Here is a 57,671-nt window from a genome sequence, read left to right on the forward strand (position 1 = left end):
TCAACGCCATCGGCATCGAGCTGGGCCCGGATGTCCTTCTGGCTGGCTGCTGCGCTGTCGGTCAGCGCACTGTAGACCGCCTTGCCGCGGGCGTCCCAGTCGTCGATCTGCTTGAACTGCGACATGTCCGGGCGCGCGTCGAAACGCACCCAGAAGTCGGTGGCGCCCTTCTCAGCTATCTGGGCACTGACCTCCTTCTCAACCTTGTCGTTCGCACCAATCTCTGCCTGCGGCAGTGAATCGGCACTCGCGCCGGTCATACCTAACCCCGATGCGATCAACGATGCGCCGGCAACTGATGCCAACCATCGCCGCGCACGGTGTCCTTGTACGGCCACGACTCCTCCTCCATACGGTGGGTGACACCGAGGATGACCCCCGGTTATCAACCGAACCTAGGAAAACCCTGAGAGCGCTACAACGACACCACGTAGGCAAAATGTAGACAACGTAAACATCTGGTGGACAACGGTATTGCGGAAGGCAACACGAAATGGCCGCCCAGCTCGGGCGGCGCGGAGGCAGGCGGTCAGCTGCCGAGGGCCTCCCTGGACACACCCGAGGGCGGGTGCGGGATGAGCCGGAAGCCAAGGCCCCGAACAGCCTCGAGGAGCACCGGCGCGCCGAGATCGGCCAACTTGCTGCGCAGGCGGCCGATCGCAGCATGCATGTGTGCGCCGTTGCCCAGATAGGCCGTGTGCCAGCCCACCTGGGAGAGCTGTTCGAAGGTCGCGACCTGACCGGCGCGCGGGACGAGGTAGCGCAGGAGGGCGAACTCCAGCCGGGTGAGCTGGACCTCCCGGTCGGCCATCACCGCGGAGAGCCGGTCCTCGCGGAGCCGCAACGGCACCCCGGGTGGCCGCCCGGCCGTGTGTGACCGACTCGCAGCGCCCGGCTCGGCTCGCCTGCCGCGCCCTGAGGCGCCAGGCAGGTGGGCCAGCACCCGACGTGCCTCCGTGATGTCGGTGGCGAGCAGAATCGGCGTCTGCGCGGACAGCCCAGCAGTCAGCGCGAGCCGCTGCTCAGCAGTGTCGGCAACAATCAGGACGAGGGGCTCCGGCTCGGTGCTGTGGCCGGACTCGGCGGTATGGACAACGTGTTCCATGACCGAACCTCCCCGTGCCCTGCCACCCGTCCCCTGGGTGCTTCCTTCTATTTACCTGCATGCGAGCGCCTCGGGACAAGGGGTTTGACCCAGAATTGACCCGAGGGTGGCCAAGGATTGGGTTCCTCCTGCCGTCCACGCGACCAGGAGTGCAGTGGAGCCGCTCGGTCACAGAATGTCGTCAGTGGTGCCCCGGGTGCGCTTGTTGAGCAGGTTCTTCCGCACCCGCAACGCCTTGACGAGCGGCTGGGCCAGCGGTGAGAGGCGCAGGTCATAGGCCGGGAACCAGACCCGGTGGGTGCTGAACTTGAGTTTCATCTTGAAGACGCCGAACGAGTGCTTGGACTCATCGAGTCGGCGCGGGACCCCCCAGAAGTCAAAGGTGCCGTAGCCATGTTCCTTGGCGTCGAGCATGGCGTTCCAGTAGAAGGCGTCCGGGGCCTTCGCGTCCTTGCGCTTGTCGCCGTTCGTCGGCGGCCGTTCGTCTCGGATGCTCCCGCCGTAGAGGTAGGCCGTGGTGTCGCCGAGGCCGAGGAAGAAGCCACCGGCGAGCGCCTTCCCCTCGTGCCGAGACAGGACGGTATAGGTCTCCCCACCGAACTGGTTGCCCGCCTCCCGCAGCGTCTCGTAGTAGGCGCGGGGGAAGGCACCCAGCTGCGCCCGTTCGTTGGTGGCCGAGAAGATCTGCCAGAAGGCTTCGAAGTCGTCGTCCCGACCCGCAGTGACACCCATCCGTTCCGCAGTGCGCACGTTGCGTCGCGCCATCTTGTGCAGTCCGGCAAAGAGGTCGTCCTCGTTCTCCCTCAGGTCCGCGAGGATGGTGTGTTCGGGCTGTTCGGTCTGCGACCTCTGGAACGGACCGATGACCTCGGGGATGGTGGCCTGGTCGGCTTCGAAGTCCACGGTGGTCAGGTCGTCCGGTCGCCCGACCTCGACCGGCTTGGGGGGCTCCACCTTGAGGTAGGCGTCGGTGCGCTTGGCGAGTGCCCGGAACGGCTCAGCGAGGTCGGACAGCAGGTCGAGGGACTCCAGGGCAGGTCCTCGAGGTGCGTAGAGAACGCTCACGCCGGGCACCAGTGGCTTGCGGAGCAGCTGGACGGCTCCGACGGTGCTCCCTCGGTGGTCACGAATCAGGAACCGACGAGGATGCTGGCCCAGAACACGTCGGGCCTCACCGTAGCCCCACCCCTGGAGCGGGCTGCTCAGGGGCAGGGAGGCGACGACGTCATTGAACGCACGGGGGTCTTCGGACTCGTGAAGATGGAGGGGCACACCCCAAATCTAGGTCATCAGGGGCCGCACAACAGACCACCCGCCGTGCACTGTGCACGGCGGGTGGCTGCTCTGGCGTGTCGGATCAGGCCTCGGCCTGGCCGGGCTCGCTCCCACCGACTCCGGACGCCTCCACCGGGACGGTGTCCGGCGTCTGCGACTTCTGCTCACCGGTGAAGGTGAACTCGCCGGTCTTGTCCTCGGCCGTCGCGTCCACCAGGACGATCTGGCCGGGCGACAGCTCGCCGTAGAGGATCTTCTCGGACAGTGCGTCCTCGATCTCGCGCTGGATCGCACGGCGCAGCGGCCGGGCACCGAGCACGGGGTCATACCCCTTGAGGGCGAGCAGCTTCTTGGCCGTGGGCGTGAGCTCCAGGCCCATGTCCTTGTCCTTGAGGCGCTCGTCCAGGTTGGCGACCATCAGGTCGACGATCTGCACGATCTCGTCCTGCGAGAGCTGCGGGAAGACGATGGTGTCGTCGACACGGTTGAGGAACTCGGGACGGAAGTGCTGCTTCAGCTCGTCCTGCACCTTGTTCTTCATGCGCTCGTAGTCGCTGCTGCCGTCGTTGCCGCCGGAGAAGCCGAGCGCGATGCCCTTGGCGATGTCGCGGGTGCCGAGGTTGGTCGTCATGATGATGACGGTGTTCTTGAAGTCCACCACGCGGCCCTGGGCGTCGGTCAGTCGACCGTCTTCCAGGATCTGCAACAGGCTGTTGAAGATGTCGGGGTGGGCCTTCTCGACCTCGTCGAAGAGCACGACAGAGAACGGCTTGCGCCGGACCTTCTCGGTCAGCTGACCGCCCTCCTCGTAGCCGACGTAGCCGGGGGGCGAGCCGAACATCCGGGACACGGTGTGCTTCTCGGAGTACTCGGACATGTCGAGGGTGATCAACGAGTCTTCGTCACCGAACAGGAACTCGGCCAGCGTCTTGGCCAGCTCGGTCTTGCCGACACCGGTGGGGCCGGCGAAGATGAACGAACCACCGGGGCGCCGCGGGTCCTTCAGCCCGGCACGGGTGCGCCGGATCGCCTGGGACAGGGCCGAGATGGCTTCGTTCATGCCGACGATCCGCTTGTGCAGCTCCTCCTCCATGTTGAGCAGGCGGCTGGACTCTTCCTCGCTCAGCTTGATCACCGGGATGCCGGTGGCCGCGGCGAGGACCTCGGCGATCAGCTCCTCGTCGACCTCGGCGACGACGTCCATGTCGCCGGACTTCCACTCCTTCTCCCGCTCGGCCCGGGCCTGGGTGAGCTTGTGCTCCTCATCCCGGAGACGGGCCGCCTTCTCGAAGTCCTGGGCATCGATCGCCGACTCCTTCTCGCGCTTGGCGTGCGAGATCTTGTCGTCGAACTCCCGCAGGTCCGGCGGCGCGGTCATCCGGCGGATCCGCAACCGGGCACCGGCCTCGTCGATCAGGTCGATCGCCTTGTCCGGCAGGTAGCGGTCATTGACATAGCGGTCGGCCATCGTCGCGGCAGCGACCAGGGCGCTGTCCGTGATCGAGACCCGGTGGTGCGCCTCATAACGGTCGCGCAGCCCCTTGAGGATCTCGATGGCGTGGCTCAGCGTGGGCTCGTTGACCTGAATCGGCTGGAACCGCCGCTCGAGCGCTGCGTCCTTCTCGATGTGCTTGCGGTACTCATCCAGCGTGGTGGCGCCGATGGTCTGCAGCTCGCCGCGGGCGAGCATCGGCTTCAGGATGCTGGCGGCGTCGATCGCGCCCTCTGCGGCACCGGCTCCCACGAGCGTGTGGATCTCGTCGATGAACAGGATGATGTCACCGCGGGTGCGGATCTCCTTGAGCACCTTCTTGAGCCGCTCCTCGAAGTCACCGCGGTAGCGCGAACCGGCCACCAGCGAGCCGAGGTCGAGGGTGTAGAGCTGCTTGTCCTTCAGCGTCTCGGGGACCTCGCCGCGCACGATGTCGCTGGCCAGCCCCTCGACAACAGCCGTCTTGCCCACGCCGGGCTCACCGATCAGGACCGGGTTGTTCTTGGTCCGGCGGGACAGCACCTGCATGACCCGCTCGATCTCCTGCTGACGACCGATGACGGGGTCGAGCTTGCCCTCGCGGGCCGCCTGGGTCAGGTTGCGACCGAACTGGTCGAGGACGAGCGACCCCGCGGGGGTGCCCTCCTGGGCCCCGGCGCCGACACCTGCGGTGGCGGCCTCCTTGCCCTGGTAGCCCGAGAGCAGCTGGATGACCTGCTGGCGCACCCGGTTGAGATCGGCTCCGAGCTTGATGAGCACCTGGGCGGCCACGCCCTCGCCCTCGCGGATCAGCCCGAGCAGGATGTGCTCGGTGCCGATGTAGTTGTGGCCGAGCTGCAGCCCCTCACGGAGGCTCAGCTCGAGGACCTTCTTGGCACGGGGCGTGAAGGGGATGTGGCCCGTGGGCGACTGCTGGCCCTGGCCGATGATCTCCTGCACCTGCTCACGGACAGCATCCAGCGAGATGTCCAGGGTCTCCAGCGCCTTGGCTGCGACCCCTTCTCCCTCGTGGATCAGGCCGAGCAGGATGTGCTCAGTGCCGATGTAGTTGTGGTTGAGCATCCGCGCTTCTTCCTGCGCGAGCACCACCACTCGGCGGGCGCGGTCGGTAAACCGTTCGAACATCGTCACTCCTGACAATCGATCCGGGCAGACGCACTGCGGGCGGTCCTCGCCACACACGCCATACCCTGATGCTACTTGCGTCTGCTGTGCCCAACGCGATCGTGCGGAGCACTGTTCCACAGGAAGGCCCTATGGGGGCCCCTGTTCGCCCTCGGCGTAGCACTGTGCAGGGAATGCGGTCCCCCTGCTGACAGCCTCCGGCGCCGTAGCCCTCAGCCGTCAGTTCGTGCTGGCTGGGCAACGCTCAGGAAGGTGGTTCATAATCCCTGCTGCACCACCCGCCACGGCCCCCGGGCCGACAAGGAGTTCACCCGCCATGCACCGTCGCACCACGGCCGCCCTGTCCCTCACGCTGCTCGCCGCCACAGCCCTGGCGGGGTGCACCTCTGGGGAGGAGGAGCCGGACACCACCTCCTCGTCCTCCGCCCCGACTACCGAGGGCGCGGCCCCAGCGGACCCGGACTGGTTCTGCCGGCTCTTCGAGAGCGAGACGGTCGACGCCGCCACCGACGGTCGGGCAGACGTCGCCCGGGAGGCGGCGGTGCTGGAGACCGAGGACGAGTACCAGTGCGATGTCATGGTCCCGACGGAGGACGGCGGCACCGAGGTCGCGCTGAGCCTGTCCATGCACCGCAACATCCCCAACCTGGCCGACGAGATACTCGCTGAGGTCAAGGCCCTCGAGGGCAATGTCCCCGGGCCGCCCTACCTGGGCGTCTCCTATGTCGCCAACACCCTGGCCGTCTCGGTCGTGCCCTGTAAGGCCGCACCCAACGCCGGTGACGAGGCGACCGAGGTGCCCTACGTCTTCGTGGCCCGGGCCCAGCTGGACACCGAGGGCGCTGCCAACGGCGGGTTGGTCGAGGCGCTGAACCGCCTGGTGCAGGAGATGGACCAGGGCGTCGGGTGCAGCCCGAGCAATATCGAGGAGACCGATCAGGGCGCCCAGACCCAGGCGCCGGGGGACGACGCAGAGACCACCACGGCCCCCTGAGGCTCAACTCCTGCCGCTGGACCACTGACCGAGGGACCTGTGGCGGGCCCCCCGGGGTCGTTCCCTCGCTCAGCCGGCCTTCTTGGCCGACGTCTTGCTCGAGGACTTCTTCGCGGTCTTGCTGCTTGTCGACTTCTTGGTGCTGGTCTTGCCTGAGGCCGTCTTCTTGGCAGCGGTCTTCTTGGGCGCGGCCTTCTTGGCCGGAGTCTTCCTGGCAGCGGTCTTCTTGGCGGTGCCCGTGTCCTCCTCGTCAGAGGCATCCTCACCTCGAGCTGACTTGGCGCGGTCGACACTGCGCTGCAGCGCGGCCAGCAGGTCGACGACCTCGCCGGACTCCTCCTCCTCACCCTGGTCGGGGGACTCGGTGACCTCGCCACCCTCGATCTTGGACCGCACCAAGGCCTCCACCGCGATCTGGTAGTCGTCCTCGTGCTCCTCGAGCTCGAAGTCACCGGCCATCGAGTCGACGAGCATGCGCGCCATCGCGACCTCGGAGTCCTTGGGCTCGGTGACCTCGTCGAGGTTGTTGAGCTGACCGGAGTCGCGGACCTCGTCGGGCCACAGCAGGGTCTGCAGGACGATCGCCTCGTCGATCACCCGAAGCACCGCCATCGTCATCCGTGTGCGCACCGACACCGTCACGACCGCCACCCGCTCGCTCTCGCGCAGCGCCTCCCGGAGCAGGCCGTAGGCCTTGGCCCCCATCGCGTCGGGCTCGATGTAATAGGCCTTGTCGTAGAGGATCGGGTCGATCTGCTCGATCGGCACGAACCGCTCGACCGAGATCTCCTTGCTCGAGCGGTTCGGCAGCGAGGCGAAGTCCTCGTCAGTGAGGATCACGGACTTGCCGTCCTCGGTCTCATAGGCCTTGGCGATCTCCTTGTAGGGCACCTCCTCGCCGTCGGCCTGCGCCACCCGCTTGTAGCGGATCCGACTGCCGTCGGACCGGCGCACCTGGTGGAAGCTCAGGTCATGGTTCTCGGTCGCCGAGTACAGCCGGACCGGCACATTCACCAGTCCGAACGAGACGGCACCCTTCCAGATCGCTCTCACTGTTACAGGATGGACCCATGAGACCCATGCTCGCCACCCCGGGCCCCGGCACGGCCGACCGGGCCGAGGTGCCCGGAGGCGAGGGCTGGGCCCATGAGATCAAGTGGGACGGCATCCGGCTGATCGCGCGGGTGCAGGACGGCGAGCTGCGCCTGACCACCCGCAGCGAGCGCGATGTGACCATCGCCTTCCCGGAGCTGGCGGGGCTGGCCGGGCTGGGTCACGACCTGGTGCTGGACGGGGAAGCCGTTGCTTTCGTCGACGGGGCGCCATCCTTCAGCCAGTTGGTCGAGCGGGTGCACACCACCTCGGCAGCGAAGGCGCGCCTGCTCGCCGGCCGCCGCCCCACGACCTACCTCGCCTTCGACCTGGTGGGGCTCGACGGACTGGACCTGACCCCGCTCCCCTGGTCGGCCCGTCGATCGGCTCTGGAGGACATCCTCCCGGACCGCTCGCGCTGGCAGGTCTCACCGCAGTATGCAGATGGGCCGGGGCTGTGGCGCGCGACGGCTGAGCAGGGGCTCGAGGGAGTCGTCAGCAAGCGCGTCACCAGCACCTACCAGCCGGGAGTGCGGAGCACGGACTGGCTCAAGTTCCCGCACCGCGGCACGGACAGTCTGGTCGTGGGTGGGTGGCGCCCCGAGACCGGTCGCAACCGCCTGGGCTCCCTGCTCGTGGGCCACCCGGTGCCAGGAGGGCTTACCTTTCGAGGTCGGGTCGGCAGTGGGCTGGCCGGGAGAGCCGGAGCGCGTCTGGCCGAGCTGATCGCCACCGTGCCGACGGGCCCGTGTCCCTTCGTGGACGAGGTGCCGGGACCGGATCGCGCGGGGGCGACCTGGGTGAGGCCGCAGCTGGTGGTGGAGATCGCCTCGCTCGGCACCACCACGGGCGGACGACTGCGCCAGCCGGCCTACAAGGGGTGGCGCAGTGATCTCACGCCTGCGGACCTGGCCGGGGCATCTGCCGCGGACGCCGACGGAACCGCCACCGAGCGCGAACAGGAGGACTGATGGCCACCGGTGAGGTGCAGAGCGTGCACGTCGCGGGCCGGACCCTGCGGGTGAGCAGCCTGGACAAGGTGCTCTATCCCGCCACGGGTACGACCAAGGGTGAGGTGCTCAACTACTACGTCCAGGTCGCCGACCGGCTGCTGCCGGAGCTGGCCGGCCGTCCGGTCACCCGGATCCGCTGGCCGCACGGGGTCGGCGGCGAGAGCTTCTTCGAGAAGAACGTGCCCAGCGGCGTGCCGGACTGGCTGCCTCGCGTGACCATCACCGGGCACGGCTCCCGCTCCGGCCGGGCCACCGTCACCTATCCGCTGGTCACGGACCTGGCAGCGCTGGTCTATCTGGTCAACCTCGGTTCCCTCGAGCTGCACGTGCCGCAGTGGCGAGTGGACGAGGCCGGCGCACCGCAGCCTCCGGACCGGCTCGTCATCGACCTCGACCCGGGCCCGGGCGCGGGCCTCACCGAGTGCGCGCGGGTGGCTCTCCTGGTGCAGCAGCGATTGTCATCCGTGGGGCTGGAGTGCCGACCGGTCACCAGCGGCAGCAAGGGCATGCAGCTCTACGCCGAGCTCGATGGCGCGCGCAGCTCCGATGAGGTCAGCGCCGTGACCAAGGCGTTGGCCCAGCAGCTCACCGAGCAGCACCCCGACCTGGTGCTCTGGCAGATGACGAAGGCCAAGCGCAGCGGCAAGATCTTCCTGGACTGGTCGCAGAACAATGCCGCCAAGACCACCATCTGTCCACTGTCGATGCGCGGACGCGAGCAGCCCAACGTGGCTGCACCGCGCTCCTGGCAGGAGATCGAGGAGGCCGCCGCAGGAGCGGCTGATCTCCGGCAGGTCCCGTTCCACGATGTTGAGTGAGCCCCCGGTCGGCTCCACCCGGGACGACGAACCGGCCCGGCCCCTGAGGGGACCGAGCCGGTTCGAGGTCGCTGCGCAGGTGGTCAGTGCGCCGCTGCGAAGGCGTCCTGCAACTCCTTGGACACGCGACCGCGGTCGCTCACGCTGAAGCCGTTCTCCCGGCCCCACGCGCGCATCTTGGCGAGCTCCTCGCGTGATGCACCGGAAGCGCCACCGGAACGACGTCGCGTCTGCCGACGGCCACCGGAACGCCGCGCCACGCCGATCCACTGGGCCAGGCTGTCGCGCAGCTTGGCCGCATTGGCGTTGGACAGATCGACCTCGTAGGTCACACCGTCAAGGGCGAACTCGACCGTCTCGGTTGCCTCGCCACCATCCATATCGTCAACCAGAATTACCTGAACTCGCTGGGCCATGCGCTCTCCTCCGTTGCCTGCGTCTGATAGTCGCGTCAATGCGCGACCAATGCAATCTACTGCTAAAGATAGCAGGAGAGCAAAACAATTTGCGCGTTGAACAACTCCAGCCTCACTCCAGGGCTCCCAAAGGCTTGGCTCACAGGTTGCTCACAACGAGTTGCTGTACGGTCCGGCCACCGAGCGGGCGAATAGCCCATGCCAGCTCAGGCGTCAGTCCTGCTCAGATCCCCTGCCTGCCGAACCATCTCGCAGGGCAGCCCGTTCGGCATCCCACTTTCGCTCGGCCGCCCGTTCACGCCGATCAGCTTCGAGGATGCGCTTGAGAATGAAGAAGAACAGCGCGAGCAGTCCCGCCGACGGGATGAGTGCCGCAAGAATCGGCCACACGGTGTCCCACAGTGCCATCTCAGGCCTCCGGTTTCACAAAGGGGAACAGAATCGTCTCGCGGATGCCGGTCCCCGTCAGAAGCATCAAGATCCGATCGATGCCGATGCCGACTCCACCCATCGGCGGCGCCGCGTGCTCGAGGGCACGCAGGAAGTCGGCATCCAGCTGCATGGCCTCCGGATCGCCTTGTGCCGCAAGGAGTGACTGGGCGGTGAGTCGCTCCCGCTGGATGACAGGGTCGATGAGCTCAGTGAAGGCCGTGCCACGCTCCGTGCCGGCGATGATGAGGTCCCACGCCTCGATCAGCCCCGGCTTCGTCCGGTGCTGGCGGGCCAGGGGCTGGGCGGCCTCCGGATAGTCACAGACAAAAGTCGGCTGCACGATAGTGGGCTCGACCAATTCGCCAAAGAGCTCCAGTGCGACCATTGGCCCGTCCCATGATGGATCGATGGGCACCTCGCGCTCGGCCGCGATGCGGGACAACTCGGTGAGCTCAGTTTCAACATCAACGGTGGTGCCGACTTCTGCGGAAAGGGCGTCATAGAAGGGCAGCCAACGCCACTCTCCATCAAGGTCGACAACACCGAGAGCGGTCTCGATCTGACGAGAGCCCACGGCATCGGCGGCAGCCACGACCATCCGCCGAGTGAGGTCTGCCATCGTCACCTGGTCGCCATAGGCCTGATAGGCCTCGAGCATCGTGAACTCGGGGCTGTGGGTCGAGTCGATTCCCTCATTGCGGAAGACGCGACCGATCTCATAAACACGTTCGATGCCTCCGACCACGGCACGCTTCAGATACAACTCGAGCGCAATCCGCATGGTCATCGGCAGGTCGAAGGCATTCAGGTGAGTGTGGAACGGCCTCGCGGTCGCGCCACCATGGACGGCCTGCAGCACAGGCGTCTCGATCTCGATGTAACCGTCGGCCTCCATCACCGACCGGATCGCCCGGATCACCGCAGCCCGGTTGACGACCATCTGCCGGGCCTCGTCGCGGACGATGAGGTCGACATAGCGCCGCCGCACGCGCTGCTCCTCGGACAGTTCCTTGTGCAGCACCGGCAGCGGCCGCAGCGCCTTGCTTGCCATCTGCCAGGAGGTCGCCATGACGGAGAGCTCACCTCGCCTGCTGGAGATCACCCGGCCGTGGACGAAGACGTGGTCGCCCAGGTCGACGAGCGCCTTCCAGGACGCGAGCGACTCCGCGCCGACCTCGGCCAGGCTGATCATCAGCTGCAGCCGCGTGCCGTCCCCGGACTGGATCGTGGCGAAGCACAGCTTGCCGGTGTTGCGAACAAAGACCACGCGCCCCGAGACACCCACCTCGTCGGTGGTCTCCTCGCCGGTCTCCAGGTGCCCCCACTGCTCGCGCACCTCGGCGACCGTGTGCGTCACCGGGACATGCGCCGGGTAGGGCTCAAGCCCCTCCGCGAGCAGCTGCGCCCGCTTGTCCGTGCGCACCCGGACCTGCTCGGGCACGTCGGAGGCGTGCTCGTCGATCGGGGCAGCGGGCTCAGGAGTCGGGGTGGCAGTCACCCGTCCAGGGTACCCAGGGCAGCGGCTCCGCCCGAGCCGGCGACCGGCAGATGACCAGGAAGGTGATGCACCTCATGAGCCCGGTGCGACCGCGTCCGGCGGCACCGGTCGACACATCGGGTCGGCTTCACCAGAGCGTCTGCCCGCTCACCCGCTTCTCCAGGGCGAGCAGCGTGCGCTTGCGCTCGATCCCTCCGCCATAGCCGGTCAGCTGACCCGCCGAGCCGACGACGCGGTGGCACGGCACGATGATCGAGATCGGGTTGCGTCCGTTGGCCAGACCGACGGCCCGCGAGGCCCCGGGGTTGCCCAGGCTCGTCGCCAGCTCGCCATAGTTGCTGGTCACCCCGAACGGGATCTCCAGCAGCCTCGCCCACACGAGGCGCTGGAAGTCGGTGCCCCGGGGCGCCAGCGGGAGGTCGAAGACGGTCAGCTCACCGGCGAAGTATGCCGACAGCTGGCCCGCCGCCTCGACCAGGACCTTCGGGGTGGCCGGGTCGGTGAGCGCCGTGCGACGTCCCCACCCGGTGCGGTCGGTGTGCTGGTGCACCGCCATGTAGACACCGGTGAGGGCCCGTCCGTCGCTGATCAGGGTCAGCTCCTCGATCGGGCTGTCCACCACCACGTGGTGCGTGTTGTGCTCGCCCGGCCCAAGCCAGGGTCCATCGGGAGCCGGTGTCTGCATGACTCCATGGTGCACCTGGGCGCGGACAGTGCCCGATGCGGTCCGAACCTTCCCAAGAATGCGCGAGCACCGGTCCGAACCTCCCCAAAAATGGGCGAGGACCGGTCCGAATCTCCCCAAAAATGGGTCAGACTGGGCCCGTGGGCTGGCAGCGGTGGGACGTGGCGTGGCAGCAGGCGCTCTACGGACCAGACGGCTTCTACCGTCGGTCCGCGCCGGCCGAGCACTTCGCCACGTCGGCACAAGGGCTGGGCAGCAGTGGGCGCGTGCTCGCGCAGGCCCTACTGACGCTGGCCGAGCGGCACTCCCTGACCAGGATCGTCGAGGTCGCTGCCGGCCGGGGGGAGCTGCTGCGCGAGCTGCGGGCGCTCCGCGGCACCCAGGGCTCCTCTGGAGTCGCCGACCTGGTCGGCGTCGACATCGTGGACCGACCGGAGGACCTGCCGTCCGACATCGAGTGGTGTCACTCCACCGGCGGAGCGCGGCTCCCCGACGAGCTGACCGGCCTCCGGGGCACGCTGGTCGTGGCCCACGAGTGGCTCGACGTCGTGCCCTGCCCGGTGGTCACCCGGGAGGACGACGGCGCGTGGCGCGACGTGCTCGTCAACGCGGACGGTGCGGAGCGCACCGGGCCGCCCGTGGACGGCGCCGACCTCGACTGGCTGAGCCGTCATGTGCCAGGCCACGTGGGCCGGGCCGAGGTCGGACTCGCCCGCGATGCGGCCTACGCGGACCTGGTCTCGCGCGTGGAGCAGGGTGTCGTGCTGGTCATCGACTACGGCCACCGCCGCGACGCCCGACCCCAGGAGGGCACGCTCACCGGCTACCGCCACGGCGGGCAGGTGCCGCCGGTCCCGGACGGCTCGTGCGACCTGACCGCCCACGTCGCGGTCGACTCCCTCGGCGCCGACCTGCTCTGCACCCAGCGGGAGGCCCTGCACGATCTGCTCGGCCGACCCACCCTGCCGCCGCACGAACTCTCCAGCGCCCGACCCACGGCCTACCTGGAGCAGCTCAGCCGGGCCAACGCCCTGGCGACACTGACCCGCCCAGGCGGACTCGGTGACTTCTGGTGGGCCAGGACGCTCCGCGCGACCGGCGACCTCGGCTAGCGTGGGCAGGGTGCCGCACAGGAACGCATCATGAGGGAGCTCGACGTCGGTCTGGGGACGGCTGGGCTCAGCACCACCGAGATGGTGCTCAACATCGGCCCACAGCACCCCGCGACCCACGGTGTGCTGCGCCTGCGGATCACCGTCGACGGGGAGCGCATCGTCGCAGCCGAACCGATCGTCGGCTACATGCACCGCGGGGCCGAGAAGCTCTTCGAGGTGCGCGACTACCGACAGATCATGGTCCTGGCCAACCGACACGACTGGCTCTCGGCGTTCAGCAACGAGATCGGCGTGGCACTGACCGTCGAGCACATGCTCGGCATGGAGGTGCCGGAGCGGGCCACCTGGACCCGGACGCTGCTGGCCGAGCTCAACCGGGTGCTCAACCACCTGATGTTCCTGGGCTCCTACCCCCTCGAGCTGGGCGCGATCACCCCGATCTTCTACGCCTTCCGGGAGCGCGAGGAGCTGCAGGCCGTCATGGAGGAGATCTCCGGCGGCCGGATGCACTACATGATCGCCCGCATCGGGGGACTGCGCGAGGACATCCCCGAGGGGTGGCTGGGCCGCGTCGATGCGGCCGTGGCAGCGGTGCGGCGCCGGATACCAGACCTGGAGGCCATGCTGGTGGACAACCCCATCCTGCGCGGCCGCACCGTCGGCGTGGGGGTGCTGACCCCGGAGCAGGTTCGGCAGTTTGGCGTGTCCGGCCCGATCGCGCGGGCCTCCGGGGTCGATGTGGACCTGCGTCGCGACGAGCCCTACCTCGCCTACGGCGAGCTGTTCGGTCCTGACGGGCCGGGACGGGTCGTGACCCGCACCGCCGGCGACTGCTATGCCCGTCTCTCGGTGCTGCTGGAGCAGGTGCAGGTCAGCCTGGACCTCGCCGAGCGATGCACCGCCGTGCTGCGTGACCTGCCGGACGGGCCGATGGACGTCAAGCTGCCCAAGGTGCTGCGGGTGCCTGAGGGCGAGCACTACTTCGCCACCGAGAACCCCCTGGGCCTCAACGGCTACTACCTGGTGAGCCGCGGCGACAAGGTGCCGTGGCGGCTGAAGCTGCGGTCGGCCTCGTTCAACAACGTGCAGGTGCTCTCCGAGCTGCTCCCGGGGGCACTGATCGGTGACATGGTCGCGATCCTCGGCTCGACCTTCTTCGTCGTGGGCGACATCGACAAGTGACGCGGCGGCGTCAGGAGACGTAGGAGATGCCTCGAGGTGGCCCGTCGTCCTCATCGTCGTTCTCGCCAGGAGGCAGGCGGCACCAGTGCTGGGCGAGCAGGCCGGCGAGCGTCAGCAGCAGCGCCACCCCGGCGCAGACCGCGGCCCGGATGGCCTGGTCCCGCACGGAGACGACGTCGGTGTTGGGCAGGTGGAGCAGGACGATCGCCAGGTACCACCCGATCAGCGCGCCACCGCCGAGGGCCGCGGCCTGGGCGGCCACCAGGGTGCCGCGGGCGCGCTGCGGGGAGATCGGCTGGGGCGGTCGTGCGGTCGTGTCCTCGGTGCGTCGGAAGCGCACGTAGCGCCGGACCTGCCACCCGCTGACCAGCACGAGCAGGATGAGCAGGGCGAGCGGGGCGGTGGCGATCCAGGGCACGTCGGGAACCCCGTTGCCCAGGGCCTGCCAGCCACGCAGCAGGAGCACGCACGCCACGGTCGAGGCGATAGCCACGAGGGCGACCGCGGTGCCCCGGAAACCCGACTGCTCAGGCACGGGGCCGCACCCCCTGACCGCTCACGCTGGCGAGGAGCTCGACCACCGGGACGACCTCCTCGCCGACCCGCAGGGCCGCCTCCGGGTCGAGGGCGTGCCAGGGGGCCAGCACGAAGCCACGCTCGCGGGCACGTGGGTGAGGCAGAGTCAGCTCCGGGTCGTGACTGACCGCCTCAGACGGCGTGCCGGGCACCCCCACCTGGATCAGGTCCAGGTCGAGGGTCCTGGCCCCCCACCGGACCTCGCGGGTCCGCCCGAAATCCGCCTCGAGCGCGTGCAGCGCCGCCAGCAGCCGCCACGGCGCGAGCGAGGTGCGGGCCAGCGCCACCGCATTGAGATAGACCGGTTGCTCCGGCCCGCCGACGGGGTCGGTCTCGAACAGGGGTGAGAGCACCAGTTCGCGCAGTCCGGGATGGGCGCTCAGCCGTTCTGCCGCTCGCTCCACGGCGTCCGCCGGGTCAGCGCCGAGGTTGGCCCCGAGGGCGATCACCACGGGCACGTCGCGCTCCCGGCGCAGCCGCACCGTCACGTCACCGAACGGCACCCCGACCGGGGCGTGCGGCTTGTGGAGCGTGACCTCGACGGCCTCCACGAGCGGCCGGGTCAGCGTCGCGTCAGCGATCTGCCCGGCGACGGTCTCGATGAGGTCCTGGCTCGGGCCGGCCAGGAGCGCCACCGCATCGGCCGCGACCTCGGCGTAGTTGACCGTGTGGGCCAGGTCATCGCTGGCCGCGGCCCGCGAGAGGTCGACCTCAAGGGCCAGGTCGACGCAGAACTCCTGCCCGTCGGTCTTCTCGCTCGCCAGCACCCCGTGATAGCCGTATGCGCTCACGCCGGTCAGGGTGATCAGGTCCGGCCTGCGCTGGGCTGGGACGGGTGCCTCAGGCACGGGCACCGCCTGCGGCTCGGACGTTGTCCCAGACGCTCAGAGCGTCCCGCGTGCTGGGCACGTCGTGGACCCGGACCGCCCAGGCACCGGCCTGCGCGGCCAGCAGGCTGGTCGCCGCGGTGGCGGCGTCCCGCTCGGTCGGCGGAGTGGGCTCGGCGTCGGGGCCGGCGGTCAGGTCGAGCCTGCCGAGGAACCGCTTGCGGGAGGTGCCGACCAGGACCGGGTGCCCCAGCGCGACCACCTGCTCCAGACCAGCCAGCAGCGCCCAGTTGTGCCCAGCATCCTTGCTGAACCCGAACCCCGGGTCGAGGATGATGGCCTCACGGCCCACCCCTGCCGCGAGCAGTCCGGCGACCCGCTGCTCGAGCTCGGCGATCACCTCGGCCAGCACATCGGCATACCGCGCCTCCAGGTCCATCTGCGCGGAGTGCGCCCGCCAGTGCATCGCCACGAAGGGCACCCCGGCGGAGGCGACGAGCGGCGCCATCTGCGGATCGGCCAGGCCGCCGGAGACGTCGTTGATCAGCTGGGCTCCCGCCTCCAGCGCCTCCGCCGCCACCCGGGAGCGCATCGTGTCGACCGACACCTGTGCCCCCTGGTCGGCGAGGGCACGGACGACGCCGATGACCCGCGCGAGCTCCTCCTCCTCGGAGGGCCGGCCGGCTCCGGGCCGGGTGGACTCACCGCCGACGTCGAGCAGGTCGGCGCCCTGCTCCAGCAGCAGGTTGCCGTGCTCGATGGCCGCCGAGGGCTCGAACCAGCGGCCACCGTCGCTGAAGGAGTCGGGCGTCACGTTGACCACGCCCATGATGAGCGGGCGCGAGGTGGAGGACCGGAGAGCGGGTGCCACCGCGGCGGTCACCGTCCCCGGTCGGCGAGGATCAGGCTCATCGCCTCGGCCCGCGTCGCGGGATGGGTGAGCTGCCCCCGGACGGCCGAGGTGATCGTCGTGGCACCGGGCTTGCGGACCCCGCGCATCGACATACACAGGTGCTCGGCCTCGATGACCACGATCACGCCCCGGGGCTGCAGGTGCTCCTCGAGCGCCTGGGCGATCTGGGTGGTCAGTCGCTCCTGCACCTGGGGTCGGCGGGCATAGACCTCCACCAGGCGGCCCAGCTTGGACAGGCCTGTGACCCGACCGTCGGAGCCCGGGATGTAGCCCACGTGTGCCACGCCGTGGAAGGGCACCAGGTGGTGCTCGCAGGTGCTGTACATCGCGATGTCGCGCACCAGCACCATCTCGTCGTGGGCCACGTCGAAACTCGCCGACAGCGCGGTCTCCGGGTCCTGCTGCAGCCCCGAGAAGATCTCGGCGTAGGACCGGGCGACCCGGGCGGGGGTCTCCCGCAGCCCCTCGCGGTCGGGGTCCTCCCCCACCGCGATCAGGATCTCCCGGACCGCCGCCTCGATCCGGGGGAAGTCCATGTCAGTGCTCGCCACCGTCGACGAACCCGCCGTCGGGGACCTCGATCGTCTGCGAGGGTGGGTGCTCCTGGCCCTGGTCACCGGGCTGGTGTCCGTTGGCCATGGCCCGCCGCTCGGCCTCGGTGAGCACCGGGCCGGAGGTGTGGACCCCGCGGTGATCGGCGCTCAGCCAGACCGGGCGCTCGGGCCGTTGGTGCACGTCGGAGAAGAGCTCGGCGAGCGCCGGCGCGTTGAGCGTCTCCTTCTCGAGGAGCTCCAGGACCAGCCGGTCCAGGATGTGGCGGTTGTCGTTGAGCGCGTGCCAGGCCTCGTCGTGGGCGGCCTCGATGAGACGGCGCACCTCCTGGTCGACGACACCGGCCAGGTCCTCGGAGTAGTCCCGCTCATGCCCCATGTCCCGTCCGAGGAAGACCTCGCCACCGGCGGAGCCGAGCTTGATCGCGCCGATGCGCTCGCTCATGCCGAACTGGGTGACCATCTTGCGGGCCAGGCCGGTGGCCTTCTCGATGTCGTTGGAGGCACCCGTGGTCGGGTCGTGGAAGACCATCTCCTCGGCGACCCGGCCGCCCAGGGCGTAGGCCAGCTGGTCGAGCAGCTCGTTGCGGGTCGTGGAGTACTTGTCGTCGGCCGGCAGCACCATCGTGTAGCCCAGGGCACGACCGCGCGGCAGGATGGTCACCTTGCTCACCGGGTCGGTGTTGCGCATCGCCGCGGCCACCAGGGCGTGGCCGCCCTCGTGGTAGGCGGTGATCTTCTTCTCCTTGGCGCTCATCATCCGGCTGCGCTTCTGCGGGCCGGCCATGACGCGGTCGATCGCCTCGTCGAGGTGGTGGTCCTCGATGACGGTCTCGTTGCGTCGCGCGGTGAGCAGCGCCGCCTCGTTGAGCACATTGGCCAGGTCGGCGCCGGAGAAGCCCGGGGTGCGGCGCGCGACGGCCATCAGGTCGACGGACGGGGACATCGGCTTGCCCTTGCCGTGGACCTGCAGGATGTGCAGGCGGCCGAGCATGTCGGGGGCCTCGACCGCGATCTGCCGGTCGAACCGGCCGGGGCGCAGCAGGGCGGGGTCCAGGATGTCGGGCCGGTTGGTGGCGGCGATGAGGATCACGTTGGCGTGGGCGTCGAAGCCGTCCATCTCCACGAGCAGCTGGTTGAGCGTCTGCTCGCGCTCGTCGTGGCCGCCGCCCATGCCGGCGCCACGGTGGCGTCCGACGGCGTCGATCTCGTCGACGAAGATGATCGCGGGGGCGTTCTCCTTGGCTTCCTTGAACAGGTCGCGGACGCGGGAGGCACCGACACCGACGAACATCTCGACGAAGTCCGAGCCGGAGATCGTGTAGAACGGCACGCCCGCCTCGCCGGCGACCGCACGGGCCAGCAGGGTCTTGCCGGTGCCGGGCGGGCCATAGAGCAGCACGCCCTTGGGGATCTTGGCTCCGACCTCCAGGAACTTGCGCGGCTCGGCCAGGAACTCCTTGATCTCGTGGAGCTCCTCGACGGCCTCGTCGGCGCCCGCGACATCGGAGAAGGTGACCTTGGGCATGTCCTTGGTGGCCAGCTTGGCCTTGGACTTGCCGAACTGCATGACGCCACGGCCGCCACCCTGCATGCGGGTCATCAGGAACAGGAAGAGCCCCAGGATCAGCAGCAGCGGGATGACCGTCATCAACATCGAGGTCAGCCAGTTGCCCTGGGCCGGGTCGTCGGTCATCGACTCGCTCGGCGGGTGCGCCTCGAACTCCGAGATGATCAGGTCGCCGCGGGAGGGGACATAGAAGGCCTGGACGCGGTCGGCGTCCTCGACGTCACCGCCGGAGAAGGTCTCCCCCTCCTTGAGGACCAGGTCCATCCGATCCGGGGTGAGGGTGACCTCGGCCACCTGCTCGTCCCGGATCAGGTCCAGGGCGTCGGAGGTGTCGATGCGCTCGTAGGCGCTCGGCATCATCAGGGTGTACCAGAGGATCCCCAGGCCGAGGATCATCAGGATCCACACCCAGGGTCCGCGCGTGCGCTGTTTGCTCATCAACTGTCGGGGCGGGCGTGCCCCGGTCCTCCTGCTCGGTCAAAGCCTGTGTCTGGTGCAACCAACGCCCCAGGTTGTCCCAGTGTTCCAGACGGACCAGCAGGTGCCACCGTCCAGCCCGTTCCCAGGGGTGGGATCAGGAGTAGACGTGCGGCGCGAGGGTGCCCACGACGCGTAGGTTGCGGTACTTCTCAGCGAAGTCCAGCCCGTAGCCCACCACGAAGGCGTTGGGAATGTCGAACCCGACGTAGCGGACGTCGATCTCCACCTTGGCCGCCTCAGGCTTGCGCAGCAGGGTGCAGATCTCGACCGAGGCCGGGTTGCGGGAGGCCAGGTTGGACCGGATCCAGCCCAGCGTCAGGCCGGAGTCGATGATGTCCTCGATGATCAGCACGTGCCGGTCGGTGATGTCGGTGTCGAGGTCCTTGAGGATCCGCACGACACCGGAGGACTTGGTGCCCGAGCCGTAGGAGGACACCGCCATCCAGTCCATCTCGGCCGTGCCGGGCAGGGCCCGCATCAGGTCGGCCATCACCACCACGGCTCCCCTCAGCACACCCACCAGGAGCACGTTCTTGTCCTGGTAGTCCGCCCAGATCTCGGCGGCCAGCTCCGCCAGGCGCTCCTGGATCTGCTCCTCGGTGAGCAGCACCGTCTCCAGGTCGGCACCCATGTGCTCGGCGTCCACATCGTCTCCTGCGGTCGGGGGTTGGGCGGTCCCACCCTAACGGGCCATGGCTGCGGGGCCACGCCGGTCGTGGGCCGGTCCGTCAGCGGGGTCCCGACAACGAGACCAGGTCACCACGTCGGTGGACGCGCAGCCCGCCGGGCAGGTCGATCGGTCCCTGCCCGCGCCAGTGCGTGAGCAGGGCGTCGGCGGCACGCAGGTGCTCTCCGGTGAGCGCCCCCGAGGGCGACCCGTGACGCAGCGCCAGCTGGCGCCAGACCCGTCGCCGGATCGCTGTGGGCAGTTCGCGCAGCCCAGTCACCGGCCAGGGGGGCTCCCCCAGGGCCTGGTATGCGGAGTGCGCGGCTGCGTCGAGCGCCTCGGCGTCGTCGCGGAGCAGGTCGGCAGTGCGGGCCAGGGCGGCAGCGACGCCGGGGCCCAGCTCCCGCTCCAGGACCGGGAGCACCCGGCGCGCGCGGACCCGGGTGAACACCTCGTCGTCGTTGTGCGGGTCGGCCCAGGGCGTCAGCCCCAGCTCCCGGCACGTCCCCTCGGTCGCCGCCCGCGGGACGGACAGGAACGGACGCACGAGCCGGACCGATGACTCCGGGCGTGCCGGCCGCTCGAGGGGCATCCCGGCCAGCGAGCGGGTGCCGGAGCCGCGTGCCAGCCCCAGCAGCACCTGTTCGGCCTGGTCGTCGCGGGTGTGCCCGAGCAGGATGGCCTCGGCGCCGAGGCGGGTCGCGGCCGCGGCGAGAGCGGTGTAGCGGGCATCTCGCGCCGCCGACTCCGGCCCCTCCCCGGCTCCGGTGACCTGCACCGCGATCACCTCGACGGGGTCCAGACCCAGGTCGCGGCACTGGGTGGCTGCGGTCTCGGCGACCTGGTGCGAGCCCGCCTGCAGCCCGTGGTCGACGACGACGCCGGCGATGCTGCCCCCGGCGCGGGGCACCACGAAGCCGGCGGCGGCCGCCAGGGCGAGGGAGTCTGCGCCTCCGGAGCAGGCCACCAGGACAGGTCGGCCGCTCAGACCCAGTGCGGTGAGGGTGCGGCGGACCGCCACGCGGGTGGCGGCGACGTCGGGAGGCGGCCCGACCACGGTGGGCTCAGCCGTGGACCCGGCGCACCCAGGCGGCCGGGTCGGCGATCTCGGTGGCGTGGGGCAGCGTCTCCGGGGACTCCCAGACGCGGTTGAAGCCGTCCCGTCCGACCTGGTCCATGACCGAGCGGACGAAGGCCGCACCGTCGCGGTACTGCGCCATCTTGGCGTCGAGGCCGAGCAGCCGGCGCAGGACGCGGTCGATCGATCCGGAGCCCTTGCGGCGCTCCTGGAAGCGGGTGCGGATGGTGGCCACGGTCGGGATCACCGTGGGACCCACGTCGTCCATGACCACGTCGGCGTGTCCCTCCAGTAGCGACATGACGGCGGTGACCTCGGCCAACCGCTCGCGCTGCTCCGGGGTCGCCAGCACCTGCGTGATGTCGGTTTCGCCGCGGACCACACCCGGCAGCGCTGAGACGATCTCCTGGAGCCGCTGGCCCATCTGGTCGGACTCGGGGACCAGCTGGCTCCCGAGCTCCTGCGCCGCGTCGATGAGGTGCTGCCGCAGCCACGGCACTGCCGTGAACTGCACCCGGTGGGTCTCCTCGTGCAGGCAGACCCAGAGACGGAAGTCGGTCGGGTCGACGCCGAGGTCGCGCTCGGCGGCCAGGATGTTGGGGGCGACCAGCAGCAGGCGAGGGGTGCCCCCAGGGGCCAGGTCGAACTGGCCCAGCACCTTGGTGCTCATCCAGGCCAGCATCCCGGCGACCTCGGTGCCGGTCATCCGGCCGCCGAGCCGCTGGGTGGTCTGGGACGGCTTCCCCGAGCTCGTGCGGCGCTGTGCCACCTGGTCCAGGACCGGTGACAGCATGCCGCGCAGTGAGACCGCGTTCGCCTCGATCCAGCCGGCGCGATCCACGACCAGGGGCGCCGAGGCACCCTCCGGGGCACGGAGGCCACTGGTCTGCGCCACGGGCTCCACGGCCCGTTCGGTGGCCTCGCGCAGCTCGGCGACCAGCCGCTCGATCTGTGCCCGACCGGCCTTGGGGCCGGCCGGCGCGAGTCGGCGTCCGGCAGCCGCAGCAAACTCCCAGTCGACATAGTCGGCACCCGCCGCATGGTCGGCACCCACCGCGGGCCCTTCTCCGTCGGCCTGGGGCATCCGGCTCAGGTCGCTGCGCTGCTGCTCCGTCATACCGCCAACCTATCGGCGGAGCCCGCTGGGACCTCATCCGCGGCGCCTGCGGGTGGCAGACGAGCTGCTGGCACGCTCCTGTGGATAACGTCGGACGGCTGTGCGGCCGGCGGCGTACCGTGCTCCCCGTGAAGGTCAAGGATCCGGGCGGACAGACGTGGCGGGTGTGCCGCCGCTGGGTGCCATGGCGCCGTCGGGTCCGTGGCGCCTTCGACTGGCTCCCGAACCTGCCGGGCGGCGATGACCCGATCAGCATGGTGCTGTCGGCCATCATGCTGATCCTGTTCCTGCCCGTGATCCTCCTGGCGGTCGTGGCCGGGCTGGAGATCCTGCTGGTCCTGCTCGTGCTGCCGTTCGCGCTCCTCGGCCGGATGATCTTCGGCCGGCACTGGACGATCGAGGCACGCCTGGACTGGACGCCGGTCTGGGAGGAATCAGCCGGTTCGTGGAGCCAGAGCGGACGAGCGATCCAGGACGTCGCCACCGCGATCCGGCAGGGGCACCTCCCTCCGCGCAACCTCCCCCCGGAGTAGATCTCCGCCGCAGCATCCCACCGAGCGCACCAAAACCTGACTTCCCCGGCCACCGAGCGCACCAGAACCCGACCTCCCCGGCCACCGAGCGCACCAGAACCCGACTTCCCCAGCCACCGAGCGCACCAGAACCTGACTTTCCCCGGCCACCGAGCGCACGGGAGCGGGCGCGTCAGCGACTCTCTCGGGACACTCGGTCGGCGACGGCCAGCATGTCCGCGCCGACCTCGGGCAGGTCGATGGCCAGGAGGAGCAGCCCCGTCGAGACACGCTCCACCACACCCCACTCCCAGGTGGCTGTGGCATCCAGGCCCGTCCGGTCAGCCAAACGCCCCGCCCGCTCCCAGTCACCCCCGTGGAGCAGGTCTGCGGGGTCTTCGCGCATCAGCACCCCGAGGTCATACTCCGCCTCCGCGAGCAGCCCATCGGGGTCGACCAGCTTGAAGCCGTCCGCAGCGCGCAGGGCGTTCCACTCGTGGACGTCCCCGTGGACCAGCACGGCCCGTTCGTCGTCGTGGGCGGCGATGCGGCGCGCGGCGCACTCGAGTGCGTGCGCGACGACCCGTTCGCGGCACGGACGGCCCAGTGACTCCCAGGTGTGCGTGATGAAATCCACCAACCAGCGCCCCTTCTCAGCGCCGCTCGGCAGGTCCGCCTCGGGGGCTGGGCGCCAGACCCGCTGGGCCGCGTCACACAGCAGGTCCTGTCGCTGGGCCAGGGGCAGCCGGAGCTCATGCATCGACGGGCCGAGGCGCTCGAGCAGGAGGGCCGACCGGGCCACGTCGTGCCGCAGGAGCCGGGGACAGCCGTGTCCGTCGGTCAGTTGGAGCACGGTGATCTCACGACGGGCCGCACCACCCAGCCTTCCAGGCTGACCTTCGGCCTGCCCGCGGTCACCGGGCACCAGCAACTTGAGCACCGCCGGCACACCCTCACCCGTCGTCACCTCGAGGACGTGCGCCTCGGTCGAGTCGGCATAGCTTGACCCGGTCGTGAGGTCCCACTCAGCGGCGACCTCGGCCAGGAGCTCCGGCACATCCTGCAGCCAGGTGGTGGCGCCGTGCATCCGCGCCTTGTTCTGGACCGCCTGGTTCACCACTGCACCCGTTGTCGCCACGGGATGACCCTCACACACCGACCGGACGCGCGACCTGGCGTCAGCAGCCGCAGGAAGCCAGTTCGGCGATGATCGTGTCGATGACCGACCGGGCCTCCAGGCTCGCGCCATCACGACCGATGTCGTCGGCGATCATCGCGTAGGCAAGAAGCCGACCGTCCCGGGTGACCACGAGCCCAGCCAGCGAGGAGACACCGGGCAGCGAACCGGTCTTGGCCCGCGCCACCCCCACGGCCGGGTCGTGCACGTCGAGATGGAACCGGTCCCACAGGGTGCCGGTGTAGCCGGCGACGGGCAGCTCGCCCAACACCTCCGAAAGCTCGGGGTGGCTCCCGTTGGCGCCGATCACCACGAGCTCCCCCAGGACCTGGACGGGGATGCGCGAGCCGTCCGACAGCCCGGACACGTCCGAGATCGTGACCTCGGACGTGTCGATGCCATAGCTGGCGACCTGCTGCACCACCCAGTCCCGGACGGTGGCCGGGTCGGCGCTCGCACCGTCGGCTACGGCGGCCTGACGGGCCAGCTGCTCGACCATCGCGTTGTCACTGCTGGACATCGCCTCGGAGAGGACATCACGGGCCGGAGCGGACTCGACCGCCCCCAGCAGCTCGGCTCCGTCCCGGGCGACCTCGCGCGGCACCTCGGTCCTGGGGCCACCGCCGACATCGATGCCACGTTCGGTCAGGGCCGCACGGAACGCGATGGCCACTTCCTGCGCTGGGTCCCGTGGCGCCGGGTTGTAGGGCAGCGCGCGGTGCTCCTGCAGGCCCAGCATCGTGATCGGCCCGGTGAACCCCTCGTTGAGCCAGTAGTCGGTCCAGCCCGCCGGCCGGATCGGCCCGGAGGCGTAGCTGGTGTCCAGGCGCAGCCGGACCTGCGCTCCCTCCACGCCGAGACCACGCTGCCGCAGCGCCGCTGCCGTCTGGTCCGCGAGGTCGCCCAGCCCGGCGTGCCCCTCGACGGCATCCGGGGCCCCTGCACCCCGGGCCAGCATCATGTCGCCACCGGCGACGAGCACGATCTGGTCTGGCTCTGGTCCGGTGACCACCCGCGTCACGAAGCGCTCATCCATCGGGAACGTGCTGACGATCGCCGCCGCCGCCAGCAGCTTGGTGGTCGACGCCGGGGTGAGCCCCTGCTCGGCCAGCCTGCTGAAGAGCTTCTCGCCGGTCGCGACGTCGAAGACCGCGACCCCCACGTGCGAGCGGTCCCCCAACCAGTCGCTCTCCAGGTCGTCGGTCACGACCTCGGCGACAGCCTCAGCATTGACCGGCAGACCATCGACCACGGGCGCGAGCACCGGGGCGGGGACGGGGGCGATCTGTGGGCGCGCTGCGCCCTGGGCAACGGCCACGGGATCATCCGCACCCCACGCGACCACCGATGCAGGCCCCCGCGCCCCATCACCGAGCCCCTCGGCATACGCTGCTCCTGCAGGCAGGGCTAGTCCCACCGCCAGCAACGCAGCGGCGGTCCGGCGCCGTCCCAGCATGAGCCCTGCTTTCTGCGAAATCGCGTTCGTGTACGAAACTCTTCCCAGAAGAGTAATCACAGAACCTCCGATCCGTTCCGACTATGAAGGGTTCACCTCATGCATTTCGACGTGACCATCGAGATCCCGCAGGGAAGCCGCAACAAGTACGAGGTGGACCACGCCACTGGGCGGATCCGGCTCGACCGGATGCTGTTCACCGCCACCCGCTACCCGGCCGACTACGGGTACATCGAGGACACGCTCGGTGAGGACGGCGACCCGCTGGACGCCCTCGTGCTGCTCGACGAGCCCACCTGGCCCGGCTGTCTGGTCGCGGCCCGTCCGATCGGCATGTTCCACATGCGCGACGAGGCCGGCGGCGACGACAAGATCATCTGCGTTCCGGCGGACGACCCGCGCAAGTCCAACATCCGCGAGCTCGAGCACATCGGCGACCACACCCGCCTGGAGATCCAGCACTTCTTCGAGGTCTACAAGGACCTGGAGCCGGGCAAGTCCGTGGAGGGCGCCCACTGGGCGGGCCGTGCCGAGGCCGAGCAGACTTACCACGAGTCCGTGCAGCGGGCCAAGGACGCGGGCCTGACGACTGCCCGGTGGTCCGGACCGGGCAACCAGGCTCACTGACCTGCACAGCTCAGCCCCCGTCACCGTTGTGGTGACGGGGGCTGACTGCTGCGGGCGGTATGCCGAGAGCTGGCGAGGTCGTGCTCGCGCGGCTGCCCCTGGGTCGAGTGGGTCAGGGACGACCGGCGTAGGGCAGCAGTCCGGTGGCGTAGTACATGCCGGTGATCTTCGTGCCGTCCCAGCTGGACCAGTCGCGCAGGGCGTGGATGACCTGACCGTCGCCCAGGTAGATGCCGACGTGGAAGATGCCGGCCTGGGTGCCGTCGTAGCTGTAGAACAGCAGGTCTCCGCGCTGGGCCTCGGTGACCGGCACCTTTGCGGTCTCCTGGTACTGAAGCCGGCTGGAGTGGGTCAGGTAGACCCCTGCCTGTGACCAGGAGGCCTTGGTCAGGCCCGAGCAGTCGAAGCCTTCCGGGCCGGCGCTGCCCCAGTGGTAGGGCTTGCCCAGCTGCTCGTGCGCGTAGGAGATCGCTGTCTCGGCGCCCGGAGCAGGTCCGGGGGCGGGGGCCGGCGGCGGCTCGGGAGCCGGCGGCGGTGTCGGCGTGGGCTTCGGCGAGGGGGCCGGTGGCTCAGGCGCCGGGGGCGGCGTCGGCGTGGGCGTCGGGGCCGGCGGCGGTGTCGGTGTCGGTGACGGAGCCGGCGGCGGTGTCGGTGAGGGGGCCGGCGGCGTCGGCCTCGGCTCAGGGACGGGCGCAGGCGACGGCGTGGGTGACGGCGACGGAGTAGGCGTCGGCGTGGGTGACGGCGACGGAGTGGGTGATGGCGACGGCTCAGGATCCGGCGTCGGCGACGGTGATGGCGACGGCTCAGGATCCGGCGTGGGCGACGGCTCAGGATCCGGCGTGGGCGACGGCGCGGGGTCTGGCGACGGCGCGGGGCCTGGCGTCGGCGCGGGGCCTGGCGTCGGCGCGGGGTCTGGCGTGGGCTCCGAGTCGGTCGGCTGGATCTCCTCCTCTGCCTCTGCTGCCTGCCTCTCCTGCTCGGCGGCCTCCCGGGCCAGCTGCTCCTCGACGCGGCGCTGCTCGGCCTCCGCGGCGATCCGGTCGGCCTCCGCCTGCAAATGCGTCTGACGTGCTTGCTCGGCCTCGACGGAGACCTCGCGCAGGCGGGCGAGCTCCAGGACCGTGGACTCCCGGTCGGCGGCCAGCTCGGCACTGCGCGCCTCGGCGTCCACAAGTGCCGCCTCAGCGACCTTGTCTGCCTCGTCCGCACGGACCGCGGCCGCCTCCGACTGGGCGGCGGCCAGAGCCGCCTCGCGCTCGAGCGCCTCTGCGGTCCCGGAGGCCAGAGACGCCTCGCTCATGTCGCGTGCTTTGATGCGGCCCACGACATCCAGTGCGCCTGCCCGGTCGATCAGGGTCTCAGGGCCGTCGGAGAGAAGCACCTCCAGCGTCGAGAGGCCACCGGACTTGTAGGCCTCGGCGGCGTGGCGACCAAGCACCTGATTCGCCTCGACGACCACCTCACGTGCCGCGGTGGCCTCGTCCGCGAGCCGGCTCGCCTCAGCAGCGGCGGTCTCCGCCTCGTGCCTGGCCAGCGCGGAGTCCTCGGCGGCGATCTCGGCGGCCTGCTGCGCCCCACGCAGTTGCTCGGTATAGCTGAGCATCAGGCCGTCCAGCTCGGCGACCCGTCCCTCGGTGTTCACCACGACCTGCTGGGCCGCGCGGACCTCCTCCTCGGAGGGCACATAGTCGTCGGCGGCCATCGCTGGCATGCCGGAGGCCACGAGGAGGGCGCCGGTGAAGAGTGCGCCGAAACGGGAACGGCGTCCGGGGAGAGTCACAACAAACTCGCTTCCAACATGTCGGAGGCCGCACCTCGGGGGCAAACAGGCTGTGCGGCCGCTGATGACAGTAGGGCCATTCAGCAACAAAAGAAACTTCAGTCACACGTATATACACTGGTCACAGCCACATCAGGCGCCCCAGGGACTCGGAGGCCCGGCACCGTTCGAAATCACACGCGTGTCTTTCAGCAGGTCTGGCGCCTGTTTTTCCGGGCATGCACAGGTTTCGATCATCCGGTAACGATCTGGTAACGAAAGCGGCGGGGCGGGTATCCTGGTCGGCAGAGGGCCCGTCCTATGGCTGCCGTGGGCCGAGGGCCCGGACACCATCACACCCATGGGGGAGAGACATGACTACACCACCGGCCGGCACCTTTGACGGCCAGAGTTCGTCCTACACCTACGAGCCGCCCACCCAGAGCAAGAGCCGACCCGCGTTGCTGATCGCGCTGGCTGTCGTGGCTGCCCTGGTGATCGGTGGAGGCGCCTGGGCGGCGACCCGGATGCTCAGCGGTGGCGGCGACCAGCCAGCGAGCGCCCTGCCCGAGGAGACGGCGGCCTACGTCCGCCTCGACATCAACCCGCAGGTCGGTCAGAAGATCGCTGCGGTCCGGTTCTTCGACGGACTGGACGACGAGGCCCTGGAGGCTCTGCGCGGCGACGACATCCGCGCCAAGGCCTTTGAGTGGATGGCTGAGGAGGACGAGGCGTTCGCTGCCATCGACTACGACGAGGACATCGAGCCGTGGCTCGGTGACCGGCTGGCCCTGGGCCTGGTGCCCAACGGCAGCGACGAGCCCTACTTCGGCATCGCCCTGCAGGTGAAGGACGAGGAGGCCGCCGACGCGGGCCTGACCAAGCTGCAAGAGGTCACCAACGACGACGGCGCACCCTCGGAGGGCCTGGACTGGTACTTCCAGGGTGACTACGCCGTGCTGACGACCACCGACGCAGTCGAGACCATGCAGGACAAGACCGAGGCAGGCACGCTGGCCGACAACGACACCTTCCGCGAGGACATGGACTCCCTCGGCGACGAGGGCGTCCTGTCTGCGTGGGTCGACGCCGAGCCACTGGCCACCCTGGCGGACAGCCCGATGGCCGAGCAGTCGCTCGATGCTGCGTCCGGCATGGACCCCTCCGGCGCCCTGGGCAGCCTGGGGGGCACGAGCCGCCTGGCCGAGCAGATGGCCACCGGACGCTTCGCAGCGGCGCTGCGCTTCTCCGAGGACTCCATCGAGCTCACGGGCGTGACCCGGGGCCTGGACGGCCTGGGCGTCGACGGCGGTGACAGCGGACACCTGATCCTGGACCTGCCCGAGGACACCGTCGGCGCCTTCAGCCTGGAGCACGGCGACCAGTTCGTGGCCCAGGGCTACAAGATGCTCAAGGAGCAGTTCCCGGAGGATGCCGCTGAGGCGGAGACACAGGCTGCCGAGGCCGGGTTCACGGTGCCGGAAGACATCCAGACGCTCGTCGGCTCCAGTCTGGTGCTCTCGGTCGGGCCGGGCGTCCTGGACCTGCAGAACGACCCGGAGAGCTTCGAGGCCTGGGAGATCGCCTACCGCACCGAGACCGACACCGCGGCGGCGCAGGACGTGCTCACCCGGGCGCTGGGCCTGACCGGACAGCCGGAGGTCGACCAGTTCCTGGTCCGCGACGACAGCGACGGCGTGCTGACCCTGGGCGTCAGCCAGCCCTACGTCGACGCGGTCACCTCCGGCGGCGACCTGGGTGACAGCGCCGTGTTCCAGTCGGCCGTGCCCAACGCCGCCGACGCCGACTCGGTGTTCTACGTCAACGTCAACAGCTTCGAGCACCTCTACCTCAGCGAGATCGAGGAGCAGCAGGCACGTGACGCGCTGGAGTCGCTCGCCGCCGTGGGCTACAGCGGCAGCAGCGACGCCGACGGCAACGGCGAGTTCACCTTCCGTCTCGTGGCGGACGAGTGATCGACGCTCGAGCCTGACGGCCCCGACGAGGGGCTCACCCGGTGATCCGGGTGGGCCCCTCGTGCGTTGTGCCCACGGCCCGCCGTGTCACCATGACGGCATGCCCCTGACCGTGCGCCCGGCCGTGCCCGAGGAGTTTGAGCGAGTCGGAGAGATCACGGCTGTCGCCTACGTCCACGACGGCCACCTGGCCGCGGACTTCTCCTATGTCGAGGTGCTGCGCGATGCCGCGGCACGGGCCAACGCCGCGGAGCTTCTCGTGGCCACTGACGGCGCGACGATCCTGGGGACGGTGACCTGGTGCCCGGACGGCTCGCCCTACAAGGAGGTGGCCGCCGGCGACGAGGGTGAGTTCCGGATGCTGGCGGTCCTCCCCGAGGCACGCGGACGCGGCGTCGCGCGTGCCCTGGTGCAAGCCTGCCTCGATCGCAGCCGGGAGACTGGACACGCACGGATCGTCCTGTCCACCCAGCCGAGCATGGCGCCGGCACACGCCCTCTATGAGTCGTTCGGCTTCGTGCGGGATCCGGCCCGGGACTGGGAGCCGGTCCCGGGGATCCACCTGGTGGCCTACGCGCTGGACCTGCTGCAGGCAGCAGGGTGACACCGGTGTCCCTGGGAACGACGGAACCCCAGGTCGCTGACCTGGGGTTCCCATGGAGCCGCCTGCCGGAATCGAACCGGCGATCTATTCATTACGAGTGAACGATTCGCTGTGCTCATGAGATCGACGCTAGCGCAAACTGGCTGGTCAGGGGCGGTTTTCGTTCCAGTTGGTTCTCGCACACCCGTGCTGATTTAGGTCTCCTTGGTCGCACGGTGGTCGCATCTTGGTCGCACAGTCACACTGTTTCCATGGACGATCTGGGCACCGAGATCGAGAGCTGGCTAGCTGCGCTCGATCTACCGACGTGGACGACCGCCCGGGGCGCTGACGGGAGCTGGCTCGTGGCCTTCCCTGACTGGCGTATCGGCGGCCGTGGAGAGACAGCCACCGCCGCCGCACTGGCCGCGATCAACGATGTCCGGGCCCACATCGCACACCACCACCCGGAGTCGGTTACGCGGGGCTCCCGGCCGGTGCTGCCTCATGGCGGGACGATCATCTGGCTGCACCCCGAACGCGTTGCCAGGGCCATCGCCGACTCGAGTTGACGGCATACAGAAGCCCGGCCAGGGCAAGCCGCCGTGTCGTCACGACTGTTTGGTCATTCGCCTCCTATTCGCTGTAGGTGTCAACGACGAGACCGGCCCCGAGACCGGCCATTGCCGCGACCAGGTTGGAATCCAGCGCTAGGGACTCTTGCGGCGCCCGAGGCGACCAACCGAGGAAAACTTGGAGCTCGGCGTCGTTGTCGCGGCGAAGAGCTCTCAACTGAATGGCGTGGGCTGATATGAGTTCCATCAGGCTCGTCATCACCTCGTCTATGGAGGCGTCGTCGGAGACCGCCGCCGGGAGGACGAGAACCCTTGGGTCGCGGCGGGCCTCCGCCAGCGCCACGAGCCCTGGAGGGACTTGACTCAGCGGCCCACGTTGACCCACTATCCGGACCGAGCCACGAGCCCAGCCGTCGTTAAGTGTCACCGGTTCCCCCCGAGAGAGTCGAGGATGTTCCCGATGGAGTCCCCGGCCGCCCCATCGCGACCTACCGGATAGACCTCTCCGGCGCGGTCGATCACGACGTCCGGGTTACCGGGAAAAGCACTACCTCGTTTGACATCGTGGATCGCTGTTCGAATCTGCCTGGTGGAGTATCCGAACTGATCGGCGATCTTCCCGACTGAACCAGTCGCACCCTTGATCCCACCATCCCCAAGTCCGCCAAGCCGAACGGATCCGCGCTCGTCCCGAAGTACGTTGCGCACGAATGTCGATTCAGTTTTTGCGGCAGGTTTTGCGGCGGTGCTGGTGACTTTGAGGCCTTTGGCGAGTTTCCCTGCTGGGAACCAGGCGACGGCTGTCCAGCCGCAGGAGCCGAGACTCTGTCCTGAGAAGCAGGCCTGGACGTCGTTCCATCCCGATAGTTCTCCGAGCCAGAACGACAGTCCTCGCTCTTGTGGCAGTGGCGCTGGTCCGCCGACACTGGCTGTCTGCTGCGGAGCGCCGAGTAGCCCACTCTGGTTCGAAGAGCGCTTGTAAGCAGGGTTCGCTCTCGCCTTGATGAAGTCGTCGAGTGGTTGGAGTGACTTGATGGGGTTGGCCGGGGGCGTGTATTTGGGTTTGGCTTTGGGTGGGTTGCGGCCGTCGTCGAGCCAGGGTTTGCGTGGGAGGAGTCCGTCGGGGTCGGTGTAGTGGGTGGGGTTTCCGGCTCCGTAGGAGTAGGGGTTGGAGGTTTGGGTAGTGGACTGGTCCACGAGCGGGTCGGGGGTCAGGAACCGGCCGAGGGTGGTGTCGTAGTAGCGGTGGCCGAGGTGAGTCAGGCCGGTGGTTTGGTCGGTGGTCTTGTCGAGCCAGGACCGGTCGGTGACCGGGGTGCCTGACTGGGGTTGGCCGTAGGGGTCGTACCGCAACCGGGTCGCGCTGATGGTTCCGTCCCCGAGCTGGACGAAGGCCGAGCCTTGCCTGTCGCTGGTTTGCCACGTCAGGGTGTAGTTGCTGCGTCGGATCGCGACGGTGTTCCCGTCGTGGGTGTAGTACCTGACGGCAGTCGGGTTGCCGCTGGCCGGGTAGGTGATTTCCACATCCGGAAGGTAGATCGTCGTGGTCCCGGAGCTGGTCGTGCGGGCCAGCCGGGTCCCGTCCAGGGCGTGCGCCAGCGTCGTGGTCCCTGGGTCGGTCCCGGTTGTGGTAGCGGTGGCGAGGTTGCCGGTCAGATCCCACTCATAACTGGTGGTGCCCGGGCTGGCGCCGCCGGTGGTGGCCTTGGTGTCTTGTTGCCCGTTGGGGGTGTAGGTGTAACTGGTGGACGCACTCCCGGTGGTGGTCTTGGTCACGGCGTGAGCAGGCGCGCTCGAACCGTAGGTGTAGTTTGTGGTCTGACTTTCGCGGGTGGTAGAGGTGATGTCACCAGCAGTGGTGTATCCCCACTTCGTGTTGTACCCACCAGTCCCAGCGGCTTGCGTGTCAGAGTCTGCACAGGCGGTGGCTGTCGTCGTCCAGGAATGAGTCAACCGGTTCAGGGTGTCGTAGGTGTGACACGTCCTGATGTCGGTCGAGGGGTGCACGTCGGTGACCGAGGTCAGATTCCCTGCCGGGTCGAAGTCGTATTGGTCGTTGCTGACGACTCGTCGCAGCGTCATCTGTTGTTCGGTCAGTCCCGAGACCGTCCGCACACTGGCCAGGCGTTGTGTCTGTGGGTCCCAGGTGTAGGCCGTGTCTAGGAAGGCCTCGGTGGTGGTTGACCCGATGGTGCGCTTGGCCAGTAGGTGGTCGGCCCGGTAGTCGGTGGCTGAGACGTACTCTCTGGTGCCGGTCAGGGTGGCCGGTGCCCCGGTCGGGGTATAGCCGTGGGTCAGGGTCTCCGCGGACAGTTGGGCCACGGCCGGTAGCCCAGTGGTGGCTAGCCGACCAAGACTGTCGTAGGTGTAGGTATAGGTGTAGTTGACCGGTGTCCCGGTGCCGGGCGTGGGGACCGTGTACGTCGCGTTCGAGGGGGCGCCACGGTTGGTGTAGGCGGTGGTCGCGGTCTTGTAGGTGCCTGCTGCTGTGTGGGTCGTGACCGTGGCGGGCAGCCCCTTGCCGCGCGTGGCGGTGTCAAACGTTGACGTCTGCAGGGTTTGGGCGGTAGCCACGCTGGTGGCTTTGCCGGTGACCTTGGTGACCCGCCCCAACGTGTCGTAGGTGCGAGTCAGGGAGGACCCGGAAGCACGGGTGGTGGTGACCGGTTGGTGGTTGTTGTCGTAGCTGGTGGTCACGGTCCCGGCCGCTGGGTCCGTGATGGAGGTCCGCCGGCCCAACCAGTCATAGTTGTTGGTCGTGGTCTTCCCGGCCGGGTCGGTGACCGTGATCAGGTTGTCGGACACGTCGTAACTGTAGGACGTGGTCGCCAGCCCGGGCCCCGTGCCCGCCACTCCCTCGGTGCGGGAGGTGACCCTGCCCAGCAGGTCGGTGACCACCGTGGTGGCCACACCCCCGGCCGGTGGCGTGGTCACCGTCCGGGTGCCGTGGTAGGCGCTGGTGCTTTCCCACAGCAAGGCGTTGCTGGCGTAGAACCCTTCCCGCAACGGACGAGACAACCCGTCGTAACGCCACCTGGTCTCCGAGACAGCCGATGTGGGCACCGCGATCATCCCGGCCCCGACCGTCCCAGCAGACACGACCGGTTGCGACACGGCCTCGGTGTTGCCCCGCTCGTCATACCTGGTGTTCACGAACACCACAGTTGAGGACCCATCACCAGGTGCGCGTTGAGCCTGCAGGAGCTGTCCGTGGGAGTCGAAGAACTCGCTGGAGGTCTCATAGGTCCCATCGACCCGCCGCGTGGCAGTGTTCACCTGCGGCGGGAGGGTCTTGTCCTCATCAAGCAGGTAGGTAAACCGAGTGGTCGGGGACGACGAGGTATGACCGGGCTGAGCGACCCAGGACGTACGACCCAGGTCATCGGCCCCGACCCTGGTCACGTTCCCGTTCGGGTCTGTGATCTGCACCGGGATCAACCGGCGTGAGTCCAGCAAGGTCGAGGTGACGTGCCCGGCGGGGTTCGTCACGCTCATGCTCTGCGTGGCCGCGGTCACCGGGCTGTAACTGGTCGTGGTGACCTTGCCCAACCCATCCGTGGCCGAAGTCACCCGGCCGTAGGAGTCATAGCCAGTCCTAGTGGTGATCACCTTGCTGGAGCTGGCACGCTCATCCACCCGCGTCACCAACCCGCCCGGGATGGCCTGCGTCGCCGCTGAGGACGTCGACCCGTCATAGAAATAACGGGTATCACCCACCAACGTGCCGCTGCCGGCACACGAAGAGGTGTACTCATACACCCGCCCCACATAGTCCAGCTTGTTCAACTCACGCGCGGCCGCCCCCGCGGCATACTCGGTCCGCACACACGCCGGGACCACCGCCCCGGCCCGCGACGCCGAGGTCACCCGACCATAGGCGTCGTGCTCATACTCCATCCGCTTGGTCTGCGTGGACGCCGTCCCCGCCTCGCTGACGACCCGGGTGCGTTCCCGCACCGCGGACGTGACGACCAGCGACGCATCGTTGAACGGATCGCTCTGTCCTGTCACCGCCGGCACCGTGCGTGCCACGCCGTAGGTGTAGGCGGTCCCACTCAGCTCCGGCCCGACCACTCCCGTGGCCGAGACCTCCCGGGACCGCTGCTCAGCAACCTGACCGGCCAACCAGGCACGGTCCGGCGTGGAACCGGAGATGAACCCCGGGATGCTGTCCGTGCGGGTCGACCCGTTCGACAGCTTCGTGCCGTACATGCCCCGGAAGAACCGGTAATCAGTCGCCTCGATGATCCGACCCGAACCACTGCCCCGATACACCCCGTCCAACAACGTGTCGACCCGCACGTCCCGGTACCCACGCCACCCCGCATACGACTGCACTGTCAACGGGGTGACCTTGACCGGCTCGTTGTCCTGCGCCCAGGCCGCCGACCCCGAATACGTATACCGGGTCAGATGATCCACCGACGGCTCACCCCCACCGACCGTTCCACCAGGAAGCCGGTTATCCACCGACACCGCCAACGTCACATACTTGTGGAACAACCCGAACCCGCCCGGGGCACCGTCGGGTTTCCAGTACCGCGGGAAGCACGCCTTACCGTTCGTGTCGAACGCACTCGGGTGCGCACCCGTACACGAGGCACCCGGCGGCTGCCCATACGTCACATCCGTGCGGGCCCCCAACTCATCAGTGATCCCCACCACCCGGTACTTCGACAGGCGCGGAACCCCCTGGGCCGCGTTGTGGTCCACCCGGTTATCGAACTGGGCCCCATGAGTCGTGATCGTCGGCACCGCCGTGTTCCCGGAGGCTGAATACCCGACCTTCTGGATCCGCGAAAGCCACAACCCTGGTGACGTCCCGTCCTCATGCAGCGGGAACCCGTACCCCAGATTCACCCGGTCCACCCACGCAAACGAGGCCCCGTTCCACCGTTGCGAAGTCACCGACCGCAACAGCTTCTGCGAGAAAAACGTCGGCGCCCCCTCCGTGCACCCCGAGGAACAGATCAGGTCCATCGGCACGTCCGGGTAATACTTCGCATACGCCTTCGTGAACGCCACACACGTCTTGCCCGACCCGTCTACCTGACCCGTGGCCCGCTGAGTGCACCGGTCCTCCCACGAAAAGACCACCCGGGACGTCGCCGCCTGATCAACCCCACCAGACGTGGTCGCTGTCCCGTACTCCACCCGCGACAAGTACCCACCACGCACATACGAGGCGTCCACCACGCCCATCCGGTCGTACTTGTTCGTCTCCTTCACGTAAAAGTAGTTGATGACATTCCCCGGCAAGTCTTGTACCCGGTCAAGGTTCCACCGCCATGCCTGCGTGCACCACGCGTTCTCCAACACCGACGCATAACAAGGGTCCCCCACATCGTCACCAAAGACCGGGACCGTCCACGTCGAGTTCGTCGCCCGCCGCGACTGACCCTCCGTGTCCACAAACCCCCGACCCAGCGTGTAGACCGTCCCAGCAGTATCAAAGACCTTCCAGAACTCACCCTCATGATCCCCGTTCAACGCGGCCGACCCCGACTCGTGACGCTCCACCCGCTACCCCGCATCATCGACCATCCGATACACCACAACACCAGACGGGGCCCCCGACGTCGCAGCCGTGTCCTTCACCAGATCCGAAGCCCGACCATTCAAAACCAACCGGTAAAAGTCACCCTCCCAACACAGATCCTGCGACGAACTCATCCACGTCACCCGACCACACGAGGCATACCGGGCCTCCACATACGCCTCGTTCAACCCCCACCCCGTGCCCACGCCCGACGGCTGCGAGTTGTCCCCCGACGTCATCCCGTCCACCGATCCCGACGAATACCCCAACACCAGATCCGGCACCCCACCCACCACCGCCTCAGCCACCGGCAACGGGTACTCCCACTCAAACGACCCCGACCCCAACGACACATCCCACCCGCCAGCAACCGTCAACGGTGTCGCTGCATACGACCCCGCCGCCCCCGAAGACCCCGCAAACACCACAAACACCCCGGCCGGCTCCTGCCCAACAGCCCCGTCTTCCTGGACAGGGTCGGGCGCAGGCTCCTCCACCGTCTCCTCCGACCCCGGCACCTCCCTCTGCTCCGCCTGGCCCTGCAGCGGCTGCTCGCTCGCCTCGGCCTCGGCCTCGGCAACATCCTGGCCCTGCTCTGCCCCCTCCCCTACCAGACTCTCAGTCCCCGCACCATCCAGGTACCGGTCACCTCCCGCAGCATCGTCCAGCGGCACGACCGCACTCAACGTCCCGGCACCAGCGTCGTACACCGCGTCAACCGGCTCGATCGCGCCACGGCACTGATCAGCAACCACGCCGTCTCGCTCATCTCCCGAGCCCAACACACGCGCCGCACCCGGTGACACCTCACGAGTCTCCACCGCCGCAGCGACCACACACCCTGGCACCCGACCCACCTGCAACCGGTAACCGAAATCCCCACCGTAAGCAGCATCTAACCCTGAGACGTCCACCACCACGCCCACGCCGGCCACACCAGGCGCCTCAACGTCCGCCTCCTCCGCGCCCTCCGCGCCCGCCGCACCCAGTTCCTCATCACTCGCAGCCGACAGGACAAACCCCGCACCCACCCCACCCAGGGCCTCGACATCCGCGTGGCCCAGCACATCCACCTGCACAGCACCCGGAGCCACCAGCTCGCCGGACCCAGATGCCCGCCCCTCCAAGTCGTCGTCCTCGATCCCCCCAGCGAAACCAGCCTGCTTGAAGTCCCCATCAGGAGCAGTGACCGCAACCACCGTCTCTCCGACCGCCACCAGATCATCGGGGCTTCCGGGAACCACAACCTGGCTTGAACCACCCTCGGGCCACACGAACTCGTCGGGCTCGTACGTCGCCGGGTCCCACACCTCCACCGGTGCCACTGGGGTGACAAGGTCTCCCTCAATCACCGGGGCAGGCTCGACGGCCAGCTCACCAACCTCGGGTGACTCGACAGCCTCATCGGCACCCACCGGCATCGCTACCCACGAACCCGAGAGCAGCCCCGCAGCAACCAGGCCAACCACCACACGTACCCGACGAGCCCCCACAGGACCACCCCAAGCAGTCATTCCCCAGCGCCATCGCCGAAGACCTGGCCGAAACCTACTGGGCAGCGCCTGCCATCCGTCAATAGCCGAGATCAAAACGTGACAAACGCACACTTGATGCGCACCGCACCCGAGGAACTCACCCAGAGCCGCTCACCGGCGTGTGGTCGCCAAGGGGTTCGACACGAGCCGCCTGCACTTCACGCTGTTCCTCATCGCGCAGCCATGCGCCCTGTTCGTCACCTTCATGTTCTGGCAGCTCATCAACGAGTACTCACTGGTCATCTACCCGTTGGTGATCGCCGCGCCCTTCTGCCTGTTCGAAGCCCCAGACCCCCAGGGGCATGGACCTGTGGCAGTACCGCACCATCTGAGACCGGCAGACCTCCAACACCGGCAAGTTCCTACTCTGCGACAGGCCAATCACACCGGGGAAGCCTCACGGTGGAACGGTCATCTGGCTCGGCCCCGGGCAACCTGCTCGGGCCATCCTCGACCGACACAGCTAGCCCCCCACGGACAGAGAGTGAACCGTGGGGGTCTAGTCGGGATTCCGGCGAGGGGCTGTTGCGGGAAAGTGGTGTCCCCTCGCCGGTGGCGGCGGCCGGGTGGCCACCAGGTCTGGGTCAGCGCCCGAGCACGTCCTGGAGCTGGTGCTCGGTCTTGCTGGACACGGCCAGGTGGCCGCCGATGATGGTCACCGAACTGGCATCACTCAGGGCCGTTGCCGTTGCCTGAGTGAGGTGTCCGGGGTGGGTCAGCAGCAAAGGGTCGCCCAGCTGCCCGGCGGAGAGCATCAGCAAAATCGGCTCCGGTTGCGACCACAACGTTGCCGGTCAGGTCGCCATACTCGGCAGCCAACTCGGCCGCCGTCTCATAGCGGTCAGCACCTGCCACGCGGGTCACGGCCGCCCCGGGAGCAGCCGCACGGACCTCCGCAGTGATTCCGCCCGCCACCGCGTTCCTACCGCCGACGATGACAACCTCGTCCGGCTTGAGAGCAGACAGAGCAGCACTGGTCGCAAGTGCAGGTCAGACCAGGTACCTCTCGGAACCCGGTCTGACCTGCACTTTTGTGGAGCCGCCTGCCGGAATCGAACCGGCGACCTATTCATTACGAGTGAATCGCTCTAGCCGACTGAGCTAAGGCGGCACGCACCCGCAGAAAAGGGTGCCCAGGGAGGATAACCGATCGCCCGACCGGGGAACGAATCAGCAGGACAGCCCGTCCTCGGGGACAGTCCCCTCGAGCAGGTAGGCGTTCACCGCGTCGTCGACACAGTCGTTGGAACGGCCATACGCCGTGTGCCCGTCACCGTCGTAGCTGATGAGGACACCGGAGGACAGGGTGTCGGCCAGGGACACCGCCCACTCGTACGGCGTCGCCGGGTCCCGGGTCGTCCCGATCACCACGATCGGAGCGGCACCCTCGGCATCGTAGTCCTCGAGCACGGTCTGTGCCTCCACGGGCCAGTAGGCGCACGCACCCTCGCCCGCGAGGTAGCGGCCGAACGTCGGCGCCACCTCCTCGAACTCGGCGAGCACCTGCTCGCGATCAAGATCGGGCTCGGCGGCCCGGTCCAGACAGTTCACGGCCGTGATGGCCTGCATGCTGTTGCCGTCGTAGACACCGTCCGAGGAGCGGCCGGCGTAGATGTTGGCCAGGAACATCAGCGTGGAAGGATCCCCGTCCTGGGCGGAGCGCAGGGCCTGGGTCAGGATCGGCCAGGCCCCCTCGTCATACATGGCCACGATGATGCCGAGGACTCCCCAGCCCTCGGTGAGCTCACCGGCGGCGTCGCCCTCCAGCGGGAGTGGGTTGGCATCGAGCTCATCGAGGAAGGCTGTGATGCCCGCCATGCCGGAGTCGACGTCGTCGCCCAGGGGGCAGTCGCCACCCTCGATGCAGCTCTGCACGTAGGCGCGGGTGGCCTGTTCGAACCCGGCCGCCTGCCCGAGGCCCATGTCCTTGCCGCTCATCGTCGGGTCGACCGCACCGTCGAGCACGAAGCGCCCCACACCGGCGGGGAACAGCTCCGCGTAGGTGGCTCCGATGAAGGTGCCGTAGGAGGCCCCGAGGTAGTCCAGCTGACTCTCGCCCAAGGCCGCGCGCAGCACGTCCATGTCGCGTGCCACCTCCACCGTGGAGACGTGCCCCAGCAGCTCGCCGGCGTTCCTCTCGCAGGCCGCGGCGAAACTCTTGACCAGCTCGACAGAGTCGGCCTCCTCGGCCGAGTCGTCCGGCGTCGGGTCCGCCCCGAGGTAGTCGTCCATCTGCGCGTCGTCGAAACACTCGATCGGCGCCGAGCGGGCCACGCCCCGGGGGTCGAAACCCACGATGTCGAACTGCTCCCGGACACTCTCGGACACCACCATGCCCGCCTGGGTGGCATAGTCCACGCCGGAGCCACCCGGGCCGCCCGGGTTGACCACCAACGACCCCTGCTTGCTGCCACTCGCAGAGACCCGCAGCAGCGCGAGCTCGATAGTGTCCCCCTCCGGCTCTGCGTAGTTGATGGGCACGGTCAGGGTGGCGCACTCCCCACCGTCACAGGACTCCCAGGCCAGCTCCTGGGCGTAGAACTCCTCCAGACCCTCGGGAACCTCCGGCCCGGGGGCCTCGCCGCCGGTGTCCACACCGTCGTCGTCACCCGACGTCGGTGCGTCGTCGGCCGAACCCTGCGCGCCCTCCGTGCCGGTCGTCCCGTCGTCCGAGCCAGCGCGCGGACCGTCGACCTTCTCGGTGCCCGGTGCGCCCGTGCACCCGCTCGCCAGGAGCCCCAGCACCGCCACACCCACGGCGAGCCGCCCCCACCGTCCCCGCACGCCGGCCCTGGTTGTCATGCGCATCCTTGATCCCTCTCCTGAGTGTCCTGGTCCACCCGCCTCGGTCATCTGCCCTGGCCCGCCCTCGGGAGGATCAGCGCGACCATCATCGCCTCCAGCACGAGCAACGGCGAACCATTGGCGATCAGTCGCTGCCGGGCCAGCCCGATGGCATCGAGCGCCTCGAGCAGCTGGACCGGCGTAAAGGCCCTGGCCAGCTCGCGCAGGGAGTCGATCTCGGTGGAGTTGATGGCCCCGATGTCGGCCCCGGTGCCGAGCACGAGCGCGTCGCGGTAGACCGAGGTCAGGTCCGTCAGTGCCGCATCGATCGTGTCGTGCTGCTGCCGGCGGGCCAGCCGCTTCTGCCGCTCGTCGAACTCCTTCAGGTGGGAGCGTATGGCCGGCGGCTGGGTGCGCGCTGAGGGGTCGGCCCCCAGCTGCCGCAGCAGCACGGCCCGCTCCTCCTCCGCCTCCTGGCCCGCGGTGCCTGCCGACCCCTCGGCCGCCGAGCTCTGCAGGTCCTCCGCGGCAGCGAGCGCCGCCCCGAGGCCGGTGAGGCTCAACGGGATCGAGGTCACCCGGCGTCGCCGGGAGCGCGCCTGCTCATCGAGCGCCAGGCGCCGGGCGATGCCCACGTGGGACTGAGCCGCGCGGGCGGCGTAGTGCGCCATCGCCGCGTCGACCCCGTCTCGCTGTTGGAGCAGCCGGGCGACGTCGTCGACCGGCGGGGTGCGCAGGCGCAGGTGCCGGCACCGGGACCGGATGGTCACCAGCAGGTCCTCCAACGACGGGGCGCAGAGCATCCACAGGGTGCGGGGCGGCGGCTCCTCCAGTGACTTCAGCAGCGCGTCCGCGGCCTGGTCGTTGAGGCGGTCGGCATCCTCGATGATGATCACCCGCCACCGCCCGACCGTGGGACGGGAGCCGGCCGCCAGCGCGAGCTCGCGAGCCCGCCCCACCCGGATGAAGGTCTCGGAGGTGGCCTCCACGATCAGGTCGGCGTGGCTCCCCGCCAGGACGGTGCGGCAGGCCTGGCACTCGCCACACCCGGGCGCCCCGCTGCCCTCACACTGCAAGGCCGCGGCGAAGGCCCGGGCCGCCTTGGACCGCCCGGACCCGGGCGGCCCGGTGAACAGCCAGGCGTGGGTCATCGCCTCGGGATGGGCGGCAGCGTGCACCAGCTGCTCCGCCAGCGGGGCCTGCCCGACCAGCTCGTCGAAGACGCTCACCACGACTCCCCCGCCACCGGGGAGGTGGACCCGTCGCGGGAGTCCTCCGACGAGGAGTCGGTGCCCACCGGGACCAGAGCGCTCAGGTCGGGGCGGCGGGCGGCCAGCTCACGGCATACGGCCGTATGCAGTGTGGTCGGGTCTGCGGCCGCGTCCAGCACGAGATAGCGAGACGGATCCTGCTCGGCGAGGGCGAGGTAGCCGTCCCGGACCGCTTCGTGGAAGGCGTCCTCCTCGCGCTCCAGGCGGTCGTGGACGCCCGCGCGGCGGGCACGGCCCTGCTCGGCGGTGACATCCAGCAGCACCGTCAGGTCGGGTTGCAGACCCTCCGTGGCCCAGACGGAGAGTCCGCGCACGTCGTCATGGCTCAGGTCCCGCGCCACACCCTGGTAGGCGATTGAGGAGTCCATGTAACGGTCGGTGAGCACCACCGCGCCGCGCTCCAGGGCCGGTCGGATCAGGGTGGCGACATGGTGGGCCCGGTCGGCAGCGAAGAGCAGGGCCTCGGCCCGGGGAGCGACGTGATCACCGTGGAGGAGCACCTCGCGGATCGCGGCGCCCAGCGGCGTGCCGCCGGGCTCGCGGGTCAGGAGCACCTCGCGGCCGAACGCCTGGAGGGCTGCGCCGAGCAACCGGGACTGCGTCGACTTGCCGGCGCCGTCGCCACCCTCGAACGCGACGAACACACCGGGCTGCGCAGCGGTCGTGGGAGGCGAGGTCGGCGGCACACCCAGAGCCTAGGTGACATCCCTGACAGACGTGCCTCCGTCCCCACAGGGCAGGCCTGGGGACCGGGTCGGGGCGGTCGCGCCCTGGCCTCAGATCAGCCCTCCAGGCCGCTGAGAGTCCCCTCCCCCTTCAGCGTGTCGAAGATCAGCGCGGTCTCCGCGTGCAGCACGCCGGGGCGGTTGGTGAGGTGGTCCAGGACGAAGTCGCGCAGCGCATCGGCCGACTCACAGGCCACATGCACGAAGTAGTCGGTGGCCCCGCTGACGTGGAAGGCGCCGATCACACCTGGCAACTTGGGCACCTCCTCGCGGAACTCCTCGAAGTGGGTGCGCCGGTGACCCCCGAAGCGCACCGCGATCATGGCCTGCACCGGCCGCCCCACCATGGCGGGGTCGATGTCGGCGTGGATGCCGCGGATCACACCCCGTTCCCGGAGGAGGCGCACGCGGACCAGGCAGGTGGACTCGGCCACCCCGACCTCACGCGCCAGGGTCGCGTTGGGGGTGCGCCCGTCCTGCTCGAGGAGGGCGACGAGTTGCTGGTCGACGCGGTCCAGGACCGGGCCGGTCTCGGGCTGAATCTTCTTCGCCATGCGCCAAGCCTAGAGCGCAACGGGATACAGAATCAACACCGTCGAGGCTGATCAGCCGCAGGAGATGAGGGAACGTGACAATTCTGCCGCAGATCGCCCACAATGAGAGGCGTGAGCACGTTGAGTTGCGCTCACGGCACGCGACGCCGAGAGGCGTCTCGACGCAGCACGCGGGCAGGGACGCCCGCCGGACAGAGAGGGAGAGCATGTCGTTCGACACCGAGGCCGTGCACGCCGCGCGCGAGGACCTAGCGGGGCTGGGGGTGCACGTCCCGCCGATCGACCTGTCCACCACCTACCCCGTGGCAGACGTCGAGGCCGGCGGGGCCGCCTACGAGTCCCTGGCCTCGGGCGGGACCCCGCGCCCCGGAGAGAGCCTGGTCTATCAGCGACTGTGGAACCCCACCGTGGGGCGCTTCGAGGAGGCGCTGGCCCGCCTGGAGGGCACCGACCAGGCGGTCGCCTTCGCCTCAGGCATGGCGGCCCTCTCGGCGACGCTGCTGGCGACGGTCGCGGCCGGCAGGCCGCACGTGGTGGCGGTGCGACCGCTCTATGGCGGCTCCGACCACGTCCTGGCCACCGGTCTGCTGGGCACGCGCGTCACCTGGGCCGAGCCCGACGGCATCGCCGCAGCGATCGAGCCCGACACCGGCCTGGTCATCGTCGAGACCCCGGCCAACCCCACCCTCGACCTGGTCGACCTGTCCGCGGTGGCGGCACAGGCCGGCGATGTCCCCGTGGTCGTCGACAACACCTTCGCCACCCCGGTGCTGCAGCGACCGGTCGAACACGGCGCGACGATCGTTCTGCACTCGGCCACCAAGTTCCTCGGCGGCCACGGCGACATCATGGCGGGTGTGGTGGCCACGTCCACTGAGTGGGCCACCCGGATCCGCGGGGTCCGGGCCCTCACCGGAGGGCTCCTGCACCCGATGGCGGCCTACCAGCTGCACCGCGGGCTGCAGACGCTGCCGACCCGCGTGCGCGCCCAGCAGGACAACGCCCAGGTCGTTGCGCAGTGGCTCAACCGGCAGGACGCGGTCTCCCGCGTCTTCCACCCGAGCATCCCAGGATGCGACCCGCAGGGACTGGTCGGCCGGCAGATGAACGGGTGCGGTGCGGTGCTCGCCTTCGAGGTGGCCTCCTTCGACGTCGCGGTCGCCGTCGCCCAGTCGTGTCGACTGGTCACGCACGCCGTGTCGCTGGGCGGCGTGGACAGCCTGATCCAGCACCCCGCCTCTCTCACGCACCGGCCGGTGGCACCAGAGGCCCGCCCCGCGGCCTCCGTGCTGCGCCTGTCCGTCGGACTGGAGGACCCGGGCGATGTCGTCACCGACCTCTGCCGCGCGCTGGAGCTCGCGAGCGCGCCGGCCGGGAGCGGCTCGGTGGACCAGGGCCGGGAGCGCCACGGGTCGCTCGAGGTGCTCTCGCACCGGTGACCCACGGGTGCGTGGCGATCCCTGCCGGGAGGCCATACATCCAGGTCAGGGCACTGTCAGTGGTCGCATCTATGTTCGAGACATGGATCGACAGACGAGTGCGACAGACCAGCAGGCGTATGCCGCTGGCGCACCTGTGTCGACCGCCTCCCCGGGCGCCGGGCCGGGTCGGGTGCGTTATGCACCGGTGATCGGAAAGGGCCCCCTGCCGCAGGGCCCTGCCGACGGCGCGGGTCCGTTGGTGCCCGAGCCTGCTGCTGGCGTCCCGGGAGCCTTTCCGCAGGCGCCGTCACCGCTCTCGTCCCTCGCCGATGGGGCGTCGGGCGACACCACGGACCTCGCCGTCCCCGGACCGACGACAGTCGGCTTCACCGACTCCGGTCATGCCGTCCCCGAGTTCCTGGCCGGGGCGGCGCAGCTGACGCAGCTGCTTGTCGCCGAGTTCCCACACGCGAGCCTGCCCGAGCAGAGCCTGGGCGAGACCGTCGGCGCTGCGCAGGCTCTCGTGCAGGCCGCCCAGTCGCTGTTGACCCGCGCGACGCACGAGGCCATGAGCCGCGGGCTGCCCGCCCAGTCCGGGCACTCCGTGCCGGACTGGATCACGACGTGGGCGCCGATGATCGACCGTCCGGAGGCGCTGGCTACCGCCCGCGTCGCCGGGACCATGGACGATGACCTGTTGGGCACGCTGGGCGCCAAGATCACCGACGGCACGACCCGGGTGGCCCGCGTCAACATCGTGGCGCGGTTCGCCCGCGAGATGGCGCCGATCGCCGACGCCGAGTCACTCAAGGCCATCATGACGACGCTGACCGACCACGTCGAGTCCCTCGGCACCCGGTCGTTGAGCACGGCTGTGAAGCGCGCCAAGGCGGTGCTGAAGCCGGCACCGGATGACGACGAGGCCGAGGCCAAGCAGGCCGGCAAGCGGCTCCTGCGGCGGACCGGGACGACTGCCGGTCTGGCCGAGTGGCAGCTCCTCCTCGACGAGGAGGCCGAGGCCATCCTGCAGGCCGCCCTGGACCCGCTGACCAAGCCCCGCCCTGCCGCCGACCAGCACGGCCTGCAACGCACCGACACGCGCACGGCCTCCCAGCGACGCGGGGACGCCCTGGTCGAGATCCTGACTCGCGCCGCCGCGACCGATGCCTCGGATGCCCCGACCTGCGGCGCCGGCCGCATCCAGGTCACGGCCGACCTGGAGGCCCTCAAGGGCGAGGTGCCTGGCGGTGGCACCGACGAGCATGGTCACCGATTGTCGCCCGGAGCGATCCGCCGGTTGGCCTGCGACGCCGACCTGTATCCGGTCGTGCTCGGCGGGCCGTCCGAGCCCCTCGACGTCGGTCGCGTCAAGCGCCTGTTCACCCCGGCCCAACGCCGAGCGGTCTATCTGCGAGATCGGCACTGCAGCTTCCCAGGCTGCACCGTGCCGCCCGCCTGGTGCCAGATCCACCACGTGCTCCACTGGGTCTTCGGCGGCAAGACCGACCTGCTCAACGCGGCCGCGCTCTGCCAGCGACACCACACGGTGGTGCACCGCTACGGCTACACCGCCACCGTCACCGAGACCGAGGTCATCTGGCACATCCCGCGGCCGTTCACGGCTACCGGCTTCGGTTGACCACCGTGCCCCGCACCCCGCCAGAGCCGGCGGGGTGCATAGGCATGTTCGCCGGCGCTCGACACGGCTGACGGCACGGGGCAGTCGGCCGATCGTCGACACGTGGCAGCCGCTAGGGGCCAGGTGGCAGTCGATAGGGACCGTCACGTGGCAGCCGCTAGGGGCCGTCAGGGTGGCAGTCGACCGTGGCCCTCAGCTGGACTTCTTGGCCGTGCTCTTCTTGGCCGGGGCCTTCTTGGCGGTCTTCTTGGCGGTCTTCTTGGCCGTCGTCTTCCGGGCGGTCCGCTTGCGCGTCGTCGGACCCTTGGCGCGCTTGTCCGCGAGCAGCTCGAAGCCTCGCTCGGGCGTCACCGTCGCCGGGTCGTCATCCTTGCGAAGGGTCGCGTTGGTCTCGCCATCGGTGACGTAGGGACCGAAGCGGCCCTCCTTGACCACCACCGGCTTGCCGCTCACGGGGTCGTTGCCGAGTTCCTTGAGCGGTGGGGCGGCAGCCGCACGGCCACGCTGCTTGGGCTGGGCATAGATCGCCAGCGCCTCCTCCAGCGTGATGTCGAACAGCTGTGCCTCGGTCGCGAGCGAGCGCGAGTCGGTGCCCTTCTTCAGGTAGGGACCGTACCGCCCGTTCTGTGCGGTGATCTCCTCCCCGCTCTCCGGGTCGGCCCCGACGGTTCGCGGCAGGCTCAGCAGCCGCAGGGCGGTCTCCAGGTCGATCGAGGCCAGGTCCATGTCCTTGAACAGGCTGGCCGTGCGCGGCTTGACCTTCGCGGCCTTCTTCGTGGGCTTCTTGGCCGCCTTCTTGGCCGGGGCCGCCGGCGCCGGCGAGCCACCCTCTGGGGCTGCAGCGGCCGCAGCCGGGGGCTCCGGGTCCTCGGGGAGGACCTCGGTGACATAGGGCCCGTAGCGGCCGGCCTTGGCGACGATGTCCCGCCCGGTCGCCGGGTCCTGGCCGAGCACACGCCCGTCGTCGGCCGCCGCCTCGAGCAGCTCACGGCCCTTCTCCGGGGTCATCTCGTCGGGGGCGACCTCATCGGAAATCGTCGCGCGGCGCGGCTTCTCCTCCTGGGTGCTGGTGTCCTCGACATAGGGCCCGTAGCGCCCGACCCGCACGACGATGCCGTCGCCGATGTCGATGGTGGACACGCCGCGGGCATCGATGTCACCCAGGTCAGCCACCAGATCCTGCAGCCCCTCGGCGTTGTTGGCCTGGTCACCGAAGTAGAACCGCTTCAGCCAGGCGACGCGCTGCTCGTTGCCACCTGCGATGCGGTCCAGGTCCTCCTCCATCGAGGCGGTGAAGTCATAGTCGACCAATCGGGAGAAGTGCTCCTCCAGAAGTCGGGTCACGGCAAAGGCCAGCCAGGTGGGGATCAGCGCCGTGCCGCGGGTGCGGACATACCCACGGTCCTGGATGGTCCCGACGGTTGCGGCGTAGGTGGAGGGTCGGCCGATCCCCTTCTCCTCCAGCGCCTTCACCAGGGTGGCCTCGGTGTAGCGGGCCGGCGGCGAGGTCTGGTGGCCCTGGGCCTCGGTGTCGATGACATCCAGCGCCACCCCTTGGGTGAGCTTCGGCAGCCGCCGCTCCTGCTCCTCGGACGGACGGCCGTGGCGCTCCTCGTCGCGCCCCTCCTCATAGGCGGCGAGGAAGCCGCGGAAGGTGATCACCGTGCCGGACGCGCTGAAGTCGGCCGTCTTCGCAGCGTGCCCCGCGGGGAGGGTCGCCTGCAGCCTCACCGAGGCGGTGGAGCCCTTGGCGTCGGCCATCTGCGAGGCGACGGTCCGCTTCCAGATCAGCTCATACAGGGCGAACTCCTGCCCCCGCAGCTCCCCCGCCACCTGGGCCGGCGTGCGGAAGGAGTCACCGGCGGGGCGGATCGCCTCGTGGGCCTCCTGGGCGTTCTTGCTCTTCTTGCCATAGCGGCGCGGCGCGTCCGGGACGAACTCCGAGCCATACAGGTCCCGGGCCTGCGACCGGGCCGCGCTGATGGCGGACTCGGACAGGGTGGTCGAGTCGGTCCGCATGTAGGTGATGTAGCCGTTCTCATACAGCCGCTGAGCGGTCCGCATCGCCGACTGGGCGTTGAGACGCAGCTTGCGGCTCGCCTCCTGCTGCAGCGTCGAGGTGGTGAACGGGGCGGACGGCCGGCGCGTGTAGGGCTTCTCAGTGACCTCCCGGACGACCACGTCGGCCTCACGGGTGCCCTCGGCGATGTTCGTCGCGCGTGCGGCGTCCAGGTGGGCCAGGCCAGAGGTCTTCAGCTGACCGCGGTCATCGAAGTCCCGTCCGGTCGCGACCCGGTCCCCGTCGACCCCGGTGAGGCGGGCCAGGAAGATCTGGCCACTGTTGGTCTCGGGGGCGAACTGGCCCTCCACGTCCCAGTAGGACGCGGCGCGGAAGGCCATCCGCTCCCGCTCCCGCTCGACAACCATGCGGGTCGCTACGGACTGCACGCGCCCGGCGGACAGGCCCTGCCGGACCTTGCGCCAGAGCACCGGGCTCACCTCGTAGCCGTACAGCCGGTCCAGGACGCGGCGCGTCTCCTGGGCGTCGACGAGGTCGAGGTCGAGGTCGCGGGTGTCGTTGACCGCCCGCTGGATCGCCTCGCGGGTGATCTCGTGGAAGACCATGCGCTTGACCGGCACCTTGGGCTTGAGGACCTCCAGAAGGTGCCAGGCGATCGCCTCACCCTCGCGGTCCTCATCCGTTGCCAGATACAGCTCGTCGGCATCCTTCAGGGCGCGCTTGAGCTCGGCGACCTTCTTCTTCTTGTCCGCGTCCACGACGTAGTAGGGCTCGAAGTCCTCGTCGATGTTGATCGCGAACTTGCCGTAGGGGCCCTTCTTCATCTCGACCGGCAACTCACTGGGGTTGGGCAGGTCGCGGATGTGGCCGACGCTCGCGTCGACCTGGAAGTCGGATCCGAGGAACTCGCCGATCTTCTTCGCCTTGGCGGGCGACTCGACGATAACCAGTTTGTGACTCACGGGGACACCTCTCAGACGTCTTCCCCCGCACGTGCCGCGGATTCGTCGCGACGTCGACGTCGGGGGGACGGCGCTCACGCTAACTCATCGTTCCGAGGCTGAGCACTCAGGTTGTCGCGGGGGCGCGCTCAGACGGGCCGACCGGCTGGCGCATCGGGTGCATCGAGCAGCTGGCTGACGGTGTGCTCGGCGATGGCCGTGAACTCCGGGCTGTCGTCGGAGAGCACCAGGGAGTTGACGGCATAGAGCAGCGCCCACCCGCGAGCCCGCCGCCACAGCGCCTCGTCGAGACCGGCTCGCTGGGAGTAGCGCACCACGAACTCGGCCCGGCCCTCCCACGTGAAGGTCTGCCAGGCGGTGGCCAGGTCCGAGGCGGGATCACCGGCGGTGAGGTCGCCGAAGTCGATGACGGCAGCGAGCGCACCACGGCGCACCACGATGTTCAACGGATGGGGGTCGCCGTGCACCCAGACCGGCACCCCGGCATACACCGGGGCCCGCAGGGCCTGCTCCCACACCGCCAGCAGCTCGTCTGCCCGTGGGTGCGCGGCCCGGGCGAGCCGCTCCCGCACGACGGCATCACGGACGGCCAGCGGCACACCGCGCACGGGGTTGGCCGGTGCGTCCGGCGGCGCTGGTTGGTGCAGGCCGGCCAGGAACTGCGCCAGCCGACCCGCCCAGCGGCCGCGGCCACCGACCGGGCTGTGCACGGCCGGGCGCCCCTCGATCCACCGGGTGATCGACCAGGACCACGGGAAGTATGCCGAGGGCTGGCCGTGCCGCACCGGCACCGGCACGGGCAGGTCAACCAGGCGGGCGATCTCGGGGAGCCACCGGTGCTCGTGCGCGACCAGCTCCGCGGACGCGGACCGGCGCGGGAGACGCACCACGAAGTGCTGGCCGAGCCGGAACAGGGCGTTGTCCCAGCCCTCTCCCAGGGGGCTCAGCGGCCGGTCCGCGAGGTCCGGGTGCTGCTCGGCCAGCAGGTGCCGCACCACCTCCAGGGTGATGTCGACCTCGGCGGCGGGGCTGGGTGTCACGGGGCGTCAGGCTACCGGTCGATCAGGACCGGGTGGACAGTTCCTCGTCGACGTCCACGACCGACCCGGCGAACTGGGACTGGTAGAGGCGGGCGTAGGCACCGCCGGCGGCCAGCAGCTCATCGTGCGTGCCCTGCTCGACGATGCCACCGTTCTCCATCACCAGGATCAGGTCCGCATCCCGGATGGTGGACAGGCGGTGCGCGATCACGAAACTGGTGCGGTCGCTGCGCAGGGCGTTCATCGCCTGCTGCAGCAACAGCTCGGTGCGGGTGTCGACCGAGCTGGTGGCCTCGTCGAGGATCAACAGGGCCGGGTTGGCCAGGAAGGCGCGGGCGATGGTGATCAGCTGCTTCTCGCCGGCGCTGACATTGCTGGCCTCGGAGTTGAGTTCGGTGTCATAGCCATCGGGCAGCGTGCGCACGAAGCGGTCCACGTAGGTCGCCTCGGCGGCCTGCACGATCTCCTCCTCGGTCGCGTCGGGTCGACCGTAGGCGATGTTGTCGCGGATCGTCCCCTGGAACAGCCAGGTGTCCTGCAGCACCATCCCGATGCGCGAGCGCAGTCCCTTGCGGGTCAGGTCGGTGATGTCCTCGCCGTCCAGGGTGATCCGGCCGCCGTCCAGCTCGTAGAAGCGCATGAGCAGGTTGACCAGGGTGGTCTTGCCGGCGCCGGTCGGTCCGACGATCGCCACCGTCTGCCCCGGCTCCACACTGAGGTCCAGGTCGTGGATCAGCTGGCGCTCCGGGTCGTAGGAGAAGGTGACGTCCTCGAAGGAGACGGACCCGTGCGGGTCGTCCAGGGTCACCGGGCTGACCGACTCCGGGTCCTGCTCGGGGGCGTCGAGCACCTCGAAGACCCGCTCGGCCGAGGCGACACCCGACTGCATCAGGTTGGCCATGGAGGCGACCTGGGTCAGGGGCTGGGTGAACTGGCGGGAGTACTGGATGAAGGCCTGCACCTCGCCGAGGCTCATCGTGCCGGAGGCAACGCGCAGGCCGCCCAGGACCGCGATGACGACGTAGTTGAGGTTCCCGACGAACATCATCGTCGGCATGATGATGCCGGAGATGAACTGGGCGCCGAAGCCCGCCTGGTAGAGGTCGTTGTTGGCCTTGTCGAAGGCGCGGCGGCTCTCGGCCTGCCGACCGAACACCTTGATCAGCTCGTGGCCGGTGAAGGTCTCCTCGACGATGGCGTTGACCTCGCCCGTGTGTTTCCACTGCCGCTTGAACTGCTTCTGCGCCCGCTTGCCGATCACCGCGGTGATCACGACGGACACCGGGATGGTCACCAGCGCGACCAGCGCCAGCGTCGGCGAGATCACGAACATCATGACCACCATCGCGACCACGGTCAGCAGGGAGTTCAGCAGCTGGCTGAGCGTCTGCTGCAGACTCTGGGCGACATTGTCGATGTCGTTGGTGACCCGGCTGAGCACCTCGCCGCGCGGCTGCCGGTCGAAGTAGGGCAGCGGTAGCCGGTTGAGCTTGTCCTCGACGTCCCGGCGCAGGTTGAAGATCGTCCGGTTGACCACGATGACCAGGAGCCGGGCCTGCACCCAGGAGACCAGGGAGGCCACCAGGTAGATACCGAGCACCAGCAACAGCACCTCGCCGAGTGCTCCGAAGTCGACGCCCTCTCCCGGCACGAGGTAGTCCATCGCCGAGATCATGTCGGCGAGGGTCTCCTCTCCCTGCTCCCGCAGGCCCTCCACCGCCTGCTCCTGGGTGACTCCGGCCGGCATGCTCCTGCCGAAGAACCCGGCGAAGATGATGTCGGTGGCGCGGGCCAGGATGTAGGGGCCGATCGCGTTGAGCACGACGGCGACCGCGGTGAGCGCCACCACGACGATGACGGCGGCCCGGTCCGGGCGCAGCAGCCCGATCAGGCGTCGGGCACTGCGTCCGAAGTTGGCTGGCTTCTCCGTCGGCACGCCGAGTCCGTGCCCGGGGCCGCCACCTGGTCGCTGCGGGCCGCGTCGTGCCTCGGCGGCCTTCTCCTCATCGCTCTTGACCCCCTCGGTCATCAGGCCACCTCCGCCACGGCCTGGGACTCCACGATCTCCTGGTAGGTCGTGCAGTCCAGGAGCAGCTCGTCGTGCGTGCCGACGCCGACGACCCGACCGTCCTCCAGGACCACGATCTGGTCGGCCCCGATGATCGTGGACACGCGCTGGGCGACCACGATGACGGTTGCCTCGGCCGTCTCGGGCTCCAGCGCGCCCCGCAACCGTCGGTCCGTCATCAGGTCCAGCGCAGAGAACGAGTCGTCGAAGAGGTAGATGTCGGGTCGGCGGACGACCGCCCGCGCGATCGCGAGCCGTTGCCGCTGCCCACCCGAGACGTTGCTGCCACCCTGGGCCACCGCAGAGTCCAGCCCGTCGGGCATGGCCTGCACGAAGTCGGTGCCCTGCGCGATGCGGAGCGCGTCCCAGAGCTGCTCCTCGGAGGCGTCCGAGTCGCCGTAGCGCAGGTTGTCGGCCACCGACCCGGTGAACAGGTACGGCTTCTGCGGGACCAGCCCCACGCGGCTCCAGACCGTAGCGAGGGCAGCCTCCCGGACATCCACGCCCCCCATCAGGACCGACCCCCCGGTCACGTCATAGAGCCTCGGGATGAGGTTGACCAGCGTGGTCTTGCCGGCGCCGGTCGAGCCGATGACTGCCGTGGTCTGGCCCGGCCTCGCGGTGAAGCTGACGCCCTCCAGGACCGGCACCTCGGCGCCCGGGTAGGTGAACTCCACATCGCGGAACTCGACACTGACCGGCCCCTCCGGGATGGTCACCGGGCTGGTCGGCTCCACCACCGTGGACTCGGTGTCCAGGACCTCCACGATCCGCCCTGCGGACACCACGGCCCGCGGGATCATCGTCGACATGAAGGTCGCCATCATGACCGACATCAGCACGAAGATCAGGTACTGCATGAAGGCGGTCAGGGCACCGACCTCCATGTGACCGTCATCGACCCGGTAGGCACCGAACCAGAGGACCGCGATGGTGGAGGCGTTGAAGACCAGCATCACCAGCGGGAACACCAGTGCCATCAGCTTGCCGACCGCGATCGCGGTGCCGGTGTACTGCGTGTTGGCCTCGGCGAAACGGGTCCGCTCGTGCTCCTCGCGGACAAAGGCGCGAACCACCCGGATGCCGGTGATCTGCTCCCGCAGCACCCGGTTGACCCAGTCGATGGACTGCTGCATCAGGGTGAACTGCGGGACCATCCGGCGGATGATCAGGCCGACCACCAGGGCCAGCAGGGGCACCGCGACGGCCATCAGCCAGGAGAGGCCGACATCCTCGCGCAGCGCCATGATGACGCCGCCCACCATCATGATCGGCACACCCACCATCAGGGTGAGCCCCATGAACAGCACCATCTGCACCTGGGTGATGTCGTTGGTCGACCGGGAGATCAGCGTCGGGGCACCGAACCGGCCCACCTCCTGGGCGCTGAACACCGCCACCCGGTCGAAGATCGATGCTCTGACGTCACGCCCGACCGACGCCGAGGTCCGGGAGGCCAGGTAGGTCGCCACGATGGTCACCGTCACCTGGAGCAGGGAGACCCCCAGCATGATCGCGCCCAGCCGCAGGATCGGTCCGGTCTGCCCGAGCGCGACTCCCTCGTCGATGATCCGGCCGTTGAGACTCGGCAGGAACAGGGAGGCGATGGTGCTGGTCAGCTGCAAAACCAGCAGGACAGCCACCAGTCCGGTGTAGGGCCCCAGGTGGTTCCGGAGGAGGCGGATCAGCATCGACCAGCGCTCCGTGCGCATAACGGCATGCTCGTCATGCTATGTGCGAGAACGCGACCGACCCAATCAGTTTCCCGGACACCCAACGATCACTGTCCTGCCTCCCTGCCCCTACGTGCCGACGGGGTCCTGCTGCCCGGGGCGCCCGCTCAGCGCAGCAGCCCGTCAGCGATCAGGGTGCGCAGGGTGGCCAGCACGCCGGCACGCAGGCCGTCGACGTCCTGCTCGGTGAGCACCGCGATGCCGCCCAGAATCTGCTCTGCTGTCAGCTCGCCGTCGCTGGCACCCACCAGGCCGGCGGCGACGGTGTCGAGGCGGACCGTGCGACGCAGGCCGCCTCCCTGCCGCACCTGGATGACCATCGGGTCCGGCTCTCCGGGCCGCCCGATCCGCTCCTCGGTCACGTCGGAGGCCACGGACCACGGCACCGCGAGCAGCTCCGCATCGGTGTGCTCGGCGAGCCACGTGCGGGCCCGCAGCCCCGCGAGCACCGCCGGCCCGGCGGGTTGGGCCACCGGGCCGCTGACCTCTTCCAGGTCGCAGAACGGGAGTCGCTCGGTCAGGGGTCGCTGCAGGGTGATGATCCCGAACCCGACCCGCTCGATGCCGCGCGCGGCAAAGTCGTCCAGCCACGCGGCATACAGCTCCTCAAACTCTGGTGTCCCGGGTCGGTGACCGCCGTCGCGGGCCCAGGTCTCGGCATACTCGGCCGCGTCCTGGGTCTCCCGCTGGATGACCCACGCGTCCAGGCCGGTGCCGGCCACCCACTCCCCCACGTGCTCGGTCCACTCCTCACCCGCGCGCAGCTCCCAGTTGCCCAGCAGCTGCGCGATGCCGCCCGGTGCCAGGACGCCGGCCAGGTCACGGACCAGGGTGGCCACGATCGTGTCACCGGGCGCGCCGCCGTCGCGGTACTCGAAGAGCGGGACACCGTCCCGGCGCGGGGTGATGACGAACGGCGGGTTGGAGATGACCAGGTCGAACTGCTCGGTGGCGACCGGTGCGAGCAGCGACCCCTGCCGCAGGTCCAGGTCCAGCCCGTTGAGGCCTGCCGTGAACGTCGCGAACTCCAGGGCACGCGCCGAGAGGTCGGTCGCGACGACACGGTCGGCGTGGCCGCTCGCGTGCAGCGCCTGGACACCGCAGCCGGTGCCCAGGTCGAGGACGCGGGACACCTGCGGCCGCGGCGACCACGCGGCGAGAGTCGTGGACGCTCCTCCGACGCCCAGCACATGATCGGTGGGCAGGGGGCCGCCCAGAGCCAGCTCGGACAGGTCCGAGGCGACCCACCAGTCGTGCTGGTCGTCCCCGTAGGGGCGCAGGTCGCAGGTGCCCTCCAACGGTGGCAGGCCCGGCGCACCCGCATCGGGGTCGGCGGGCACCGCGAGGCCGAGCTGGAGGACGCCCTCGACACCCGTGCGCGGCAGGGCCGAGGACAGCTCCTCGGCCGACACGGCGTCTCCGAGCACCAGGAGCCGGACCAGGACGGCGGCCGGGTCCGTGCTCCTGTGCAGCACCCGCCGCGCGGCCAACGGCTGGTCGCGGTGCAGGGCGGCGGAGGCGAGCGGCCCGAGCAGCTCGGCCAGGTGATCGGTGGTGTAGCCCGCCTCGACCAGGTCGGCCCGCAGGCGGGTCAGCTCCTCACGGGTGCCGGCGGGGGCTGGGTAGCGGCTGCGGGAGCTCACCGGACCAGCCCGCACCCGAGGACGCAGGGTCGGCACACGCCGGTCCCACCGTGGGAGACCCCACGGTGGGACCGGCGTTCAGTGCGCGTCATCGACCCACGTCGTCAGCCAAGCTGTCGCGCCTGCTCCGGCGTGTCCTCGCCGATGGCGGTGCCACGCCGCTTGCTGACCCAGATCGCTCCCACGATGGAGGCGATCGCGACGAAGGCGATCAGCCAGCGCAGGATGTCGTTGGCGCCGTCGCCGTAGGTCAGCCCCACGACGGCCGGCGCGATCAGCAGCGCCACCAGGTTCATCACCTTGATGAGCGGGTTGATGGCCGGGCCGGCGGTGTCCTTGAACGGGTCACCGACCGTGTCGCCGATGACGGTCGCCTCGTGGGCCGCGGAGCCCTTGCCGCCGTGATGACCGTCCTCGACGATCTTCTTGGCGTTGTCCCAGGCACCACCGGAGTTGGCCAGGAAGACCGCCATCAGCACGCCGGTGCCGATGGCACCTGCGAGGTAGCCGGCGAGGGCGCTGACGCCCAGGCCGAAGCCGACCGCGATCGGGGCCATGATCGCCAACAGGCCGGGGGTGGCCAGCTCGCGCAGGGAGTCGCGGGTGCAGATGTCCACGACGCGGGCGTAGTCGGGCTTCTCCGAGAAGTTCATGATGCCGGGCTTCTCGCGGAACTGGCGGCGCACCTCGAAGACGATGGCTCCCGCCGCCCGGGTCACGGCGTCGATCGCCAGGCCGGAGAACATGAAGACCACCGAGCCGCCGAGGATGATCCCGACCAGCGCACGCGGGTCGAAGACGATCAGCGAGTTCATCATCTCGTTGATGTCGTCCACGGAGTCGACCGCGTTCGTGATGGCGTCGAAGTAGGACCCGAACAGCGCCGTGGCGGCCAGCACGGCCGTGGCGATCGCGATGCCCTTGGTGACCGCCTTGGTGGTGTTGCCGACCGCGTCCAGCTCGGTGAGGATCTGAGCGCCCTCGCCGTCGACGTCGCCGGACATCTCCGCGATGCCCTGGGCGTTGTCGGAGACCGGCCCGAAGGTGTCCATCGCCACGATCATGCCGACCGTGGTCAGCAGCCCGCAGCCGGCCATCGCGACCAGGAACAGGGTGAAGATCAGGCCACCGCCACCGAGGGTGAACAGCACGAAGATCGCCCCGGCGATGGTCGCCGCGGTGTAGACGGCGGACTCGAAACCGACGCCGATCCCCGAGAGCACCACGGTGGCCGGGCCAGTCAGCGAGGTCTTGGCCACGGTCTTGGTGGGCTTGGAGTCAGTGCCGGTGAAGTAGCCGGTCAGCCAGAGGATGAACGCGGCCAGGACGATGCCGATGATCACGGCGGCCGCGACCCGGACACTCGGGTCGAGGTCCAGGCCGTCGACCTCGCCAGGCAGGAAGATGAAGGCCGCGACCGCACACACACCCGCAGCCACGAGCGCCGAGATGTAGAAGCCGCGGTTGATGGTGACCAGGGCACTCTCTCCGGCACGGCCCTTGGTCAGGTAGACCCCCGCGATCGCGGTGAGCGCACCGATGGCCGGGATGATCAGGGGGAAGGTGAGCCCCTCCGACCCGAGTGCCGCGGAGCCGAGGATGAGCGCCGCGACCAGGGTCACGGCATACGACTCGAACAGGTCGGCCGCCATGCCGGCACAGTCACCGACGTTGTCGCCGACGTTGTCGGCGATGGTGGCGGCGTTGCGCGGGTCGTCCTCGGGGATGCCCGCCTCGACCTTGCCGACCAGGTCGGCACCCACGTCAGCAGCCTTGGTGAAGATGCCACCGCCGACCCGCATGAACATCGCCAGCAGGGCGGCACCGAAGCCGAAGCCCTCCAGCACCTGCGGCGCGTTGCCCTGGTAGAAGAGCACCACCAGCGCTGCTCCCAGCAGCCCCAGTCCGACGGTCGCCATGCCGACGGTGCCGCCGGTGCGGAAGGCGATCTGCATGCCCTTGTCGCGGTCCAGGTTGCGCGCGGCCTCGGCCACCCGCATGTTGGCGGCCGTCGCCAGGTTCATGCCGAGATAGCCGATTCCGGCCGA

General features: G+C 69.4%; 46 protein-coding genes, 2 tRNA genes and 1 pseudogene (2 of these 49 cut by a window edge). 12 read left to right on the forward strand and 37 right to left on the reverse strand.

Translation table 11 applies throughout. The features are described from left to right. The 4 genes from DPQ65_RS10925 to DPQ65_RS10940 form a co-directional block, all read right to left on the reverse strand. Positions 1-260, reverse strand: partial view of a S8 family serine peptidase gene (locus DPQ65_RS10925; protein ID WP_114907353.1) — the start only. It extends 4,066 nt beyond the left edge of the window; the window shows 260 of its 4,326 coding nt (coding positions 1-260); its start codon is at positions 258-260; the stop codon falls past the left edge of the window. A 269-nt stretch (positions 261-529) separates the two neighbouring features. Next, the gene (locus DPQ65_RS10930; protein ID WP_114907354.1) at positions 530-1,105 is read right to left on the reverse strand and encodes a winged helix-turn-helix domain-containing protein; all 576 of its coding nucleotides are present in this window, start codon (positions 1,103-1,105) and stop codon (positions 530-532) included. Between the two features lie 168 nt (positions 1,106-1,273). Beyond that, a complete protein-coding gene (locus DPQ65_RS10935; RefSeq protein WP_114907355.1) occupies positions 1,274-2,377 on the reverse strand; it encodes a lipid II:glycine glycyltransferase FemX in 1,104 nt (367 codons plus the stop codon). An 85-nt stretch (positions 2,378-2,462) separates the two neighbouring features. Next, on the reverse strand, positions 2,463-4,997 hold the full coding sequence (locus DPQ65_RS10940) for an ATP-dependent Clp protease ATP-binding subunit (protein WP_114907356.1): 2,535 nt from the start codon (positions 4,995-4,997) through the stop codon (positions 2,463-2,465). 316 nt (positions 4,998-5,313) lie between these two features. On the opposite strand from DPQ65_RS10940, the gene DPQ65_RS10945 reads away from it, so the two are divergent. Continuing rightward, the gene (locus DPQ65_RS10945; RefSeq protein WP_114907357.1) at positions 5,314-5,991 is read left to right on the forward strand and encodes a hypothetical protein; all 678 of its coding nucleotides are present in this window, start codon (positions 5,314-5,316) and stop codon (positions 5,989-5,991) included. A 69-nt stretch (positions 5,992-6,060) separates the two neighbouring features. On the opposite strand, the gene ku is transcribed toward DPQ65_RS10945, so the two are convergent. Then, positions 6,061-7,044: a non-homologous end joining protein Ku gene (gene ku / locus DPQ65_RS10950; RefSeq protein WP_114907358.1), complete on the reverse strand. Its 984-nt coding sequence runs from the start codon at positions 7,042-7,044 to the stop codon at positions 6,061-6,063. 17 nt (positions 7,045-7,061) lie between these two features. On the opposite strand from ku, the gene ligD (DPQ65_RS10955) reads away from it, so the two are divergent. After that, complete coding sequence (gene ligD, locus DPQ65_RS10955; protein ID WP_114907359.1) at positions 7,062-8,054, forward strand: non-homologous end-joining DNA ligase; 993 nt, start codon at positions 7,062-7,064, stop codon at positions 8,052-8,054. Then, a complete protein-coding gene (gene ligD / locus DPQ65_RS10960; RefSeq protein ID WP_114907360.1) occupies positions 8,054-8,914 on the forward strand; it encodes a non-homologous end-joining DNA ligase in 861 nt (286 codons plus the stop codon). Before ligD (DPQ65_RS10955) ends, ligD (DPQ65_RS10960) begins: the two co-directional genes overlap by 1 nt. Before the next feature lie 83 nt (positions 8,915-8,997). On the opposite strand, the gene DPQ65_RS10965 is transcribed toward ligD (DPQ65_RS10960), so the two are convergent. The 4 genes from DPQ65_RS10965 to DPQ65_RS10980 all read right to left on the reverse strand — a co-directional run bounded on the left by DPQ65_RS10965 (position 8,998) and on the right by DPQ65_RS10980 (position 11,945). Further along, on the reverse strand, positions 8,998-9,330 hold the full coding sequence (locus tag DPQ65_RS10965; protein WP_114907361.1) for a histone-like nucleoid-structuring protein Lsr2: 333 nt from the start codon (positions 9,328-9,330) through the stop codon (positions 8,998-9,000). Positions 9,331-9,543: 213 nt separating this feature from the next. Further along, positions 9,544-9,738: a lysyl-tRNA synthetase gene (locus tag DPQ65_RS10970; RefSeq protein ID WP_114907362.1), complete on the reverse strand. Its 195-nt coding sequence runs from the start codon at positions 9,736-9,738 to the stop codon at positions 9,544-9,546. Position 9,739: 1 nt separating this feature from the next. Next, positions 9,740-11,260, reverse strand: a complete 1,521-nt coding sequence (gene lysS / locus DPQ65_RS10975) for a lysine--tRNA ligase (protein WP_202863087.1) — start codon at positions 11,258-11,260, stop codon at positions 9,740-9,742. Positions 11,261-11,387: 127 nt separating this feature from the next. Next, the gene (locus DPQ65_RS10980) at positions 11,388-11,945 is read right to left on the reverse strand and encodes a methylated-DNA--[protein]-cysteine S-methyltransferase (RefSeq protein WP_114907363.1); all 558 of its coding nucleotides are present in this window, start codon (positions 11,943-11,945) and stop codon (positions 11,388-11,390) included. Between the two features lie 140 nt (positions 11,946-12,085). On the opposite strand from DPQ65_RS10980, the gene DPQ65_RS10985 reads away from it, so the two are divergent. Together DPQ65_RS10985 and DPQ65_RS10990 are read left to right on the forward strand one after the other, a co-directional pair. Then, complete coding sequence (locus tag DPQ65_RS10985; RefSeq protein ID WP_238146793.1) at positions 12,086-13,057, forward strand: SAM-dependent methyltransferase; 972 nt, start codon at positions 12,086-12,088, stop codon at positions 13,055-13,057. 30 nt (positions 13,058-13,087) lie between these two features. Beyond that, positions 13,088-14,242 (forward strand): NADH-quinone oxidoreductase subunit D, encoded by a 1,155-nt coding sequence (locus DPQ65_RS10990; protein ID WP_114907365.1) that lies wholly within the window; start codon positions 13,088-13,090, stop codon positions 14,240-14,242. 10 nt (positions 14,243-14,252) lie between these two features. On the opposite strand, the gene DPQ65_RS10995 is transcribed toward DPQ65_RS10990, so the two are convergent. The 8 genes from DPQ65_RS10995 to DPQ65_RS11030 all read right to left on the reverse strand — a co-directional run bounded on the left by DPQ65_RS10995 (position 14,253) and on the right by DPQ65_RS11030 (position 22,021). Continuing rightward, on the reverse strand, positions 14,253-14,777 hold the full coding sequence (locus tag DPQ65_RS10995; RefSeq protein ID WP_114907366.1) for a DUF3180 family protein: 525 nt from the start codon (positions 14,775-14,777) through the stop codon (positions 14,253-14,255). Further along, positions 14,770-15,666 (reverse strand): 2-amino-4-hydroxy-6-hydroxymethyldihydropteridine diphosphokinase, encoded by an 897-nt coding sequence (folK, locus tag DPQ65_RS11000; RefSeq protein ID WP_114907510.1) that lies wholly within the window; start codon positions 15,664-15,666, stop codon positions 14,770-14,772. Before folK ends, DPQ65_RS10995 begins: the two co-directional genes overlap by 8 nt. Further along, positions 15,659-16,474 (reverse strand): dihydropteroate synthase, encoded by an 816-nt coding sequence (folP, locus tag DPQ65_RS11005; RefSeq protein ID WP_114907511.1) that lies wholly within the window; start codon positions 16,472-16,474, stop codon positions 15,659-15,661. Before folP ends, folK begins: the two co-directional genes overlap by 8 nt. Before the next feature lie 50 nt (positions 16,475-16,524). Further along, positions 16,525-17,094, reverse strand: a complete 570-nt coding sequence (folE, locus tag DPQ65_RS11010) for a GTP cyclohydrolase I FolE (protein ID WP_114907367.1) — start codon at positions 17,092-17,094, stop codon at positions 16,525-16,527. A gap of 1 nt (position 17,095) precedes the next feature. Further along, positions 17,096-19,117: an ATP-dependent zinc metalloprotease FtsH gene (ftsH, locus tag DPQ65_RS11015; RefSeq protein WP_114907368.1), complete on the reverse strand. Its 2,022-nt coding sequence runs from the start codon at positions 19,115-19,117 to the stop codon at positions 17,096-17,098. A 136-nt stretch (positions 19,118-19,253) separates the two neighbouring features. Then, the gene (gene hpt / locus DPQ65_RS11020; RefSeq protein WP_114907369.1) at positions 19,254-19,805 is read right to left on the reverse strand and encodes a hypoxanthine phosphoribosyltransferase; all 552 of its coding nucleotides are present in this window, start codon (positions 19,803-19,805) and stop codon (positions 19,254-19,256) included. Between the two features lie 82 nt (positions 19,806-19,887). Continuing rightward, the gene (tilS, locus tag DPQ65_RS11025; RefSeq protein ID WP_114907370.1) at positions 19,888-20,883 is read right to left on the reverse strand and encodes a tRNA lysidine(34) synthetase TilS; all 996 of its coding nucleotides are present in this window, start codon (positions 20,881-20,883) and stop codon (positions 19,888-19,890) included. 7 nt (positions 20,884-20,890) lie between these two features. Then, positions 20,891-22,021, reverse strand: a complete 1,131-nt coding sequence (locus DPQ65_RS11030; protein WP_238146794.1) for a zinc-dependent metalloprotease — start codon at positions 22,019-22,021, stop codon at positions 20,891-20,893. 128 nt (positions 22,022-22,149) lie between these two features. On the opposite strand from DPQ65_RS11030, the gene DPQ65_RS11035 reads away from it, so the two are divergent. After that, positions 22,150-22,554, forward strand: coding sequence for a hypothetical protein (locus DPQ65_RS11035; RefSeq protein WP_162802163.1), 405 nt, complete (start codon positions 22,150-22,152; stop codon positions 22,552-22,554). 172 nt (positions 22,555-22,726) lie between these two features. Here DPQ65_RS11035 and DPQ65_RS11040 read toward each other — a convergent pair whose 3' ends face one another. Together DPQ65_RS11040 and DPQ65_RS11045 are read right to left on the reverse strand one after the other, a co-directional pair. Beyond that, on the reverse strand, positions 22,727-23,671 hold the full coding sequence (locus tag DPQ65_RS11040; RefSeq protein WP_238146795.1) for an aminoglycoside phosphotransferase family protein: 945 nt from the start codon (positions 23,669-23,671) through the stop codon (positions 22,727-22,729). A gap of 40 nt (positions 23,672-23,711) precedes the next feature. After that, the gene (locus DPQ65_RS11045) at positions 23,712-25,166 is read right to left on the reverse strand and encodes a D-alanyl-D-alanine carboxypeptidase/D-alanyl-D-alanine-endopeptidase (RefSeq protein ID WP_114907372.1); all 1,455 of its coding nucleotides are present in this window, start codon (positions 25,164-25,166) and stop codon (positions 23,712-23,714) included. A 99-nt stretch (positions 25,167-25,265) separates the two neighbouring features. Here DPQ65_RS11045 and DPQ65_RS11050 point away from each other — a divergent pair, with 99 nt between their 5' ends. After that, positions 25,266-25,793: an inorganic diphosphatase gene (locus tag DPQ65_RS11050; RefSeq protein ID WP_114907373.1), complete on the forward strand. Its 528-nt coding sequence runs from the start codon at positions 25,266-25,268 to the stop codon at positions 25,791-25,793. A gap of 112 nt (positions 25,794-25,905) precedes the next feature. On the opposite strand, the gene DPQ65_RS15685 is transcribed toward DPQ65_RS11050, so the two are convergent. After that, positions 25,906-27,576 (reverse strand): C40 family peptidase, encoded by a 1,671-nt coding sequence (locus DPQ65_RS15685; protein ID WP_162802164.1) that lies wholly within the window; start codon positions 27,574-27,576, stop codon positions 25,906-25,908. 353 nt (positions 27,577-27,929) lie between these two features. On the opposite strand from DPQ65_RS15685, the gene DPQ65_RS15690 reads away from it, so the two are divergent. Continuing rightward, a complete protein-coding gene (locus tag DPQ65_RS15690) occupies positions 27,930-29,531 on the forward strand; it encodes a DUF3352 domain-containing protein (RefSeq protein WP_202863088.1) in 1,602 nt (533 codons plus the stop codon). A 100-nt stretch (positions 29,532-29,631) separates the two neighbouring features. Continuing rightward, on the forward strand, positions 29,632-30,135 hold the full coding sequence (locus tag DPQ65_RS11070) for a GNAT family N-acetyltransferase (protein WP_114907374.1): 504 nt from the start codon (positions 29,632-29,634) through the stop codon (positions 30,133-30,135). Between the two features lie 53 nt (positions 30,136-30,188). On the opposite strand, the gene DPQ65_RS11075 is transcribed toward DPQ65_RS11070, so the two are convergent. Continuing rightward, a tRNA-Thr gene (locus DPQ65_RS11075) sits at positions 30,189-30,279 on the reverse strand. A 107-nt stretch (positions 30,280-30,386) separates the two neighbouring features. Between DPQ65_RS11075 and DPQ65_RS11080 the strand changes: the two genes are divergently transcribed. Then, positions 30,387-30,686 (forward strand): hypothetical protein, encoded by a 300-nt coding sequence (locus DPQ65_RS11080; RefSeq protein ID WP_114907375.1) that lies wholly within the window; start codon positions 30,387-30,389, stop codon positions 30,684-30,686. Between the two features lie 64 nt (positions 30,687-30,750). Here the strand turns inward: DPQ65_RS11080 and DPQ65_RS11085 are convergent, their stop codons facing one another. The 10 genes and pseudogenes from DPQ65_RS11085 to DPQ65_RS11125 all read right to left on the reverse strand — a co-directional run bounded on the left by DPQ65_RS11085 (position 30,751) and on the right by DPQ65_RS11125 (position 43,097). Then, the gene (locus DPQ65_RS11085) at positions 30,751-31,032 is read right to left on the reverse strand and encodes a hypothetical protein (RefSeq protein ID WP_114907376.1); all 282 of its coding nucleotides are present in this window, start codon (positions 31,030-31,032) and stop codon (positions 30,751-30,753) included. An 80-nt stretch (positions 31,033-31,112) separates the two neighbouring features. Beyond that, a complete protein-coding gene (locus DPQ65_RS11090; RefSeq protein WP_162802166.1) occupies positions 31,113-35,111 on the reverse strand; it encodes an RHS repeat-associated core domain-containing protein in 3,999 nt (1,332 codons plus the stop codon). Positions 35,112-36,212: 1,101 nt separating this feature from the next. Beyond that, positions 36,213-37,697 carry a hypothetical protein gene (locus tag DPQ65_RS11095; RefSeq protein WP_162802167.1) on the reverse strand — a complete coding sequence of 495 codons (1,485 nt, stop codon included), beginning with the start codon at positions 37,695-37,697 and terminating at the stop codon, positions 36,213-36,215. A gap of 650 nt (positions 37,698-38,347) precedes the next feature. Next, complete coding sequence (locus DPQ65_RS16155; protein WP_238146796.1) at positions 38,348-38,518, reverse strand: cell wall-binding repeat-containing protein; 171 nt, start codon at positions 38,516-38,518, stop codon at positions 38,348-38,350. A 19-nt stretch (positions 38,519-38,537) separates the two neighbouring features. Then, positions 38,538-38,678: pseudogene (locus DPQ65_RS16520) on the reverse strand (cell wall-binding repeat-containing protein); the annotation flags it as partial. Positions 38,679-38,797: 119 nt separating this feature from the next. Next, positions 38,798-38,874: transfer RNA gene (locus DPQ65_RS11105), tRNA-Thr, on the reverse strand. 59 nt (positions 38,875-38,933) lie between these two features. Further along, positions 38,934-40,565: an alpha/beta hydrolase gene (locus tag DPQ65_RS11110; RefSeq protein ID WP_114907515.1), complete on the reverse strand. Its 1,632-nt coding sequence runs from the start codon at positions 40,563-40,565 to the stop codon at positions 38,934-38,936. 47 nt (positions 40,566-40,612) lie between these two features. Beyond that, positions 40,613-41,776: a DNA polymerase III subunit delta' gene (locus tag DPQ65_RS11115; protein ID WP_114907380.1), complete on the reverse strand. Its 1,164-nt coding sequence runs from the start codon at positions 41,774-41,776 to the stop codon at positions 40,613-40,615. Continuing rightward, positions 41,773-42,504 carry a dTMP kinase gene (gene tmk / locus DPQ65_RS11120; RefSeq protein ID WP_114907381.1) on the reverse strand — a complete coding sequence of 244 codons (732 nt, stop codon included), beginning with the start codon at positions 42,502-42,504 and terminating at the stop codon, positions 41,773-41,775. Before tmk ends, DPQ65_RS11115 begins: the two co-directional genes overlap by 4 nt. Before the next feature lie 95 nt (positions 42,505-42,599). Then, complete coding sequence (locus DPQ65_RS11125) at positions 42,600-43,097, reverse strand: Lrp/AsnC family transcriptional regulator (protein ID WP_114907382.1); 498 nt, start codon at positions 43,095-43,097, stop codon at positions 42,600-42,602. Between the two features lie 206 nt (positions 43,098-43,303). On the opposite strand from DPQ65_RS11125, the gene DPQ65_RS11130 reads away from it, so the two are divergent. Together DPQ65_RS11130 and DPQ65_RS11135 are read left to right on the forward strand one after the other, a co-directional pair. Beyond that, entirely contained in the window at positions 43,304-44,536 is a 1,233-nt protein-coding gene (locus tag DPQ65_RS11130; protein ID WP_114907383.1) for a trans-sulfuration enzyme family protein, read from the forward strand. Positions 44,537-44,618: 82 nt separating this feature from the next. Next, entirely contained in the window at positions 44,619-46,157 is a 1,539-nt protein-coding gene (locus tag DPQ65_RS11135; protein ID WP_162802169.1) for an HNH endonuclease signature motif containing protein, read from the forward strand. A 192-nt stretch (positions 46,158-46,349) separates the two neighbouring features. Here DPQ65_RS11135 and topA read toward each other — a convergent pair whose 3' ends face one another. From topA to DPQ65_RS11165, 6 genes are all read right to left on the reverse strand, one after another. Then, positions 46,350-49,139 (reverse strand): type I DNA topoisomerase, encoded by a 2,790-nt coding sequence (topA, locus tag DPQ65_RS11140; protein WP_114907385.1) that lies wholly within the window; start codon positions 49,137-49,139, stop codon positions 46,350-46,352. 128 nt (positions 49,140-49,267) lie between these two features. Then, a complete protein-coding gene (locus DPQ65_RS11145) occupies positions 49,268-50,179 on the reverse strand; it encodes an aminoglycoside phosphotransferase family protein (RefSeq protein WP_114907386.1) in 912 nt (303 codons plus the stop codon). 22 nt (positions 50,180-50,201) lie between these two features. Continuing rightward, complete coding sequence (locus tag DPQ65_RS11150) at positions 50,202-52,208, reverse strand: ABC transporter ATP-binding protein (protein WP_114907387.1); 2,007 nt, start codon at positions 52,206-52,208, stop codon at positions 50,202-50,204. Next, complete coding sequence (locus DPQ65_RS11155; protein ID WP_114907516.1) at positions 52,208-53,938, reverse strand: ABC transporter ATP-binding protein; 1,731 nt, start codon at positions 53,936-53,938, stop codon at positions 52,208-52,210. Before DPQ65_RS11155 ends, DPQ65_RS11150 begins: the two co-directional genes overlap by 1 nt. A gap of 149 nt (positions 53,939-54,087) precedes the next feature. Continuing rightward, on the reverse strand, positions 54,088-55,623 hold the full coding sequence (locus DPQ65_RS11160; RefSeq protein WP_202863089.1) for a DUF7059 domain-containing protein: 1,536 nt from the start codon (positions 55,621-55,623) through the stop codon (positions 54,088-54,090). A gap of 104 nt (positions 55,624-55,727) precedes the next feature. Beyond that, a protein-coding gene (locus tag DPQ65_RS11165; protein WP_114907388.1) for a sodium-translocating pyrophosphatase crosses the window boundary here: on the reverse strand, positions 55,728-57,671 show its 3' portion. Its footprint extends 306 nt past the window's final position; the window shows 1,944 of its 2,250 coding nt (coding positions 307-2,250); the start codon falls outside the window, past its right edge — the gene reads right to left on this strand; it ends in the stop codon at positions 55,728-55,730.

The sequence above is a fragment of the Ornithinimicrobium murale genome (genome assembly GCF_003352835.1).
GTDB classification, from domain to species: domain Bacteria; phylum Actinomycetota; class Actinomycetes; order Actinomycetales; family Dermatophilaceae; genus Ornithinicoccus; species Ornithinicoccus muralis.

Excerpts from the sequence above, each read along its gene's own strand:
- DPQ65_RS10945 (WP_114907357.1), top strand. The coding sequence starts at position 5,314 with ATGCACCGTCGCACCACGGCCGCCCTGTCCCTCACGCTGCTCGCCGCC.
- DPQ65_RS10965 (WP_114907361.1), bottom strand. The coding sequence starts at position 9,330 with ATGGCCCAGCGAGTTCAGGTAATTCTGGTTGACGATATGGATGGTGGC.
- DPQ65_RS11135 (WP_162802169.1), top strand. The coding sequence starts at position 44,619 with ATGGATCGACAGACGAGTGCGACAGACCAGCAGGCGTATGCCGCTGGC.
- DPQ65_RS11110 (WP_114907515.1), bottom strand. The coding sequence starts at position 40,565 with ATGACAACCAGGGCCGGCGTGCGGGGACGGTGGGGGCGGCTCGCCGTG.
- DPQ65_RS11130 (WP_114907383.1), top strand. The coding sequence starts at position 43,304 with ATGTCGTTCGACACCGAGGCCGTGCACGCCGCGCGCGAGGACCTAGCG.
- DPQ65_RS11050 (WP_114907373.1), top strand. The coding sequence starts at position 25,266 with ATGCATTTCGACGTGACCATCGAGATCCCGCAGGGAAGCCGCAACAAG.
- DPQ65_RS10970 (WP_114907362.1), bottom strand. The coding sequence starts at position 9,738 with ATGGCACTGTGGGACACCGTGTGGCCGATTCTTGCGGCACTCATCCCG.
- DPQ65_RS15690 (WP_202863088.1), top strand. The coding sequence starts at position 27,930 with ATGACTACACCACCGGCCGGCACCTTTGACGGCCAGAGTTCGTCCTAC.
- DPQ65_RS10980 (WP_114907363.1), bottom strand. The coding sequence starts at position 11,945 with ATGCAGACACCGGCTCCCGATGGACCCTGGCTTGGGCCGGGCGAGCAC.
- DPQ65_RS11070 (WP_114907374.1), top strand. The coding sequence starts at position 29,632 with ATGCCCCTGACCGTGCGCCCGGCCGTGCCCGAGGAGTTTGAGCGAGTC.
- DPQ65_RS11150 (WP_114907387.1), bottom strand. The coding sequence starts at position 52,208 with ATGACCGAGGGGGTCAAGAGCGATGAGGAGAAGGCCGCCGAGGCACGA.
- DPQ65_RS11080 (WP_114907375.1), top strand. The coding sequence starts at position 30,387 with ATGGACGATCTGGGCACCGAGATCGAGAGCTGGCTAGCTGCGCTCGAT.
- DPQ65_RS16155 (WP_238146796.1), bottom strand. The coding sequence starts at position 38,518 with ATGCTCTCCGCCGGGCAGCTGGGCGACCCTTTGCTGCTGACCCACCCC.
- DPQ65_RS11125 (WP_114907382.1), bottom strand. The coding sequence starts at position 43,097 with ATGGCGAAGAAGATTCAGCCCGAGACCGGCCCGGTCCTGGACCGCGTC.
- folP (WP_114907511.1), bottom strand. The coding sequence starts at position 16,474 with ATGGGCGTGGTCAACGTGACGCCCGACTCCTTCAGCGACGGTGGCCGC.
- ftsH (WP_114907368.1), bottom strand. The coding sequence starts at position 19,117 with ATGAGCAAACAGCGCACGCGCGGACCCTGGGTGTGGATCCTGATGATC.
- DPQ65_RS10940 (WP_114907356.1), bottom strand. The coding sequence starts at position 4,997 with ATGTTCGAACGGTTTACCGACCGCGCCCGCCGAGTGGTGGTGCTCGCG.
- ligD (WP_114907359.1), top strand. The coding sequence starts at position 7,062 with ATGAGACCCATGCTCGCCACCCCGGGCCCCGGCACGGCCGACCGGGCC.
- DPQ65_RS10990 (WP_114907365.1), top strand. The coding sequence starts at position 13,088 with ATGAGGGAGCTCGACGTCGGTCTGGGGACGGCTGGGCTCAGCACCACC.
- ligD (WP_114907360.1), top strand. The coding sequence starts at position 8,054 with ATGGCCACCGGTGAGGTGCAGAGCGTGCACGTCGCGGGCCGGACCCTG.
- DPQ65_RS10930 (WP_114907354.1), bottom strand. The coding sequence starts at position 1,105 with ATGGAACACGTTGTCCATACCGCCGAGTCCGGCCACAGCACCGAGCCG.
- DPQ65_RS11155 (WP_114907516.1), bottom strand. The coding sequence starts at position 53,938 with ATGCTGATCCGCCTCCTCCGGAACCACCTGGGGCCCTACACCGGACTG.
- DPQ65_RS11030 (WP_238146794.1), bottom strand. The coding sequence starts at position 22,021 with ATGACGGAGCAGCAGCGCAGCGACCTGAGCCGGATGCCCCAGGCCGAC.
- DPQ65_RS11045 (WP_114907372.1), bottom strand. The coding sequence starts at position 25,166 with ATGCTGGGACGGCGCCGGACCGCCGCTGCGTTGCTGGCGGTGGGACTA.
- folE (WP_114907367.1), bottom strand. The coding sequence starts at position 17,094 with ATGGACTTCCCCCGGATCGAGGCGGCGGTCCGGGAGATCCTGATCGCG.